We start from the raw sequence: 56,788 nt of genomic DNA on the forward strand, positions 1-56,788 counted from the left end.
GCCCCGCCCTTCTGCACCTGCGCCCGTTCCGGCCCCTGCCCCCATTGCAGCGCCCAACATCGCCACCTCGCGCCAGACCGACCGCATCATCATCGTGGCGCTGGACCCCGGCCACGGCGGCGAGGACCCCGGCGCCACCGGCCCCAGCGGCACGCGCGAAAAGGACGTGGTGCTCAAGATCGCCCACCTGCTGCGCGACCGCATTAACGACACCCGCATCGGCGGCAGCCCCATGCGCGCCTTCATGACGCGCGACGCCGACTTCTTCGTGCCCCTGGCCACGCGCGTGGAAAAGGCCCGGCGCGTGCAGGCCGACCTGTTCATCAGCATCCACGCCGATGCCTTCACCACGCCGGCCGCCCGTGGTGCCAGCGTCTTTGCGCTCAGCGACAAGGGCGCCTCCAGCACGGCCGCGCGCTGGCTGGCCAACAAGGAAAACCAGTCCGACATCGTCGGTGGCCTGAACATGGGCTCGCAGGACCAGCATGTGCAGCGCATGCTGCTGGACATGAGCACCACGGCCCAGATCAAGGACAGCCTCAAGCTCGGCGGCGCCCTGCTCGGCGAGATCGGCAACATGGCCAAGCTGCACAAGCCGCGCGTGGAGCAGGCCGGGTTTGCCGTGCTCAAGGCGCCCGACATTCCCAGCGTGCTGGTGGAAACCGCCTTCATCAGCAACCCCGAGGAAGAGGCCCGGCTGCGCAGCAGCGCCTACCAGGTGCAGCTGGCCGACGCGCTGATGCGCGGCATCCGCAACTACTTCGCGCACAACCCGCCGCTGGCACGCAGCCGCTCCGTCTGACAGAGCCAAAAGGCACGAGCGTAGGGCACGGGCGATGCCGCCCGCAGCCGCTGTCGGACGGCAAAGACGGGACACGTCCGAGCCGCCCGGCGCCAGCTCGGGCAGATCTCCTACCGCTGCCGCAAGCCCTGAATGAGAGCATGCAAACATGTTCCACACAGTGCTTGCGCCATACGCCACTCACGGCGACAAGGCAGGCCATCACAGGAGATGAACATGAAGACACGCCAGACACGCCTCTATTCCATTGCCGCCGCAGCAGCCATTGCCCTGTTCTCTGCCGGCTGTTCCACCAACCCCAGCAGTGCACAGATCGGTACCGGCGTGGGCGCCGTGGCCGGTGGTGTCGTCGGGGATGCCCTGTTCGGCAGCACGCTGGGCACCGTGGGCGGTGCAGCCGCCGGTGCACTGATCGGTAACGAGGTGGGCAAGCGCAACGATCGCCGCTGATCCACTTTGCCCCCACTCCCATGAAAAAACCCCTTGCGCCATGAAGGTGCAAGGGGGTTTTTCTGTGCGCTGGCAGCTCAGGCAGCCGTCTTGGGCGCGCGCCCCGCGCGCCAGGCACCAAAGATGGCGATCAGGCCAGGCACCAGGATCAGGCCCCAGATGATCTTCTCCAGGTTCTCGCGCACCCAGGGCAGGTTGCCGAAGAAATAGCCGGCTGCGCTGATGCCGAACACCCAGACAATCGCCCCGCCCACATTGAAGGCAGTGAACTTGCCTCGGTTCATCGCAGCCACCCCGGCCACGAAGGGCGCAAAGGTGCGGATGAACGGCATGAAGCGGGCCAGCACGATGGTGATGCCGCCATAGCGCTCGTAGAACGCATGGGCCTGGTCGAAGGCGCGGCGGTTGAACCAGCGCGAGTCCTCCCACTGGAACACCTTGGGCCCTATGTAGCGGCCGATGGTGTAGTTGCACTGGTCGCCCAGCACGGCCGCCACCAGCAGCACGGTGCAGGCGATCGAATAGTCCATGAGGCCCACGCCGCACAGCGCGCCGACGATGAACAGCAGCGAGTCGCCGGGCAGAAAGGGCATGACCACCACGCCCGTCTCCACGAAGACGATGAGAAACAGCAGCGCATACACCCAGGGTCCATAGGCCACGACAAAGGCCTCCAGATGCTTGTCGATGTGCAGGATGAAGTCGATCAGGAACTGAATGATTTCCAAAAGAGAGTCCTCCGCGGCGGGCGCCGCACCGGCCCGTACTGTACTTCGCCGACATGCCCCCACGGCCGAGCCGGAGCCGGTCGCGCCATCGCACACACCGGCGCTTGCAGGAATCTACAAATGCTTGAAATCAAGCTTGTTTTGTTACACAACTTGATAAAACTCTACGAAAAACTCATGAGTGCGTCAGCTTTTTGCAGGCAAAGTGCTTCCATGCCGTCGGCAATGCCGGCCCGGCCTCACCACCATCGCCAAGACACAAGGAAGCAAGCCATGAACAAGACCCTTCGCACTTTCGCGCACAAGTCCGAACGCCAGCCCGGCTCCACGATGGGCCGCACCCTGGCCATCGCCGTCCTGCTGACCGGCGCGCTCGCGATGGGCGGCTGCGCCCACCGCCCCAACAATGCGCAACTGGGCACGGGCGTGGGCGCCGTGGCCGGTGGCGTGCTGGGCAGCGCGCTGTTCGGCACCACGCTGGGCACCGTGGGCGGCGCCGCGGCCGGTGCGCTGGTCGGCAACCAGATGGGCAGCAACAGCGACCGCGCAGGCCGCCGCCGCTGACCCTGCAGCCACCCTCATTCAAGAAGTGCCCCCGGCTCCGGCCTTTGTTGCCGGGGACGCCTCTTGGAGCCGCTTTCGCGGCTCCTTTTTTTTGCGGGGGCCGGCATCGCACACCCCATTCCCACAGCCACGAAGCGGTGGATGCCAGCACCTAGAATTGCCGCGTGAACGCATCCATCCACTCTTCCGACACCCTCCCCCGCCGCCCCATCCGCGACCTGCCCGACGAGCTGATCAGCCAGATCGCGGCAGGCGAAGTCGTCGAGCGCCCTGCCTCGGTGGTGCGCGAACTCGTGGACAACGCCCTGGATGCGGGCGCCCGCCAGATCAACGTGCGGCTGCTGGCCGGCGGCGTGCGGCTGATCTCGGTGGAGGACGACGGCGGCGGCATCCCGCGCGACGAGCTGCCCGTGGCATTGCGCCGCCATGCCACCAGCAAGATCACCGACCTGCACGACCTGGAGACCGTGGCCACCATGGGCTTTCGCGGCGAGGCGCTGGCGGCCATCTGCTCGGTGTCGGAGGCATCCATCCTCTCGCGCCCTGCGGGCCAGGACTCGGCCTACCTGCTCGATGCGCGCAGCGGCGAGCTGCGCCCCGCCGCCCGCAACCAGGGCACGACGGTCGAGGTCAAGGAGCTGTTCTTCTCCACGCCGGCCCGTCGCAAATTCCTCAAGAGCGACGCCACGGAGCTGGCCCACTGCATCGAGTCCGTGCGTCGCCATGCACTGGCCAGGCCCGACGTGGGCTTTGCCATCTGGCACGAAGGCAAGCTGGTCGAGCAGTGGCGTGCCGCCGGCAGCATGTCGGACGAAGCCCTTGCGCGCCGCCTGGGCGATGTGCTGGGCGACGCCTTCGTTCAGAACTCCGTGACGGTGGAGCACTGGTCGGGCGCCGTCCACGTCACGGGCCGCGCGGGCATTCCCGATGCGGCGCGCTCCCGACCCGACCACCAGTTCTGCTACGTCAATGGCCGCTTCGTGCGCGACAAGGTGCTGACCCACGCATCGCGCAGCGCCTACGAGGATGTGCTGCACGGCCACAAGCAGCCCGTCTATGCGCTCTACGTGGAGATCGACCCCGCGCGCGTGGACGTGAACGTACACCCCACCAAGATCGAAGTGCGCTTTCGCGACAGCCGCGAGGTGCACCAGGCCGTGCGCCACGCCATAGAGAACGCGCTGGCCGCCCCGCGTGCCGCCGCAGCAGCCGCTGCGGCTGCCGAAGAGGCCGCGCGCACGCCCGAGCTTGCGCCCGCAGCTGCGGCAGCGCCGGCCACGGCGCCCAAGGCATCCATGCCCGCCTGGCCCCAGGCCCGCATGAGCTTTGGCGATGAGCAGGGCGGCCACAAGGTCAGCAATATGGCGGGCCTGTGGGCCCCCATGCGCGAGACCGCTGCCGCAACGGCTGCAGGTCCGGCCCCGGCCTTGGCCGTCGAGCAGCCAGCCGTGCCCACTGCGGCCCTGCCCCCCGTCAGCTACGCGCCGCCGGCTTACGCGCCGGCCGTCCAGTCCCCGCCTGTTTCCGTTGCCGAGCCCTCTCCAGCGGATTTCTCTGCGCCCCAAACATCGCCCGCAGCGGCCCAGGCAGCGTCCGACGAGCCCGTCTGGCCCCTGGGCCGCGCGGTCGCCCAGATCCATGGCGTGTACATCCTGGCCGAGAACGCCCAGGGCATGGTCGTGGTGGACATGCATGCGGCGCACGAGCGCATCGTCTACGAGCAACTCAAGAATGCCGTCAACGCGGCAGAGCAAATCCCCAGCCAGCCGCTGCTGATTCCCGCCACCTTCGCCGCCACGGCCGAGGAAGTGGCCACGGCCGAGGCCCATGGCGACACGCTGCAGGCCCTGGGCATGGAGGTTTCCCCCTTCTCGCCCAAGACGCTGGCCGTGCGTGCCGTGCCCGCCACCCTGGCCCAGGGCGATGCCGTGGAGCTGGCGCGCAGCGTGCTGGCCGAGCTGGCCCAGCACGACGCCAGCACCGTGGTGCAGCGCGCGCGCAATGAGATCCTGGCCACCATGGCCTGCCACGGCGCCGTGCGCGCCAACCGCCGCCTGACGCTGGACGAGATGAACGCCCTGCTGCGCCAGATGGAAGTCACCGAGCGCTCCGACCAATGCAACCACGGCCGCCCCACCTGGCGGCAGATGAGCATGAAGGAGCTGGACGCGCTGTTCCTGCGCGGCCGCTGAAAGCCCCCGCCCCGCGTCAGTCGCGCATCCGGCTGAACGCCGCCAGTGGCTCGTACTTGCGGTCTTCCTCGGTGATCAGGCGTGCCAAGTCCTCGCGGCCCGTGGCCGGCACCATGCCCGCATCTGCCAGGCGCTTGCGCACGGCGGACTCGGCCAGCGCCTGCTGCAATGCGGCGGAAATACGTCCTGCGGTGGGCGCAGCCAGTCCACGCGGCGCCATCAGCGCGAACCAGCCGACCAGTTGCGTTCGCGCAGCAGGGCACGCACCTCGGGCCGGTAGGCGCGCACGGACAGGCGCAGCTCCACCTCGCCGGGGATGACATTCGGTGCATCGCCGCCATGGATGGCACCCACGCTGACCACGGCCATGTCACGCGGATCGACATTGCGCGAGACCACGGTCTGCAGCGCCAGCACCAGGTGGGCCGCCGCCACCACCGGGTTGGCCGACAGATGGGGGGCCGAGCCATGGCCGCCCTTGCCGCGCACGGTGATGATCACCGTGTCCGACGAAGCCATGAACGAGCCCTCGCGAAAGCCGAACTGCCCCTCGGCAAAGCCCGGCATGTTGTGCAGCGCAAAGATGGCATCGCAGGGGAAAAGATCGAACAGGCCGTCCACCACCATCTTGCGGCCGCCACCCAGGCCCTCCTCGGCCGGCTGGAAGATCAGGTGCAGCGTGCCATCGAAGCCGCGCGCCTGGGCCAGTTCGCGCGCGGCGGCCAGCAGGATGGCGGTATGGCCGTCATGCCCGCAGGCATGCATGCGGCCCGCGTGGCGGCTGGCATAGGGCAGGCCGGTCTGCTCGTGCCGAGCCTGCTGCCCCATGTGCTGCGCGCCTTCCGCACCGGCCACCCGCTGGCAGGCGCCCGTTCGCTGGCCGAGCTGATGGACTGCGACTGGCTGCTCAACTACACCCCGCCCGAAGAGGACGACCTGGTGCGGCGCCTGTTCCTGCGCCACGGCCTGCCCGTGCCCGTGGGCCACATCCACCTGGTGCATTCGGCATCGCTGCTGCTGCACCTGATCGCGCACAGCGACATGCTCTCGTTGTGCCCCTGGCCGCAGATCGAGTCGGGCGTGCCCCGGGGCACCCTGGTGCCGCTGTCCCTGCGCGAGCAGTTCGAGCCCCACACGGTGGGCGTGGTCCAGCGCGGCCACGGCCCCCTGCCCTGGGTGGCCGAGCGCTTCGTGCACCACCTCATGGAGCAGGTCCACGCCTGCCGCCACAGCCCGGACCCGGTGCTGCAGCGCGTGTTCCGCTCCATCGACGTGCTGGCCTGAGAGTGCCTCAGCGCAACGTGGCCTGGGCCACCGGCACGTCAGCCGGTACATCCCAGCCCCCGCCCAGCGCGCGGATCAGGCCCACGGCTGCCTGGTACTGGGCGGATTTCACCTGCAGCGCCTGGCGGCGGTTGCGCAGTTCGCTGCGGCGCGCATCCAGCAGGTCCAGCTGGCTGACGTAGCCATTGCGGTAGCGCGTGTCCGACAGGCTGGTGGCACGCTTGGCGGCCACCACGGCCTGGCCCTGCACGGTGGACTGCTCCTGCAGGATGCGGATGGACGACAGCTGGTCCTCCACCTCCTGGAAGGCCACCAGCGCCTGCTGGCGGTAGGCGGCCAGCGCGGCATCGAGCTGTGCGCCTGCGGCCTGCACACCGGCCTCGCGCCGGCCGCCGTCGAACAGCGGCAGCGACAGCAGGGCGCCCACGCCCCAGGAGCGCATGGACCACTTGAACAGGTCACCGACCTCGGGCGAGGCATGGCCGGCCGCGCCGGTCAGCGAGATGCTGGGAAACCATGCCGTCTTGGCCACGCCCACGCGCGACTGGGCCGCGAACACGGCGCGCTGCGCGGCCGAGATGTCGGGCCTGCGCATGAGCACCGTGGCCGGCACGCCGGCTGGAATAGAAGGCAGCGCCGTGGTCCAGGCGCCTTCGCCCAGGCCGAAGCGCGAGGCCGAGTCGCCCACCAGCACGGCCAGCGCATGCTCGACCTGGGCGCGCTGGCGGTCCAGTGCCAGCGCGTCCGATTCGGTGGCCGACAGCTCGGCCTGGATGCGGGCCACGTCCAGCTCGGCAATGTCGCCGGCCTGCAGCCTTCGCTCCGACAGGCGCAGCGTGTCGCGGTAGGCCTCCACGGTCTCGCGCATCAGGGCGCGCTCGGCGTCCAGTGCGCGCAGCTGCAGATAGGTCTGTGCGACCTCGGCCTGCACGGCCAGCCGGGTGCTTTGCAGCAGGGCCTCCCGGCCCTCGGCATCCAGCCGCGATGCGTCGGCCGCCTGGGAAATGCGGCCGAACAGATCGACCTCATACGACAGGTTCAGCCCCGCATTGACCAGGGTGGCAGGCCGCGTGCCCGAGGCCTTGTCCAGCCCCGCGCCGCGCGTGGCCCCTGCGCCCAGGCCCAGTTGGGGCATGCGCTCGGCATTGGCGCTGCGCGCCAGGGCGCGGGCCTCGGCCAGGCGTGCGGCCGCGGCCTGGATGCCCTGGTTGTCCAGCGTGGCCTTGTCCACCAGCGCGTTCAGCGCCGGATCGGCAAAGGCCAGCCACCATTGGCCGCGTGCCTGGGCTTCGGCGGGCAGGGCCTGGGTCCAGCCCGCCTGCGGCGCGGCGCCCTGCTCCTTGAAGGCAGGGGCGGCCGGCAGCTCTGGCAGGCTCTGGGACACGCTGGCGCAGCCGGCCAGGGCCAGCGCCGCCACCAGGGGCAGCAGACGCCTGGACAGTTTCGAAAGCGATGGGATCTTCATGATCGGTTCCTGTTCTTGTGGTGTGGGCTCATTCATGCTCGCCACGCGCAGCAGAGGGCATGGGCAGCGCGCCGCCACCCGAGGCATGGCCGTGGGCGGGTGCATGTGCAGGGGCCTCTTCCTCCATCTCGGGCCCATGCTGCTTGAGCGGCCTGTTGCCTGCCAGGCGGCGCATCAGCACGTAGAACACGGGTGTCAGGAACAGGCCGAAGGCCGTCACCCCGATCATTCCCGAGAACACGGCCACGCCCATGGCACGGCGCATTTCCGAGCCCGCGCCCGTGGACAGCACCAGGGGCAGCACGCCCATGACGAAGGCCAGCGAGGTCATCAGGATGGGGCGCAGGCGCAGCCGGCTGGCCTCGATGGCGGCCTGTATGGGCGTGCGGCCCTCGAACTCCAGCTCCCGCGCGAACTCCACGATCAGGATGGCGTTCTTCGCACTCAACCCCACCAGCACGATGAGCCCGATCTGCGTGAAGACATTGCTGTCCCCGCCCGACAGCCACACGCCGGTCATGGCCGCCAGCAGGCCCATGGGAACGATCAGGATGATGGCAATGGGCAGGGTCAGGCTTTCGTACTGCGCGGCCAGCACCAGGAAGACCAGCAGCAGGGCCAGCGGGAACACGATCACCGCCGAATTGCCGGCCAGGATTTCCTGGTAGGTCAGGTCGGTCCATTCGAAATCGATGCCCTTGGGCAGGGTCTCGGCCGCGATGCGCTTGATGGCGTCCTGCGCCTGGCCCGAAGAGAAGCCCGGTGCGGCACCGCCGTTGATGTCGGCCGTGAGGTAGCCGTTGTAGCGCATGGCGCGCTCGGGGCCGAAGCTGGAGTCCACCTTCATCAGCGCCGACAGCGGAATCATCTCTCCCGAGCTGGAGCGCACCTTGAGCATGCCCACGTCCTCGGCACGCGCACGGTAGGGCGCATCGGCCTGCACGCGCACGCTGTAGGTGCGGCCGAACTTGTTGAAGTCGTTCGCATACAGGCTGCCCAGGTAGATCTGCATGGTGTCGAAGATATCCGTCACGGGCACGCCGAGCTGGCGCGCCTTGGTGCGGTCGATGTCGGCATACAGCTGGGGCACGTTGACCTGCCAGCTGGTGAACATGCCGGTCAGCTCGGGCGTCTGGTAGGCCTTGGCCATGAAGGCCTTCACGGCCGCATCCATCTGGTCATAGCCCAGGGATGCGCGGTCTTCCAGCTGCAGCTTGAAGCCGCCCGTCGTGCCCAGGCCCGCCACGGGTGGCGGCGGGAACATGACGATGAAGGCGTCCTGGATGCCTGCGAAGGCCTGGTTGAGCTGCCCGGCCACGGCGCCGCCGCTCTGGTCGGCGCGCTTGCGCTCGTCGAAGGGCTTGAGCGTGGCGAAGACGATGCCCGAGTTGGAGCTGTTGGTGAAGCCGTTGATGGACAGGCCCGGGAAGGCGATGGTGTCCTCCACGTTGGGGTTGTCCTTCATGATCTCGCCCATGCGGCGGATCACCTCGTCCGTGCGGTCCAGCGTGGCGCCGTCGGGCAACTGGGCAAAGCCGATCAGGTACTGCTTGTCCTGCGCGGGCACGAAGCCCGAAGGCACGGCCTTGAACAGGCCGAAGGTCACGGCGATCAGCGCCAGGTAGATGGCCAGCATCAGCGCCTTGCGCGAGATCACGCGGCCCACGCCGCCGCTGTAGGCCTCGGAGCCCCGGTGGAACATGCGGTTGAAGCCGCGGAACAGCCAGCCGAAGGCACGGTCCATGCCGCGCGTCAGCGCGTCCTTGGGTGCATCGTGGCCGCGCAGCAGCAGGGCTGCCAGCGCGGGCGACAGGGTCAGCGAGTTGATGGCCGAGATCACCGTGGAGATGGCGATGGTCACCGCGAACTGCTTGTAGAACTGGCCCGTGAGGCCGCTGATGAAGGCCAGCGGCACGAACACCGCCACCAGCACCAGGGCGATGGCGATGATGGGCCCGGACACTTCGCGCATGGCGCGGTAGGTGGCGTTGCGCGGCGTGAGACCGGCCTCGATGTTGCGCTCCACGTTCTCGACCACGACGATGGCGTCATCCACCACGATGCCGATGGCCAGCACCAGGCCGAACAGGCTCAGCGCGTTGATGGAAAAGCCCAGCAGATGCAGCACGGCAAAGGTGCCGATCACCGACACCGGCACGGCCAGCAGCGGGATGATGGAGGCGCGCCAGGTCTGCAGGAACAGGATCACCACCAGCACCACGAGCACGATGGCCTCCAGCAGCGTGTGCACCACCGATTCGATGGAGGCGCGCACGAACTGCGTGGGGTCGTAGGCGATGCGGTACTCCAGGCCCTCGGGCATGTTCTTGTTCAGGGCCTCCATGGTCTTGCGCACATTGGCCGAGATTTCCAGCGCATTGGAGCCCGGCGCCTGGAACACGCCCATGCCCACGGCCGGGTCGTTGTTCAGCAGCGAGCGCAGCGAATAGTCGGCCGCGCCCATCTCCAGGCGGCCGATGTCGCGCAGGCGGGTCACGGCGCCATCGCTTCCGCTCTTGACGATGATGTCGCCGAAGTCCTCCTCGCTCTGCAGGCGGCCCTGGGCGTTGATGGACAACTGCATGTCCACGCCCGGCAGCCCCGGCGAGGCGCCGACCACGCCGGCTGCGGCCTGCACGTTCTGGCCGCGGATGGCGGCCACCACATCGCTGGCCGACAGGCCGCGCTGCGCCACCTTCTGCGGGTCCAGCCACACGCGCATGGCGTAGTCGCCGCCGCCGAAGATCTGGATCTGGCCCACGCCCTCGATGCGCGCCAGCGGGTCCTTGACGTTCAGCACCGCGTAGTTGCGCAGGTAGTTGATGTCATAGCGCTGGTTGGGCGAGACCAGGTGGACCACCATGGTCAGGTCGGGTGCGCTCTTGACCGTGGTGATGCCCAGGCGGCGCACTTCCTCGGGCAGGCGCGGCTCGGCCTGCGAGACGCGGTTTTGCACCATCTGCTGCGCCTTGTCGGGGTCGGTGCCCAGGCGGAAGGTGACGGTCAGCGTCATCACGCCGTCGCTGGTGGCCTGGCTGCCCATGTAGAGCATGCCTTCGACGCCGTTGATCTGCTCTTCCAGCGGCGTGGCCACGGTCTCGGCGATCACCTTGGGATTGGCGCCCGGGTACTGGGCGCGCACCACCACGGACGGCGGCGCGACCTCGGGGTATTCCGAGATCGGCAGCCCGCCCATGGCGATCAGGCCGGCGATCAGCATCAGCAGCGAAAGCACGCCTGCGAAGATCGGCCGGTCAATGAAGAATTTGGATAGGTTCATGGTGTTTGGCTCCGCCACGGCAAAGCGCGGCCCATGCCGCCTGCGGTCAGGCGGCATTTCAGAGGCAGGAAAGGTGTGCGGCTAGATCAGGACTTGGTTGCGTCAGCCACTTGTTCGGCCACCTGCCGGGTGCCCGGCTGGCGGGCATCGGCTCGCGCATCCATGGACACCTCCTTGGGCGCGACCAGGGCGCCGGGGCGGATGTGCTGCAGTCCGTTGACGACCACGCGCTCGCCGGGCTGCAGGCCCTGGGTCACGTTGCGCAGGCCGTTGACCGAGGCGCCCAGGGCCACCTCGCGGTACACGGCCTTGTTGTCGCCGCCCACCACCATCACGTACTTCTTGCTCTGGTCCGTGCCGATGGCGCGCTCGCTGACCAGCAGCATGCTGCTGTCGCGCGCCTGGCCCATGCGGATGCGGGCGAACTGGCCGGGCATGAGGGCGCCGTCCTTGTTGTCGAAGGCGGCGCGCACGCGCACCGTGCCGCTTCGGGCATCGACCTGGTTGTCGATCAGCTGCAGCCGGCCCTCGAAGGGCGTGCTGCCGGCCGTGGCCGTGCCCATCTGCACGGGAATGCTGTCGATCCTGGCGCGGTTGCCCGCGCCGCCGCCCAGCTCCTTGAGCGCGCGCGTGATGACCTGCTCATCGGCATCGAAGCTGGCATAGATGGGGCTGACCGAGACCAGCGTGGTCAGCACCGGCGCGCCCGGGCCTGCGGCCACCAGGTTGCCCACGGTGATCTCGCGCTTGCCGATGCGGCCCGACACGGGGGCACGCACCTGGGTGTAGCCCAGGTTCAGCCGCGCCGATTGCAGGGACGCCTGGGCCGCGCGCAGATTGGCCTCGGCCTCGCTGCCCGCATTGATGCGCTCGTCCAGCTCGCGCTGGGCAATCGCCCGCTCGTCCCACAGGCGGCGTGCGCGCTCCTGCTCGCTGCGCGCATAGGACTGGCGCGCCTGGGCCGAGGCCACCTGGGCTTCGGCACGCTCGACCTCGGCCGCATACGGTGCGGGGTCGATGGTGATCAGCAGGTCGCCCTGTTTGACCAGCGCGCCTTCGCGAAAGTGCACGGCCTGCACGGCGCCAGCCACGCGCGAGCGTATGTCCACGCGCTCCACGGCTTCGAGGCGGCCCGAGAACTCGTCCCAGGCGGTGACCTCGCTTTCAGCGACCGTGGCCACCGACACGGGCGTGGCGGCGGGCTGGGCGCTGGCGGGCGCGTCATCGGCCTTGGCATCGAAGCCATGCAGGCCGAACAGGCCGGCGCTGACGGCAAGGATGGCCGCAGCGGCGGCAGGCAGCTTCCAGCCCTTGCGCTGGGCCGAGGCGGAAGAAGAGGGTGAGGTGGATGAGGTGGATTGGGTGGACATGGTGTTTTTTTGCGTAATTCAGGGAACACGATGCCCGCCCGGCGCCTGAACGCGCCGGGAAGGCGGAATCGGAATGGAAAACGGGGCAGCAAGGTTCGCCGGCTGCAGCGGCGCGGGGCCTAGCCCGGTGCTGCGGGCTTGGTCATGGTGGCCTCGAAGAAGTCATGCACATGCTGGGACACGGCGGCGCTGCAGGCCGTACAGGCCTGGGCATCGGACAGGGCCTGCGGCCAGTTCGACGCGCTGGGCAGCACATGGCTGCTGGCCGTCACCCCGGCCGCGCGCAGGCGGGCCGCATAGGCCTGGGCCTCGTCGCGCAGCGGGTCGTCGCCACCCACCAGCACCAGGGCCGGCGGCAGCTGGGCCAGGCGCAGCGAGCTGCCGGGCACGGCATAGGGATGCATGGCGTCCTTGGGGCAGCTCAGGTACTCGCGCCAGCCCGTGGCCCAGCGGCATTCGCCGGCCTCGGGCGTGGCCTCGCGCTGCGAGGCGGTGCCCGTGCAGGGATCGAGCATGGGCGACACCAGGATCTGGCCCGCCAGCGGCGGATGGCCCCGGTCGCGCGAGATCACGGCCACGGCAGCGGCCAGGTTGCCGCCCGCCTCCTCGCCGGCGAGGAACAGCGGCGCGCCCTTGCCCGCCATCTTCACGCGGTGCTTGTACAGCCACTGCAGCACGGCGTAGCCCACCTCGATGGGCTGGGGAAACGGATGCTCGGGCGCCAGCGGGTAGGCCAGCGACACCACGACGGCGCCCGCCTCGGCCAGCAGCCTGCCGATGTAGCGCCCGTTGTCCAGCGTGCCGCAGACAAAGGTGCCGCCATGGAAATGCAGCACCAGCGGCGAGACCGTGCCGGGCCTGCGCTGGCCATAGGCGCGCGCAGCCACGGCGCCGTGTTCGGGCAGCTCGATGGTGAATTCTGTTTCGGCAATCTGCGCCCCGGCGGCGGGGCCATTCGGAAGCGACGGGGAAGTGGACATGGCGCGAACCTGCGGCAATGGTCGATGGTTGGAATATAGGCGGCGCCGGCCATGTCTGAAATAGCAACGCAGCCATCGCTCTGTTTCCGTTTCACGAACAATCGCCCGATACCGCGCATGTGAGAATTCCGCCGAGCCGGCATTCCCTTGCCGGGCGCTGCAGGAGCAACTTTCCATGGACCAGATCCAGGCCATGCGTGTCTTCGTTCGCGTGGTGGAAGCCGGCAACTTCACCCGCGCCGCCGATTCGCTGGACCTGCCCAAGGGCACGGTCACCAAACAGATACAGGCGCTGGAGGCGCGCGTGCGCGTCAAGCTGCTCAACCGCACGACGCGGCGCGTCACCGTCACGCCCGATGGCGCGGCCTACTACGAACGCGCGGCGCGCCTGCTCAACGACTTCGACGATCTCGAAGCCAGCATGGTCAACACCCAGACCGCGCCCAGCGGGCGGCTGCGGCTGGACGTGGGCAGCTCCATGGCCCGGCTGATCATCATTCCGGCGCTGACCGAATTCTGCGAACGCTACCCCGACATACAGATCGACCTGGGCGTGGGCGACCGCCTGGTGGACCTGATCAGCGACAACGTGGACTGCGTGATCCGCGGGGGCGAGCTCAGCGACCAGTCCCTGGTGGCGCGGCGCATCGGCTCGATGAACTGGGTCACCGTGGCCTCGCCCGCCTACCTGGCGCGCCATGGCGTGCCCCAGCATCCCGGCGAACTCGAGACGAAGCACCAGATCGTCGCCTTCTTCTCGGGCCATACGCGGCGCATGTACCCACTGGAATTCCACCAGGGCGATGAGTCCATCGAGGTGGCGGGCAACTACCGCATCGCGGCCAACGACAGCAATGCCTACACGGCCGCCGTGCTGGCGGGCTTTGGCGTCGCGCAACTGGTCACCGCCTTTGCCCAGCCGCTGATCGACAGCGGCGAGCTGGTCGAGGTGCTGCCGGGGTGGACCCAGCCGCCGCTGCCCATTCACGTGGTCTATCCGCCCAACCGCCACCTCAGCGCCAAGGTGCGGGCCTTCGTGGACTGGGCGGCCGACCTGTTCGCGCGCCATCCCCAGCTGCAGCGCAGCTGAAGGAGCTGCCGGCTGAAGCTCCGGCGGGCCAAGCCCCGCCCGGCTGCAAGGCCTTCCTGGCCACTCTTCATGTCAGCTGGCATCGCGCCAGCCATTCCCATTCGCCATGGCCATGCACGCCACCGGATAAGGCTGATCCAGGCTGCCGCCTGCCCCGCTCACTCCGGCATGCAGGCCCAGGCCATGCACCAAATGCCGTCAACACCCCTCTGAAGATGCACCGAAAAACGGCATTCAAGCACCAAGCACGGGCACCTCTCACCAAAACGATGCATGACGGCATAACTTTTTGGCATAATTTTGGTTTGCACTCACCCCTTCCCGCAGCCGTTTTTTAGTCAGAGGTTTTTCCATGAAGTACGAGTCCGTCGGCCAATTCCTTGAAGAAGTGGCGCAACGCAACCCCGGCCAGCCCGAATTCCTGCAAGCCGTCACCGAAGTGATGGAAAGCCTCTGGCCCTTCATCGAGAAGAACCCCAAGTACGCCGAACTCGGCCTGCTGGAGCGCCTGGTCGAGCCCGAGCGCGTGGTCATGTTCCGCGTGAGCTGGACCGACGACAAGGGCCATGTGCAGGTCAACCGCGGTTTCCGCATCCAGCACAGCATGGCCATCGGCCCCTACAAGGGCGGCCTGCGTTTCCACCCCTCGGTCACGCTGTCCGTGCTCAAGTTCCTGGCCTTCGAGCAGACCTTCAAGAACGCGCTGACCACCCTGCCCATGGGCGGCGGCAAGGGCGGCTCGGACTTCGATCCCAAGGGCAAGAGCCCCGCTGAAGTCATGCGCTTTTGCCAGGCCTTCGTCACCGAGCTGTTCCGCCACGTGGGCCCGGATACCGACGTGCCGGCAGGCGACATCGGCGTGGGCGGCCGCGAAGTGGGCTTCATGGCCGGCATGTACAAGAAGCTGTCCAACAGCGCCGCCAGCGTGTTCACGGGCAAGGGCCTGTCCTTCGGCGGCTCGCTGATCCGCCCCGAAGCCACCGGCTACGGCACCGTCTACTTCGCCCAGGAAATGCTGGCCACGCGCGGCCAGTCCTTCGCAGGCAAGACCGTCTCCGTCTCGGGTTCGGGCAATGTGGCCCAGTACGCCGTGGAGAAGGCCTTGCAGCTGGGTGCCAAGGTGGTGTCGGTCTCCGACTCCTCGGGCACCGTGTATGACCAGGACGGCTTCACCACCGAGAAGCTGGCCATCCTGATGGACGTGAAGAACCACCGCTACGGCCGCGTGGACGAGTACGCCAAGCTGGTGGGCGCCGAGTTCCTGCGCGGCAAGACGCCGTGGCACCTGAAGGTGGACGTGGCCCTGCCCTGCGCCACGCAGAACGAACTGACCGAGGAAGACGCCAAGGTGCTGATCGCCAACGGCGTGGTCTGCGTGGCCGAAGGCGCCAACATGCCCTCGACCATCGAAGCCGCCAAGGCCTTCGAGAAGGCCGGCGTGCTGTACGCGCCGGGCAAGGCCAGCAACGCCGGTGGCGTGGCCACCTCGGGGCTGGAGATGAGCCAGAACGCGGCCCGCCTGTCCTGGCCCGCCGAGGAAGTCGATGCCCGCCTGCTGCAGATCATGCAAGGCATCCACGCCGCCTGCCTGAAGTACGGCAAGCGCGAGGACGGCACGGTCAGCTACATCGACGGCGCCAACATCGCCGGCTTCGTCAAGGTGGCCGACGCCATGCTGGCACAGGGCGTGATCTGAGCATCAAAGCTCCCAATCCCTGACGAAAGCCCATGCAGCCTGCTGCATGGGCTTTTTTCATGGAAAGAGATGGATTCGCACGCCTTACCTATCGCGCACCGCATCGGCCAGCGCCGCCCAGGCCTTGAGCGTCAGCGCCTGGGTGAAGCCCGCGCCCGCCACCGGGTGCGATGACAGCTTGACCACCACCATCTGCGCGGCCGGGTTCACGTGGATGAACTGGCCGTGTATGCCGGCCGCCTCGTAGGCGCCATCGGCGTTGTGCAGCACCCACCACTGGTTGCGGTAGCTGTAGCCGGGCCGCGCGGCCTGGATGCCGCGGAACTTGAACTGCTCGCGGTCGCCGCCGCGCGCAATGTCGTCCAGCACCGCCTTGTCGAAGATCTTGTGGCCGTTGAAGCTGCCGCCCAGGCGCAGCATCTCGCCCACGCGCGCCAGGTCGCGCGCCGTGGCGTTCAGGCCCGCGCCCTGCAGGGGCGTGCCGGTGCTGTCCACCATCACATAGGCGTCTTCCTGCATGCCCAGCTTCTGCCAGATGTTCTCGCTCATGAGATCGCTCCAGCGCCGCTGGGTGACGCGCGAGACGATCCAGCCCAGCACCTCGGAATGCACGGTGCGGTAGACAAAGCCCTCGCCGTGGGTGCCCTCCTTGGGCAGGGTCTTGAGAAAGTCGTAGACATTGGTCGGCCCCGCGTAGCCGGGCGGACGCGGCAGCATGCCCGAGGCCCAGGAGTAGCCGAAGATCTCGGTCCTGGGGTCGGTGTAGTCCTCGCGAAAGCGCACGGCCCCGGTCATGTCCATGACCTGGCGCACCGTCATGTCGCCCCAGGCCGAGCCTTCCAGCTCGGGCACGTACTTCGTCACCAGCGCCTGGGGGTCGATGCGCCCCTCGTGGGCCAGTTGCGCGGCCATCAGGCCGGTGAACGATTTGGTGACCGAGAACAGCAGGTGCGGCGAGCTGGCCTGCATCTGGTTCTGGTAGCGCTCGAAGACCACCCGCCCCTTGTGCAGCACCACGATGGCGTCGGTGTAGGTGCGGTCCAGCCACTGGTCCACGGTGACGGGCTGGCCCTTGTCGTCGTCAAAGCGCAGGCCGCCCAGGGCCATGGGCGCCTCGGGCAGGGCCGAGGGCGCCGCCGCGCCGCGCCGGATGTTCTGCGTGGGCTGAATTTCGCGCAGGTGCTGCACCACCCAGCGCAGTTGCGGATAGCGGTAGCCGTTGGACACATCCACACGCTTGTCTGCGGCCGGAGGAAAGCCCTGCATCAGCCCCAGTTGCTCCAGGCGCACGCTGTCGGGCGGCGGCAGCGCGGGCGCTGCGGGGGCCTGTGCCTGGGCCGCCACCCAGCCGGGCAGTAGCGCCAGCAGGGCCAGCATGGCCATGGCATGCCGGGAACGCCGAAAGAGCGGACTGACCATCGTTGTCTCCTTGGTTTTGGAAACGGCCAGTCTTGCAGAAAGCCCTCGGCCGGTCACGGGTGTTCGCCCGCCCGCAGGCCGCAAGGCTGTCGTCTGCGCGACGAAGGTCTCAGCGGCGCATCAAGGCCGCATCGCACCAGCGCTGCGCCACAGCCGGAGAAGTGGTGCAGACCGTGTCGTGCGTCACCGTGGTCACGGCGCGCTCCAGCAGCTGGATGTCGGCCTCGTGCTGGCGCGCCACATGCGGGTCCTCGAAGAAGATCACGCGCTGGCAGCGGCGGTCCAGCACCAGGTCGGCGATCTGCGCATCGCCGCCCAGCGGGCCGCTGTTGTAGCGGTCCACCCAGGGTCGGTCCTCGGGCCAGCCACGGCTCCAGGCCATTTCGTTGAGCCGCTGGCCCGTGGTGCCCGTGCCCACACGCCGGCCGAAGCGCGACAGCAGCTCGAAGTTGCGTGCCGCGAAATCCAGCATGGTGGGCTTGAGCGCATCGTGGGCGATCAGCGCCAGCGTCTGCTGCGCGTAGTCGTGGAAGCGCTGCGCGCCGGCATCCCTGGGAAGGCCGGCATGGATGCGCTCCATCTCGATCCAGTCGCGCGCCGAGGCCACGGTGGACAGGAAGGGCTTGCCGTGGATCACGCATTGGCGCTTGAGCGCCACGGCCTCGGGGAAGATGGAGGACGGATCGACCGGGTCGGTCAGATAAATGGCGCCGTCAATCGTGCGCTCGTCGCCTTCCACGCCCACCACCTCGGCCACCAGCTTCATCAGCCCGCCTTCGCGGCCATAGGGATAGCGGCGCAGGCCCCGGTAGGACGCCAGCATGCCGGCGGCCTGGATGGCGTCGAAGGTACGGCCCACGGCATGCAGGCCCAGCTGCAGCTCGCGGATGCCGGACTCGCAGGCGCGCAGCCAGCCGAACAGTGCGGCATCCTCGGTTTGGTGGTGGATTCGGTTGGCGGCCAGGCCCAGGCGTATCGGCATACAGGTTCACTCATCAACAGTGGGGAGAGGCCCGCATCGCCTTGTCGGCCCGCGAACCAGCGGCAAGAATAGCGCCAATCCATGACAGCGCCGGCCCGCAGGGCAGCGGCGCTGAACTTTTGGCCGGCCCGTGCATCCATTGTTGCGTCATGCCCTCAATGCTTCCCTTTCTGTGGCCCCGAAGGCGCCTGCACCGGATCACGGCGGCGCTGGGCGTGGCCGCGCTGCTGGCGGCCAGCGGCTGCTCCGTGCTGGACACCAAGCAGCGCGAATGGATCTTCCAGCCCAGCGACCGCAGCTGGCCCGGCGCCAACACGGCCGGCATGGAAGATGTCTGGATCGACATGCCGGCGCAGGACGGCGCCCGCCTGCATGCGCTGTGGCTGCCCCAGCCGGCCACGGCCAGCAACGCCCCCGTGCTGCTGTACCTGCATGGCGCGCGCTGGAACGTTGCCGGCTCCTCGCCGCGCATCCGGCGGCTGCACGAACTGGGCTTTTCGGTGCTGGCCATCGACTACCGGGGCTTTGGCAAGAGCAGCGCCGGCCTGCCGTCCGAGGAATCGGCCGCAGAGGATGCCCGCGCAGGCTGGGACTGGCTGGGCCGGCACGCGCCTGACCGGCCGCGCTTCATCTTCGGCCATTCGCTGGGGGGCGCCATCGCCATCGACCTGGCACGCAGCGTCCAGGATGAGGCCGGCGTCATGGTCGAGGCCACCTTCACCAGCATTCCCGACGTGGTCCGCAGCTTCCGCTGGGGCTGGCTGCCCGTGGGGCCGCTGATCACCCAGCGCTTTGCCTCCATCGACAAGGTGGCCGGCATAGGCTCGCCGCTGCTGGTCGTGCACGGCAGCGCCGATCCGCTGATCCCCGCCACGCTGGGCCGCCAGCTGTTCGAGGCGGCCAGCGAGCCCAAGCGCTTCGTGCTCATCGAAGGCGGCAACCACCACAACACCCAGTCGCGCGCCATGGAGCAATACCGGCAGGCGCTGGACGAGCTGTTCGGGCTGCGCCTGCTCGCACAGGCGCCCACAGCGCCGGCAAGCCCGCGCTGAGCGGCGCAGCCTGCGCCGCCTTCCGCGCTACGGGCAGCTTGCCGCGTTCTGCGAGATCACGGCGCGCAACTGCCGCGTGGTGGTGCTGTCATCCGGGCCCAGCGTGTTGCGCGTGTAGCGGCAGCCATAGGTGGGCGCGGCCACCGTGGCGGCCGTCTGCACATCGTCACCTCCCGGCTTGGCGCCGCCCTGCTCCCACTGCACCATGGCATCGAAGGCTTCCACCTGTTCGGCCACGGTGAAGTCGCAGTGCGATGCGCCGCGGATGGCGCGCTGCACCAGCCACTGGCTCCGGCCCTTGTCGGCCACGCGGCGCTGGTAGATCTGCTCCATGCTGAAGGGCACATACAGATCGCCCAGCGTATGCAGGGTCACCACGGGGATGTTGATATCGCCGGAAGTCACGGGAATCCAGCGCAGGCCGTCGCGGCGCGGCCGGTTGGCATCGGGAGCGGCCGTGCGCCTTTGCGCGGCGGCATTGAGCGCGGCCGAGGCCGCGGCATCCCCGTCGATGCGGTAGGTGAAGCGGTTGGTATCAGTCACATTGCGGTTCAGGATGCCGTTGACCGAGCCATCGCTGCCGAACACGCCCCAGACCGGCGCGAACGAGCCGCCCACGGCCACGCCCAGATCGAACAGCGGGCGCGGGCCACCCGTGAGGTTCTGGATGACCGACAGATAGGCGCGCCCCGTCGCGGTGGGAGCCGACGGAAAGGTGGTGAACAGGGCCGAGGTTACCTGGCCCTGGATGGCGGCCCACTCGGTGACAGGGCGCTGGGCCACGCCGGCCATGGCCTGCGCGGTGACCTGGGCCGCGGCGAAGTAGTCGAACAGTTCGGTATCTCCCGTCACGCCGCACATGGGCACGGCACCCTGGTAGCGCACCTTGTTCCTCGCGGTGGCCTGGGCCTCGGCCTCGATGGCCGCCGCCGTGACATGGCCGCCCATGGAATGGCCGGTGATGTACAGGCGCTGCGGCTGCGCCAGCGGCCGGCCGTGGGATGCGGCCAGGCGGTTGAAGGCCAGCGCCAGCGCATTCGTGTCCTCCACGCCGGCGCGCACGTCGTAGTAGTTCTTGCTGTAGCTGGACGCCGCCCAGGCATAGCCGTTCTGGATCAGGTACCGGCGTATGGACGGATTGGTGACGTTGAGCGCACTGCCCTCGCCCGCATAGCCGTGGGCATACATCACCAGGCGGCCATTCCAGTTGGCCGGCACCTCGATGCGGTAGGCCGCGCCTTCCAGCACACCGGCCCAGCGGCTGGTGCTGGCGTTGTCGACCACATCGCCCGAAGCGGCGGCCAGCGCATCGAAGCTGGTGGCCGAAGGATTGGCCGGCACAAAGCTGCGGCTGTCCTGTGCCCGCGTCTCCTCGGGCGCATCACCGTCCCCCCCGCCGCAGGCCGCAAGGCCCGTGGCCGCCAGCAGACCGAGATACTTCCAACGATTCCAACGCAGGGCTCGCATAAGACTGTCTCCTTGGGATGAAGGTGTTGAGGGGAACGCGCGCAAAAAAAAGGTTCAAGCGGGATTGCCGACGCAGCCTATGCCAGACAACTGGCCCGCCATGCGGGTAGGAACCCGCAAGCAGGGGCTGCCGGCTGTCACCCAGATGACTGTCGCCTTGCGCTAACATCCGCGCTTGCGGTGCAGGCCGCACCCGGACCTGCGGGAAGGGTTGAACCCACCTGTATGCGCCTCCCGGCGTTTTTCTCTTGCCACATGCCTTTGTGCGCCAAGCTGCAGGTCATTGGCCTTCGTGCACGGAGGTATTCCTGTGAAACGCATTCCCGCCCGGCCCGACATGGGCCACCTCAAGAAACAGGCCAAGCAACTGCTGGCCGCCTATCGCGCAGGCTCGGCCCAGGCCATGGAGTCCTTGCGCTCCCACCTGCCAGCGGCCAAAGGCCTTGCCGATGAGGCACTGGCCGCCAAGGACCTGCGGCTGCACGACGCCCAGTCCTGCGTGGCGCGCGAGCACGGTTTCGCTTCATGGAGCGAGCTGTCAGGCTACGTCGAGGCATGCCAGCGCCTGGCGGCGGACCCAGAGAAGTCCCGGCTGCACTGGCTGGCCCTGGTCTATGCCGGCGATGTGGCGGGCGGCACGCACCGCGCGCAGCCCGCGCTGGCCCGGCGCCTGCTGGACGAGCGGCCGGAACTTGCGGGCAGTGATGGCAGTGATCCCTGGGTGGCCTGCGCCACCGGCAATCTGGCCGTGCTGCGCGAGGCCGAGCGCAGCGACCCCGGCTGGCTGCGCCGAGCAGGCGGGCCGTTGGCGCTGCCGCCGCTGATGGCCGTCACCCATTCCTGCCTGCTGCGCCTGCCCGAATTCACCGAGCACCTGCACGCATGCGCGCGCTGGCTGCTGGACGCGGGCGCCGACCCGCTGCAGACCATAGGCAACCGCTGGCCACCCGCCTCGCTGCAGTCCCCCTCCGATACCGAGCGGCTGTCGGCCCTCTATGGCGCGGCCGACCAGAACCATGATGCGCAACTGACGCAGATGCTGCTGCAGGCCGGCGCCGACCCCAACGACGGCGAATCGCTCTACCACTCGCTGGAAGGCACGCCCGCCAGCCGCGAATGCACGCGGCTGCTGCTGCAAGCCGGCGCACGCGTGGACGGCAGCAATGCCCTGTTCCGCGTGCTGGACCTGGACGATGTGCAGGCCCTGCGCCTGCTGCTGGAGCATGGCGCCGATCCGAACGAGGACAACGGCCAGGGCGAATGGGGCCGCCCGCTGCTATGGGCCATCCGCCGGCGCCGCTCGCCCGCCCATGTGCAGGCGCTGCTGGATGCCGGCGCCGATCCGTCGGTCCGCACGCCGCAGGGCCTGAGTGCCGCTGCACTGGCGCGGCGCTTCGGCCTGCCCGACGTGGCCGCCCTGCTGGAACAGGCGGCGGGCAGAGAGCCCACCACGCCGCAGGAGCAACTCCTGGCCGCCTGCGCCGTGGGCGACGCAGCACAGGCCCGCCGTCTTGCCGCAGCCCACCCCGGGCTGCTCCAGGGCCTAGCGCCCGAACAACTGCGCATGCTGCCCGAACTGGCGGCCCTGGGCTGCATGGACGCCGTGCGCTGCATGGTGGAACTGGGCTGGCCCATCGCCGCGCGCGGCGGCGACTGGGATGCATCCGCACTGAACCAGGCCGTGTTCCGTGGCGATGCCGCCATGGCGCGCTTCCTGCTGGAGCACGGCGCACGGTGGACCGAACGCCACGCCTATGGCGACAACTGCGCAGGCACCCTGTGCTGGGCATCGCTGAACCGGCCTGAATCCACGGAACCCGGCGGCGGCGACTGGCTGGGCTGCGCCCAGGCCCTCATCGACCACGGCATGCCCCTGGCCAGGCCCGACCCCGAGGCGCCCGGCTGCGTGCTCATCGACGGAAGCCGGCAGCGGTATCCGGAGGAGATCGCGGATCTGCTGCTGGGCGTGGCTGCCGGCTGAAGGACCTCAGTCCCGGCTGGCCCGCCAGCGCCGCAGCACGAAACCCGCCCACAGCGCCGTGAACACGGCCGCGCCAAAGACCCAGCCCGACAGCGCGCCCGCCATGCTGCCCGACAGCAGCGTGCCGATGGTGCAGCCCAGCCCCGTCATGGCACCCCAGCCCAGCAAGGCGCCACCGGCCAGGCCGCGAGCCGCATCGCGCCAGGTGGGGCGGCGCGGCGTCCACTGGCGGCTGGCCACGGCAGCGCCCCAGGCACCGGCCACCAGGCCCAGCAGCAGCACGGCATGAGGGGTAAGCAGGCTGTTGAGCACGGCCGTGGCGCAACCGCCCAGGGTGTCGAGGCCGTGCAGGCGCTCGGGCACCCAGCCGCCCGCCTGGGCCCAGCCACGCACGGTGCTGCCCAGCGTGGTGGTCACGCCCAGCGGCCGCATGCGCACGATGGCGGCGGCCGCGATCAGGCCCACGGCCAGGCCGCCCAGCGCGGCGTTCCAGCGGCCTTGCCACAGTGACAGCCACAGCTGGCGCAGGCCCGGTGGCTGCGCCGGTTCTGCCGCAGGCTGCGGCTGTGCGCGGCCCGAGCGCCCATGAATGCGCCAGACCCAGGCCGCCAGCAGGCCCAGCACGGCCAGTTGCAGCGCCAGCGCGCCGCCATAGCCCAGATGGGCCGGCAGCCAGATGACGGGTGCATCGGCAATGGCCAGGCTGTACAGCGGGTTCCAGCTGCGAAACCCCAGCACGAAGCCCAGGCCCGTGCCGACCAGGGCAAACGGCGCCACGGGCGAGCCCTCGCCCAGCCGGTACCAGTGCGCGCTGATGCACGAGCCCGAGACCGACATGCCCGCGCCAAAGGCCAGGCCCGCCAGCACCAGCACCCAGCTCACGGGGCCTATGTGCATGTCGGGCGGCAACTGGCCCGGCTGGGGCACGGCCACCCAGCTGCCCAGCACCACGGTCATGCCCGCCGATCCCACGGCCAGCGCCAGCAGGATGGAGAGCACGCCGCGCGGATCGCCGAACTCGAACCAGTCGCGCGCATGGCAGTAAAAGCAAAAGCGCGAGCGCTGCAGCACCAGCCCCAGCAGCAGGCCCAGCGCCAGCGCAAAGACCAGGGTGCGCCCGCCGCCTTGCAGCTGCAGCTGCGCCGCCACAGGCCAGGCCGCAGCCAGCACGGCGGCCAAGGGCAGCCATCTGGTCCAGTCCCGTGCCCTGCGCCTGCCATTCACGTTCTGCGTGTGCTCACCGGTCACGCTTGTCATTCCTGCCCCCTTTGTTGCCATCCACGCATAAAAAAAAGGGGCCCGCAGACTGCGGGCCCCAAAGGAGCCGAGCTTTTGCCAAAGCCACTCGTCACCACCCCTGATCCGTCGAACCAAGAGCACCGACACCCCTCGCCCGGCCCCCGCCTTCAAGACAGGTTGATCGACTGCAGGATCATTTCGCGGCCCAGACCGTGCCGGCCGGGTTGTTGATGGGCACGCCCACGGAGTTGCCGTATTCGGTCCACGAGCCGTCGTAGTTGCGCACCTGGTAGCCCAGGATCTTGGACAGCGCGAACCAGGTGTGGCTGGAGCGCTCGCCGATGCGGCAGTAGGTGATGACGGGCTTGCTGCCGTCGATGCCCACGCCCGCATAGAGCTTCTTGAGTTCTTCGGCGGACTTGAAGCTGCCGTCCTCGCGCACGGCCTGCCCCCAGGGCACGTTGACGGCACCGGGGATGTGGCCGGCGCGGATGGCCAGCTCCGGCACGCCGGCCGGGGCGAAGACCTTGCCCTGGTATTCGTCGGCCGAGCGGATGTCGACGAGCCTGGCGTCGCTGCGTCCCTCGGCCGAGGCCAGCGCATCGGTCAGGCGCGCGCGCAGCGCGGTGTTGACCTTGCTCACGCGGTAGGTGGTGGCCGCATATTCCGGGGCGCGGTTGTTGAGGGGGCGGTTCTCGGCCTCCCATTTCTTGCGGCCGCCGTCCAGCAGCTTGACGTTCTGCACGCCATAGATGTCGAAGACCCAGGCCCCCCAGGCCGCGAACCAGTTGTTGGTATCGCCGTACAGCACGACCGTCGTGCCGTCCTTCACGCCGGCCTGGGACAGCAGCTTCTCGAACTGCTCCTTGCCCACGATGTCGCGGCGCACCTTGTCGTTGAGGTCGTTGTGCCACGAGAAATTGACCGCGCCCGGCACATGGGAGCGCTCGTACAGGCCGGGGTTGACGCTGACCTCGACGATGCGCACATCGGCGCGGTTGAGGTTGGCCGCCAGCCATTCGGTGCTGACCAGCGGGCCTTCGGGCACAGGCGCATTGGCATGGGCCGCACCACCGACCAGGGCCACGCCCCACAGCAGGGTGCACGCCCCCTGGCGCAGCGCGGCGGGAAGGGAGGAGAAAGCGGTCAGCGTTGCCATTGCGGTCCTTTGTTCACAGTTGCGTTGATCGGGTTGATTCCTCTGCAATGCAATGTAGGCAGGGCCCGGCCGGTTCCCAACTGCGCAATCCGCAGATGGATATGCACCGCCAGACATGGACAGCGGCACCCCTTGTTCTCTGCTACCCTCGGTCGCCTATGTCAGCGCCCCTGTCTCCCGCCGCCGCGCAAGCGCAGCCGGCCATGTCCCCCGTCCTGGTCGTCGTCCTGCTCGGCCTGCTGCTGGGGCTGCAGCCGCTGGCCACCGACCTGTACCTGCCGGCCCTGCCGTCGATACAGGCGGCCTTCTCCACCCAGGTGTCCCAGGTGCAGCTCACGCTGACGGCGTTCCTGCTGGCCTTCGGCTGCTCGCAGCTGGCCTGGGGGCCGCTGTCCGACCGCTTCGGGCGCCGGCCCATCCTGCTGGCGGGCATGTCCATCTACGTGCTGGCCGCGCTGGGCAGCGCCAGTGCAGAGACCATGGAGTCGCTGATCGCCTGGCGCGCGCTGCAGGGGGCATCGCTGGGCGCCGGCGTGATGTGTGCGCGTGCCATGGTGCGCGACCTGTTCGCGCCGCACCTGGGCGCCCAGGTCATGTCCAAGGCGCTGACCGGGCTGGGCGTGATCGCCTTCCTGAGCCCCGTCAGCGGCAGCCTGCTGGTGGATTCGCTGGGCTGGCGCTCGACCATGCTGGCCCAGGCGGTGATGGGCGCGCTGGCCCTGCTGCTGGTGGCCCTGCGCTTCACCGAGACACTGGCCCGCACCAATCCCACGGCGCTGCAGCCGCTGGCCCTGGCGCGCAACTGGATCACCATCGTGCGCCACCCGGGATTCCAGTCCTACCAGTTGCTGACCTGCTGCACCTATGCGGCCCTGTTCACCAACCTGGCCGCATCTTCCTTCACCTATATCCATGTGCTGGGCGTGAGCCGTACGGGCTACGGCCTGCTGATGGGCAGCAACGCGCTGTGCTACATCGCGGGCACCTTCCTGTGCCGCTGGCTGCTGCAGCGCATGGATGTGCGGCGCGCCGTGCAGATTGCCGGGCTGGCCAGCCTGCTGTCGGCCACGGCCATCGGCATTGCGGCGCTGGCCGATGCGCGCAGCCTCTGGGCCTATGCCCTGCCCTTCTATATCTTCCAGATCGCCCATGGCGTGCACATGCCCTGCGGCCAGAGCAATGCCATCGCGCCCTTCCCGCAGTCGGCGGGCACGGCCTCGGCGCTGAACGGCTTCACCATGATGCTCATCGCCTTTGCCATGGGACACTGGCTGGGCCTGCACCTGGACGGCCAGTCCACCCGGCCCATGGCCTTCGGCATCTGGTTCTGGGGCGTGTGCACGGCCCTGGTCGCCTGGGGGCTGGTGCGCCGCCATGGCCGCGTCGACGGCCACCGTTGATTCCACTTTCCTGCGTTCCCGTTTCTCGAATGTCCACCGCTTCCCCGCTCCCCTGCCTGGCCATCGCCGGCCCCACCGCTTCCGGCAAGACCGCTGCCGCCCTGGCCCTTGCCCGGCTGCTGGCCGACCGTGGCCAGGCGGCAGAAATCATCAGCGTGGACTCGGCCCTGGTCTATCGCGGCATGGACATCGGCACGGCCAAGCCCACGCCCGAAGAACTGGCAGCCTGCCCCCATCACCTGATCGATATCCGCGACCCGCTGCAGGCCTACAGCGCGGCCGAGTTCGTGCAGGACACGCAGCGCCTGGTGGCCGAGATTCGCGCGCGCGGCGCCCTGCCGCTGCTGGTGGGCGGCACCATGCTGTATTTCAAGGCCCTGCAGGATGGCATTGACGACATGCCGGCCGCCGACCCCGCCGTGCGCGAGCGGCTGGACGCCCAGGCCGCGCAGATCGGCTGGCCCGCCATGCATGCGCTGCTGGCCCAGGTCGATCCCGCCACGGCCGCACGCCTGGCGCCGGCCGACAGCCAGCGCATACAGCGCGCGCTGGAGGTCTGGCATGTGTCGGGCAAGCCGCTGTCCAGCTTTCATACGCGCAGTGGCAAGAATGCCGAACCGGGACTGATCAGCCCCGGCGGCTTCTTCTCGCTGGAGCCGCAGGACCGCGCCTGGCTGCATGCACGCATCGCCCAGCGCTTCGACGCCATGCTGGACGCCGGCTTCATCGACGAAGTGCAGCAGCTGCGCGCGCGCGGCGACCTGCACCTGGACCTGCCCTCCATCCGCTGCGTGGGCTACCGCCAGGCCTGGGAATCGCTGGACGGCCTGTACCCCATGGACTCGCTGCGCGAACGCGGCATTGCCGCCACGCGCCAGCTGGCCAAGCGCCAGATCACCTGGCTGCGCAGCATGCCCGCCCGCCATGCCATTGCCTGCGATGCGCCCGATGCCCAGCAGCAACTGCTGCAGGCAGCGATGGCCGTGGTGGCTGCAGCAAACCAGGCCCGCAACGGCTGAACAGGAAACCGCCTTCATGACTGCCGTGCCCCGGGAAAACATGCCGCTGCTTCAGGTCCAGGGCCTGGCGCGGCGCTACCGCAACGACGGCGGCACGGAAACCGCCGTCTTCGAGAACGTGGACTGCAGCGTGGCGCGCGGCGAGTTCGTGGCCATCGTGGGTGACTCGGGCGTGGGCAAGTCCACCTTTCTCAACTGCCTGGCCGGGCTCGATGAATGGCAGCAGGGCCGCGTGCTGCACCAAGGCCAGGACCTGTCGGCCCTGGATGAAACCGGCCGCGCGCTGTGGCGGCGCAGCCATGTGGGCTTCGTGTTCCAGGCCTTCCATGTGCTGCCGCACCTGGATGTCTGGCACAACGTGGCCCTGCCGCTGATGCTGCTGCAGCGGCTGGATGCCGCAGGCCGCCTGCGCGTGCAGCAGTTGCTGCAGGCCGTGGGACTGCAGGGGCTGGAGCAGCGCCTGCCCTGGCAGCTCAGCGGCGGCCAGCTGCAGCGCGTGGCGATTGCACGCGCCCTGGTCCATGGCCCGGCCCTGCTGCTCGCCGACGAGCCCACCGGCAACCTGGACCCCGGCACGGCCGCGCAGGTCATGGAGCTGCTGCTGCAGCAGACACGCGAGCACCAGGCCGCCCTGGTGCTGGTCACGCACTCCATCGAGGCCGCGCGCCGTGCAGACCGGGTGCTGCGCCTGACCGCACAGGGCATGCAGCCCGCCTAGCGCCAGAGATCTTCCGCCCATGTTCGCCCTGCTTCGCACCTTTTCCTGGCAGGAGCTGCGCCAGCACCCCTGGCGCACGGCCACCGCCTTGGTGGCCATCATGCTGGGCGTGGCCCTGGGCTTTGCCGTGCATGTGATCAACCAGTCCGCGCTGGATGAGTTCTCGCGCGCCGTGCGCACGGTCAGCGGCCAGCCGGACCTGGAGCTGCGGGCCATGCAGGGCGGCCTGCCCGAAGCGCTGTATGGGCGTGTTGCCCAGCAGCCCCAGGTCAGCTTGGCCGCACCCTGGATCGAAGCCACGGCACTGGCCGGTACCGCCACGCCGGTGCAGTTGCACGTGCTGGGCGGCGATGCGCTGCGGCTGGCGCCCGTGGCGCCTGCGCTCATGCCTCGGCTGTTCGATGGCGGCGGGCGGCTGGACCTGTTCGCGCCCGATGCGGTCTTCCTCAATGCAACGGCACTCGAAGCCCTGGGCCTGACGCCGGAGCAGGCGCGGCACACGCCCCTGCCATGGCAACTGGGCGGGCGCGCGCAGACCCTGCGCATCGCGGGCACGGTGGCCGCATCCGGCCCGCCGCTGGCCGTGATGGACATAGGCGCGCTGCAGGACAGCCTGCAGCGCTGGGGCCAGGTGGACCGCATCGATGTGCTGCTGGCCGAAGGCGCCACGCGCGAGTCCCTGCTGGCCGAGCTGCGCCGCCTGCCCGACTGGCCCGTCCAGGCCCTGGCCAGCCGCCCCGGCGACGACCAGCAGCGAATTGCCGAGATGTCGCGCGCCTACCGCGTCAACCTCACGGTGCTGGCCCTGGTGGCGCTGTTCACGGGGGCCTTCCTGGTGTTCTCGGTGCTGGCGCTCAGCGTGGCCCAGCGCGCGCCGCAGTTCGCCCTGCTGGCCGTGCTGGGACTGACGCCGCGCCAGCGCCTGGGCCTGGTGCTGCTGGAGTCGCTGCTGCTGGGCATTGTGGGCAGCGCGGCCGGCATCGCCCTGGGCGCGGGACTGGCCTGGCTGGCCCTGCACCTGCTGGGCGGCGACCTGGGTGGCGGCTACTTTGCCGGCGTGCAGCCCGCGCTGCAGTGGAGCGCCAGCGCCGCGCTGACCTTTGGCCTGCTGGGCGTGGCCGCCACGGTGGCTGGCGGCTGGTGGCCGGCGCGCCAAGCCATGGAGTTGCCCCCCGCCGCCACGCTCAAGGGCCAGGGCGCCGGCTCTGAGCGCGCAGCGCGCGGCCTGCCGGCCCTGCTGCTGATGGCAGCCAGCGTGGCGCTGGCCTTTGTTCCCCCCGTGGCCGGCATCCCCCTCGCCGCCTATGCCGCCGTGGCCCTGCTGCTGCTGGGCGGCATGGCCGCCCTGCCCTGGTTGCTGGGCCAGTTGCTGCGCCTGGTGCCGCAATCGCTGCTGCGCCAGCCGCTGGCCCTGCTGCCCGTGGAGCGCGCGCGGCGCATGCGCCGCAGCACCACCGTGGCCGTGGGCGGCGTGGTGGCCAGCCTGAGCCTGGCCGTGGCGCTGACCGTGATGGTGGCCAGCTTCAGGGACAGCATGATCGCCTGGCTGGACGCCGTGCTGCCCGCCCCGCTGTACCTGCGCACGGCCGGCAGCGCAGGCCGCGCCGATGCCGCCCGGTTGCCTGCCGACCTGGCCACACGCATTGCCGCCCTGCCTGGCGTGCAGCGCGCCCAGCCCATGCGCAGCACCAGCCTGTGGCTCAGTCCGGACCGCCCCGCCGTCAGCCTGCTGCTGCGACCGCTGCATGGCCCCCAGGGCCAGCAGCTGCCGTGGATACAAGGCCCCGTGCAAGCGCCCGCTGGCAGCACGCCCGTCTATGTCAGTGAAGCGGTGGCCCAACTCTATGGCGTGCGGCCGGGCCAGGAGTGGCCGCTGCTGGCCCAGGCCCTGCCGTCGGAAGATTCCCGCGTGTTTGTGGCCGGCATCTGGCGTGACTACGTGCGCCAGTTCGGCGCCATCGCCATGGACTGGGATGACTACCACCAGCTTGCACATGACAGAGCCACCACCGCGGGCCCCACCGAAATCGCCATCTGGCCGGTGGTTGATGACGCCGCCACGGCGCAGCAACTGCAGGCGCGCATCCAGTCCCTGATGGACGGGCCCGGTGGCGCCCAGGCACTGGAGTTCGCCAGCAGCGGCGCGCTGCGCGAGCGCTCCATGCGCATCTTCGACCGCAGCTTTGCCGTGACCTACTGGCTGCAGGCCGTGGCCATCGGCATCGGCCTGTTCGGCATTGCAGCCAGCTTCAGCGCCCAGGTTCTGGCGCGGCGCAAGGAATTCGGCCTGCTCGCCCACCTGGGCCTGACGCGGCGCGACATCCTGGCCGTGGTGGCCGGCGAAGGCATGGCCTGGACCACGGCGGGCGCCATCGCCGGCAGCCTGCTGGGCCTGGGCGTGGCCGTGATCCTGGTGCATGTGGTGAATCCGCAAAGCTTTCACTGGACCATGGAGCTGTCCCTGCCGTGGCCCCGCCTTTTTGCGCTGGCTGCCAGCGTGATCGCGGCAGGCACGCTGACGGCCTGGCTGGCCGGGCGTGCGGCTGCAGGCCGCGAAGCGGTACTGGCCGTCAAGGAGGATTGGTAAGAGGCAGCCTGCGACAATGGCCGCCATGCCGCACACCACCTCTTCCTGGCTGCATGAGGCCATCAACCGCATCGAGGCCGATTACCAGCGCAGTGCCGACACGCACCTGATCCCGTTGCCCCTGCCCGGCTTTGCCGGCCTGGGGATCGACCTCTACCTCAAGGACGAATCCACCCACCCCACGGGCAGCCTCAAGCACCGGCTGGCGCGCTCGCTGTTTCTCTATGCGCTGTGCAATGGCTGGGTGCACGAGGGCTCGACCATCGTCGAGGCATCGAGCGGCTCCACGGCCGTGAGCGAGGCGTATTTCGCGCGCCTGCTGGGCCTGCCTTTCGTGGCCGTGATGCCGCGCAGCACCTCGGCCGAGAAGATTGCGCTGATCGAGTTCTACGGCGGCCGCTGCCATCTGGTGGACAGCGCAGGCCAGGTCTACGACGAGGCACGCGCCGTGGCCGCGCAGACCGACGGCCACTACATGGACCAGTTCACCTATGCCGAGCGCGCCACCGACTGGCGCGGCAACAACAACATCGCGGAGAGCATGTTCACCCAGATGCGGCGCGAGCGCCATGCCGTGCCGCGCTGGATCGTGGTGGGCGCGGGCACGGGCGGCACCAGTGCCACCATTGGCCGCTACGTGCGTTTCCAGCGCCATGCCACGGGCATCTGCGTGGCCGATCCCGAGGGCTCGGTGTTCGCCGCCTACCACCGCACGGGCGATGCCGCCCTCACCGCGCCGGGCTCGCGCATCGAAGGCATAGGCCGCCCGCGCGTGGAGCCCAGCTTTGTGCGCACCTTGGTGGACCGCATGGAGGAGGTGGCGGACTGCGATTCCCTGGCCGCCATGCGCAGCCTGTCCGCGCTGCTGGGCCGACGCGTGGGGCCGTCCACGGGCACCAACTACGTGGCCATGCTCAGGCTGGCCAGCGAGATGCGCCAGCGCGGCGAGCAGGGCTCCATCCTCTCGCTGCTGTGCGATGCGGGCGAACGCTACCTGCCCACCTACCATGATGCGGACTGGGTGATGCAGCGCATCGGCGACTGCGGGCCGGCCCAGGCGCGCATCGCGCAGTTGCAAGGCTGATCCATGATGCCCCTGCCCCGCCGCCATCTGCTGGGACTGGCTGCCGGCCTGGGCCTGGGGGCCGCGGGCCTGCCCGCCCAGGCACTGCCGCAGCGCACGCTGGTCTTCCCGCGCGACCATGGCAGCCACCCCGGGCTGCGCACCGAGTGGTGGTACATCACCGGCCAGGCACGCGCGGCGGGCCGGCCCTGGGGTTTCCAGATCACCTTCTTCCGCTCGCGCGTGCCGGCCACGCAGGAGCTGCGCTCCGCCTTTGCGGCGCGCCAGTTGCTGTTTGCCCATGCGGCGCTGTGCGATGTGCAGGGCGCCCGCCTGCACCACGACCAGCGCATCGCGCGCGCAGGCTTCGGCATTGCCCAGGCCAGCGAGACCGATGCCGGCGTGCGACTGCAGGACTGGTCGCTGCAGCGCACCGATGAAGGCCCTGCCGAACGCTACACCACCCGCGTACGCAGCACCGCATTCGCACTGGACCTGCGCTTCGAGACCCGCGAGCACCCGCTGCTGCAGGGCCGCGCCGGCCTCTCGCGCAAGGGGCCGGAGCCCGAGCAGGCCAGCTACTACTACAGCCGCCCGCAACTGCAGGTGAGCGGCATGCTGGAGCTGGCAGGCCAGCGCATGGAGATCGAGGCCGCGCGCGAGCCCGGCGACAACCGCGCCTGGCTGGACCATGAATGGAGCCAGGCCCTGATGCACCCCGAGGCCGTGGGCTGGGACTGGATAGGCATGAACCTGTTCGACGGCGGCGCGCTCACGGCCTTTCGCGTGCGACGGGCGGATGGCAGCGCATTGTGGGCCGGTGGCTCGCTGCGCGGTGTGGATGGCACGCTGCAGGTCTTCACCCACGATGCAGTGCAGTTCACGCCGCTGCGCCACTGGAGCAGCCCTGCCAGCGGAGCGCGCTACCCCGTGCAATGGCAGGTGGACACACCGGCAGGCCGTTTTTCGGTGACCGCCCTGGTCGATGACCAGGAGCTGGACAGCAGCGCCTCCACCGGCGCCATCTACTGGGAAGGCCTGTGCAGCCTGCAAAGGCCGACCGGCCCGGGCCAGGAGGCACGAGCCGGTCAGGGATATCTGGAGATGACGGGCTACGCCCGGCCGCTGCAGCTATGAGAACCTGCTCGTGATCGCTTTGGCGGAATGGGAATCTTGCCAAATTTTGCCAAGGAACCCACACTTGCGACATGAGCACCATGAACATTTCCCTGCCTGACACCCTCAAGTCCTTTGTGGATGAGCAGGTTCGCCAGCGTGGCTACGGCACAAGCAGCGAGTATGTCCGCGAGCTGATCCGCAGGGATCAGGAGCGCCTGCAACTGCGCAACCTGATGCTGGCCGGAGCGGGCTCGGCGCCAGCTGCCGTGGTGGATGCGGGCTATTTCGATGGACTGCGTGAGCGGGCGAAGGCCAGCAGGTGAAGGCCAAGGCCATCGTCCCCCACGAGCAGGCCAACCGGGACGTCGAAGAGATACTTGCCTGGTACCTGGACGAGGAGGCAGCACACGCAGCCCTGGGCTTCATCGACGCGCTGGAGAAGGCCTACGCACACATAGGCCGCCACCCCGCCACAGGCTCGCTGCGCTATGCCCATGAACTCCATCTGCCGGGCCTGTGCGCCTGGCCGCTGACGCGCTACCCGTACATGGTGTTCTATGTGGAGCACGCCCATCACGTCGATGTATGGCGTGTGCTGCACGGCCAGCGGGACCTGCCGGCATGGATGCAGGAACCCGACAACGGATAAGGGCAGGCCAACAGGATCAGATGCGGTCCTGGTGGCCTGCCCTTCCCTGCGCTCGGTGCGGTCTTCAGGATCTCAAGGAGTACGCTTTTTCTGCAGCCAGGCGATCAGCTCGCCCATGATGCCCTTGCGGAACAGCAGCACGCAGACCACGAAGATCAGGCCGGTGACGATGGTCACCGACTCGCCCAGCGTGGAGAACCACTCCACGCCCGTGAGGCGCTGCAGGAAGCTGCCGAACTCGCCGATCTTGTTCTCCAGCATGACCACCACGGCCGAGCCCAGGATGGGGCCGGACAGCGTGCCCAGGCCGCCCATCAGCGTCATCAGGATCACATGGCCGGAGGTGGTCCAGTGCACATCCGACAGCGTGGCAAAGCCCAGCACCACGGTCTTGAGCGAGCCGGCCAGGCCCGTGAGCGCGGCCGAGATCACGAAGGCCAGCAGCTTGAAGCGCGCCACGTCGTAGCCCAGCGAGGTTGCACGCGGCTCGTTCTCCTTGATGGCCTTGAGCACCTGGCCGAAGGGCGAGTGGATGGTGCGCACGATCAGCAGGAAGGCCAGGACCACGATGACCAGCGTGACGTAGTACATGGTCAGGTCGCTGGTCAGGTCGATGAGGCCGAACAGCTTGCCGCGCGGCACGCCCTGCAGTCCGTCCTCGCCGCCCGTGAAGGGCGCCTGCAGGCACACGAAGAACAGCATCTGGGCCAGCGCCAGCGTGATCATCGAGAAATAAATGCCCTGGCGCCGGATGGCCAGCCAGCCGAAGATCAGCCCCAGCAGCGCGCCCCCGGCCGTGCCGGCCAGCATGGCCAGCTCGGGCGTGAAGCCCCAGCCCTTGATGGCGTAGCCCGTCACATAGGCCGCGCCGCCCAGGAAGGCCGCGTGGCCGAAGGACAGCAGGCCCGTGTAGCCCAGCAGCAGGTTGAAGGCCGAGGCGAACAGTGCGAAGCACATGAGCTTCATCACGAACACCGGGTAGGCGCCCAGCATGGGCGCCGCCAGCAGGCCCAGCAGCAGCAGGCCATAGCCCCAGGGGGCGATGCGTTGAACGAGAGTCTTGGATTTCATGTGGTCGGCCCCTTGTCCTCGTTCTTGTTATTTCTCTTTGCCGAACAGGCCGGCGGGGCGGATGAGCAAAACGATGACCATGATGAAGAACACCACGGTGGACGACGCCTCGGGCCAGAAGACCTTGGTCAGGCCCTCGATCACGCCCAGGCCCAGGCCGGTGAGGATGGAGCCCATGATGGAGCCCATGCCGCCGATCACCACCACGGCGAAGACCACGATGATGAGGTTCTGCCCCATCAGCGGCGTGACCTGGTAGACGGGCGCCGCCAGCACGCCGGCAAACGCCGCCAGGGCCGCGCCGAAGGCATAGGTCAGCGTGATCATCACGGGCACGTTGACGCCGAAGGCCTCGACCAGCCGCGGGTTCTCGGTGCCCGCCCGCAGGTAGGCGCCGATGCGCGTCTTCTCGATCATGAACCAGGTGGCCACGCAGACCACGATGGAGGCCAGCACCACCCAGGCGCGGTAGTTGGGCAGGATCATGAAGCCCAGGTTGGTCGCGCCCTCCAGCAGCTCGGGCGTGTCGTAGCCCAGGCCCGAGACGCCGTAGACCGAGCGGAACAGGCCCTCGATCAGCAGCGACAGGCCCAGGGTCAGCAGCAGGCCGTAGAGGTGGTCGAGCTTGTAGATCCAGCGCAACAGGAAGCGCTCTATCAGCACCCCCAGCAGGCCCACCAGCAACGGCGACAGCACCAGCATCACCCAGTAGTTGATGTTGAAGTAGCTCATGGCCATCCAGGTGACCATGGCGCCCAGCATGAACAACGCGCCGTGGGCGAAGTTGATCACGTTGAGCAGGCCGAAGATCACCGCCAGCCCCAGGCTGAGGATGGCGTAGAACGAGCCGTTGACCAGCCCCAGAAGGAGCTGGCTCATCAGGCCTGGCAGGGAAACACCAAAGATTTCCATGGGATACAGCTGTCGTGGTTGGCCGGGTGGCGGTTGGGGGTCAGTGGCGGCGCAGCGTTACTTCCACAGCGCGCACTTGGTCTCGGCCTTGGTCGTCCAGACCTGGTCGGCGGGCAGCGTGGCCACGACCTTCAGGTAGTCCCAGGGCCTCTTGGACTCGGCGGGCTTCTTGACCTCGACCAGGTACATGTCGTGGGCGAAGGTGCCATCGGGACGGATCACGCCCTTGCCGTAGAAGTCGTCGATGGGCGTGCTCTTGAGATAGGCCATGACCTTGTCGGCATCGGTGGACTTCACGGCCTGCACGGCCTTGAGGTAGCTGGTCACGGCCGAGTAGTCGGCAGCCTGGATCGAGGTGGGCATGCGCTTGGTCTTGGCGAAGAAGCGCTCGCCGAACTTGCGCGCCGCATCGTTCTGGTCCCAGTACCAGCTGGTGGTGAACTGCATGCCTTCGGTGTTCTTCAGGCCCAGGCTGTGGATGTCGGTCAGGAACACCAGCAGGCCCACGGTCTTCATGCTCTTGTTGATGCCGAATTCCTTGGCCGCCTTGATCGAATTGATGGTGTCACCGCCGGCATTGGCCAGGCCCAGGATCTGGGCCTTGGAGGCCTGCGCCTGCAGCAGGAAGGACGAGAAGTCCGAGGCATTGAGCGGATGCTTCACGCCGCCCACCACCTTGCCGCCCTTGGCCTTGATGACGGCCGTGGTGTCGTTCTCCAGCGCGTGGCCGAAGGCGTAGTCGGCCGTCAGGAAGAACCAGTCCTTGCCGCCGCGCTCGACCACGGCCGTACCCGTGCCCTTGGCCAGGGCCACGGTGTCATAGGCGTAGTGCACGGTGTAGGGATTGCACTGCTCGTTGGTCAGTGCCGAGGAACCCGCGCCGCTGTTGAAGTGCACGCGCTTTTTCTCATTGGCCACCTGCGAGACCGCCAGGGCCGTGCCGGAATTGGTGCCGCTGAACACCAGCGAGATGCCTTGCGTGTCCACCCACTCGCGCACCTTGGAGGCGGCGATGTCGGCCTTGTTCTGGTGGTCGGCGCTCAGCAGCTCGATGGGCTGGCCCAGCACCTTGCCGCCGAAGTCATCGATGGCCATCTGCATGGCGGTGACGGCGTTCTTGCCTTCCACGTCCGCATACAGGCTGGACATGTCGGTCACGAAGCCGATCTTCACCTTCTCCTGTGCCATGGCAAGCGGGCTGGCCAGGCCGGCAGCGGCCAGCATGCACGACAGTGCGGTCAGTTTTGCTTTCATTGGTGTCTCCTTCGCGTTGATGTCTTGGGTTTTTTGTCACAGGGCCATGGCAGGAATGCAGCCGGCGAGCCCCAGGCGCCAGCCACGATGGATATCCGGGTCAGACTCCGAGCAGTTCGTTGAGCACGGGCATCTTGGCCTGCAGCTCGGACGCGCCGAAACGCTCGACCACATGGCCGTGCTCGACCACGTAGAAGCGGTCGGCCAGCGGCGCCGCGAAGTGGAAGTTCTGCTCCACCATGACCACGGTATAGCCCTTGGTGCGCAGCATGGTGATCATGCGGGCCAGCGCCTGCACGATGACGGGGGCCAGGCCTTCCGAGATTTCGTCGAGCAGCAGCAGCCGCGCGCCCGTGCGCAGGATGCGCGCCACCGCCAGCATCTGCTGCTCGCCGCCCGACAGGCGCGTGCCCTGGCTGTGGCGGCGCTCGGCCAGGTTGGGGAACATGGCGTAGATCTCGTCCACGCTCATGCCCGGCTGGCCGGTCTTGAGCGGCGGCGGCAGCATCAGGTTCTCCTCGCACGAGAGGCTGGAGAAGATGCCGCGCTCTTCAGGGCAGTAGCCCACGCCCAGGTGGGCAATGCGGTGCGTGGGCAGGTGGATGGCTTCCACGCCGTTGATCCGGATGGAGCCCTTGCGCGCGCCCGTCAGACCCATGATGGCGCGCAGCGTGGACGTGCGGCCCGCGCCGTTGCGCCCCAGCAGCGTGACCACCTCGCCGGGCTGGACCACCAGGTCCATGCCGTGCAGCACATGGGATTCGCCGTACCAGGCCTGCAGGCCCTTGATTTCCAATGCCGGTGCAGTCATCTCAATGCGCTCCCTGCAGTTGGCCGTCGGTCGTGCCCATGTACGCTTCCATCACCTGCGGGTTGCGTGAAACCTCTTCATAGGGGCCTTCCGCCAGCACGGCGCCGCGCTGCAGCACCGTGATGCGGTCGGCAATGGTGGAGATCACCTTCATGTTGTGCTCCACCATGAGAATCGTCCGGCCGGCCGAGACCTTCTTGATCAGCTGGGTCACGCGGTCCACGTCCTCGTGGCCCATGCCCTGCGTGGGTTCGTCCAGCAGCATCAGCTCGGGCTCCATGGCCAGCGTGGTGGCGATCTCCAGCGCGCGCTTGCGGCCATAGGGCAGGTTGACCGTGACCTCGTCGGCCAGATCCTGCAGGCCCACTTCGGCCAGCAACTGCATGGCGCGGTCATCGAGCTGCGACAGGCTCTTCTCGCTGCGCCAGAAATGGAACTCCGTGCCCAGCTTGCGCTGCAGGCCGATGCGCACGTTCTCCAGCAGCGTGCAATGCGGGAACACGGCCGAGATCTGGAAGGACCGGATCACGCCACGGCGCGCAATCTGCGCAGGAGCCTCCCGCGTGATGTCCTCGCCATTGAAACGGATGGTGCCGGAGGTGGGCTCCAGGAACTTGGTCAGCAGGTTGAAGCAGGTGGTCTTGCCTGCGCCATTGGGGCCGATCAAGGCATGGATGGAGCCACGGCGCACCGAAAGGTCCACCTTGCTCACCGCCGTAAATCCCTTGAACTCTTTGGTCAGGTTCCGGGTTTCGAGAATAACGTCGCTCATGTGCGCTTCGCCTGCTCCGTTGATGCTGCCAGCCCCCAACGCGTCGCCAGAGGCTCTGGCGGGCGTTGTGCAGGGTCGGACGCATCGTAGGCTTGCCGACGTTGTGCACCGCAGCGGGAAAACGCCTACGTAAGTGCTCCTAAGCACAGGCCCTGCCCCGCACTGCAGCATGGCGCATCAAGACTGGCTGTCACAGAAAACGAAAGCAAACACTCACACTTAAAATAATCAAGCACACGCGGGGCTGTAAGGTGCCGCGGCGGCAGGCAGGGCCTAGGGTTCTCCACCATCTCGGCCCGGCGAGGCCCCCAGGGAAGGACAGAGCGCTTCCAAAGCGATAGCAAACTACCCTTTTTGCGACTTACAGGGCAGCGGCCAATGTCCGCAGTCTTACGGGAAACACCCAGGTCGGCAATCTCCCTGTGGCCTGCTCAGTCACTATGCGAAAAGCCGCGGATATGCTTGAGTTTGTCGCTTCATCAATTAACGGGCGACAAAGTTGGCCGGAATGCTACTTAATAAATAGCAACAAATAAAGGTGTGGCTTGGAAATTGCCGATGCATTGCAATCAGTGCAATTGTCGTCGCCAAGACAGCATGTGCCAGTCGCCGCTTACTGCAGTGTTTCCTTGCTGCCTTCCGGCAAGGCCAATGGAAGGACGGCAATGCCTTCATCCAGCAATTGCATGGCCTGCTCGGGGCTGGCCTTGCCGCGGATGGCGCGCTCGTCGGTCTCGCCGTAGTGCATGCGGCGCGCTTCATCGGCGAAGCGCTCGCCCACGTCCTCGGTCTGCTGCGCCACCTGGCGCGACCATTTCAGCCAGGCGGCCTGCATGGCCTGCAGCTGCTCGCGCGCCTCGGGCGGCATGGACGGTGAAGGCATGGCGGCTGCAGCAGGCTCGGCGGCCGGTGCGGCAGCCGGGGGCAAGGCCGCAGGCTTGGCACCAAGATTGATGCGGGGGGCGCTCAGGCGCTTGGTGATGTCGCTGTGCCCACAGACAGGGCACAGCACCAGCTTGCGCTGCAGCTGGCCCTGGAAATCATCCTCCGAGGCGAACCAGCCCTCGAACAGATGGCCGTGCGGGCAATGCAGGTCGAGCACTTTCATCACGCACCCCCACCCATGAGACAACCGGCACCGCAGCCTCAGCCGCGGCGGTGAATCAGGAAACGATAAACGAAACCGGGGAAGGCCAGCGTCAGGAACAATGCTCCCGTGACGGCATAGAACTCCCAGCCCTGGGGCGCGATCTGCCCCACGCGGCGCTCCAGCAGCAGCGCCACGCCGCCGACGATGAAGTACAGCAGCACCATCTCCAGCAGGCACAGGGCCAGCGGCTTGCGCTGGGCGCGCAGCGGCCCCAGCTGCAGCCAGCGGGCGTTGAAGAAAGGCAAATTGGCTGCCACAAGGGCAGCCAATATCACGAGCCAGATCGAAGCGGTTTGCGACAAGCCGATGTCCTCACCGCGGAGCCCTGCGTGCAGAGCCCCGCATCGGGAAAGTGGATCAGGAAGCCAGGGCGCGCACGACGGCGTCGGCGCACAGGGCCATCAGGCCACCCGGCAGAAGGCCCAGCCCCAGCACCAGGGCGCCGTTGAGGGTCAGCACAACGCGCACGTCCAGCGACGCGGAAACGCTGGTGGCGGTGATGGGTTCGTCAAAGTACATGACCTTGACGACGCGCAGGTAGTAGAAGGCGCCGATCAGCGACATGACCACGGCAAACACGGCCAGCGCGATGTACAGGCTGTGGCCCGATGCCACGAGCGCCTGCAGCACCGACAGCTTGGCGTAGAAGCCCACCAGGGGGGGGATACCGGCCATGGAGAACAGGCAGATCGCCATCACGCCGGCATACAGCGGGCTGCGCTGGTTGAGGCCGGCAAAGTCGGCGACCTCTTCGCTCTCGAAGCCTTCGCGGGCCAGCAGCTGGATCACGCCGAAGGCGGCCAGCGTGGTCAGCACGTAGGTCACCACGTAGAACATGGCCGAGCTGTAGGCGTTCTCGATGGTGGCCGGATCGACCTTGCCATCCACCACACCCGACATCAGGCCCAGCAGCACGAAGCCCATCTGCGAGATGGTCGAGTAGGCCAGCATGCGCTTGAGGTTGGTCTGCTGCAGGCCGGCCAGGTTGCCGATCAGCAGCGAGGCGATGGCAAGCACCGCCAGCATCTGCTGCCAGTCGATGGCCAGCGGCAGCAGGCCGTCCACCAGCAGGCGGATGACGATGGCGAAGGCGGCCAGCTTGGGCGCGCCGCCGATCATGGTGGTGATGGCCGTGGGAGCGCCCTGGTAGACGTCGGGAACCCACATGTGGAAGGGAACCACGCCCAGCTTGAAGGCCAGGCCGGAGACCACGAAGACCAGGCCGAACACCAGCACCTGGTGCTTGATCTCGCCCGAGTTGATGGCCTTGAAGACCTGGCCGATGTCCAGCGAGCCGGTCGCGCCGTAGAGCATGGACATGCCGTACAGCAGGAAGCCGCTGGCCATGGCGCCGAGCACGAAGTACTTCATCGCGGCCTCGACCGAAGCCGTGTGGTCGCGGCGCAGTGCCACCAGCGCGTAGCTGGACAGCGTCAGCAGCTCCAGGCCCAGGTAGATGACCAGGAAGTTGTTGCCCGAGATCATGATGAACATGCCCAGCAGCGCGAGCATGGCCAGCGTGAACAGCTCGCCGCCGCGCAGCATGTCGCGGTCGGCGGCGTAGGGACGGCCGTAGACCAGGGTGACCATCATGGCCACGGTGGCGAAGCACTTGAGCCAGTTGCCCATGGCGTCGGAGACCACCATGTTGCCCCAGCCATAGAAGGTGTTGCCGCTGGAGGCGTACATGCCTTGCAGCACGGCCACCACGCCCAGCGTCAGCAGCGTCAGAACATAGGTGCCCGTGCGGCGCGGGCTTTTGACGCCCAGGTCCACCAGGGCGATCACGCAGGCCATGACCAGGAGAAGGATCTCCGGATAGATGGCCAGCCAGCTGATGTTGTCAATCATCTCGATTCTCTCGTTTCAGTCTGGTCACTGCAGCTTGCTCATGGCCACATGCTTGAGCAGCTCGGCCACGGACACATCCATCACGTCAGTGAAGGGCTTGGGATACAGACCCATGTACAGCACGGCGATGGCCAGCAGACCCAGCACCAGGAACTCGCGGTTGCCGATGTCGGTCAGGCCGCGCACATTGTCGTTGGTGACCGGACCCAGGTAGACGCGCTTGTACATCCACAGGGTGTAGGCGGCGCCGAAGATCAGCGCCGTGGCAGCGCCCAGGCCGATCCAGAAGTTGTACTGGACTGCACCCAGGATCACCATCCACTCGCCCACGAAGCCGGCCGTTGCGGGCAGGCCGCAGTTGGCCATGGCGAACAGCAGTGCGAAGGCCGCGAACTTGGGCATGGTGTTGACCACGCCGCCGTAGGAGGCGATTTCACGCGAGTGCACGCGGTCGTAGAGCACGCCGATGCACAGGAACATGGCGCCCGACACGAAGCCGTGGGCAATCATCTGCACGATGCCGCCGGCAATGCCCAGCGGGTTGAAGATGAAGAAGCCCAGGGTCACGAAGCCCATGTGGGCCACGGAAGAGTAGGCCACCAGCTTCTTCATGTCCTTTTGCACCAGCGCGACCACGCCCACGTAGATCACGGCGATCAGCGACAGCGCGATGACCAGCCAGGCCCACTTGTGCGATGCATCAGGGGCGATGGGCATGGAAAAGCGCAGGAAACCGTAGGCACCGAGCTTCAGCATGATGGCGGCCAGCACGGCGGAGCCGCCGGTGGGCGCTTCCACGTGCACGTCGGGCAGCCAGGTGTGCACCGGCCACATCGGCACCTTCACGGCGAAGGCCGCGAAGAAGGCGAAGAAGATCAGCGTCTGGGCCGTCATGGACAGCGGCAGCTTGTGCCAGTCGAGGATCTCGAAGCTGCCACCGGACTGGGTGTACAGATAGATCAGCGCGACCAGGGTCAGCAGCGAACCCATCAGCGTGTACAGGAAGAACTTGAAGGCCGCGTAGATGCGGTTGGGGCCGCCCCAGATACCGATGATCAGGTACATCGGAATCAGCGTGGCTTCGAAGAACACGTAGAACAGCAGGCCGTCCAGCGCGCTGAACACGCCGACCATCAGGCCGGACAGGATCAGGAACGCGCCCATGTACTGGTTCACGCGCTCGGTGATGTTTTCCCACGACGCGATCACGACGATCACGGTGATGAAGGCCGTCAGCGGCACGAACCAGAACGAGATGCCATCCACGCCCAGGTGGTAGTAGATGTTGAAGCGCTCGATCCACAGCGCCTTCTCCACGAACTGCATCGCAGCCGTGCTGTTGTCGAACTGCTGGATCAGCGGCAGCGTGACCGCCAGGCCGGCCAGGGCGCCGACCAGGGCCAGCCAGCGCACTGCCTTGACCTGGTCCTCGCGGCCCAGGGCCAGCAGGAGGGCGCCGAATGCGATCGGCACCCAGATTGAAAGACTCAACCAATGCATTTTTGTTCTTCCTCTACTACTTGTTGAGCCACACGAAATACGTCATGAGAGCGAACACGCCCAGCAGCATGACCAACGCGTAGTGATAGAGATAGCCCGACTGCAGCTTGCGCACCCACTGGCCGATGCGGCCGATGAGCTTCCACGAACCGTTGACGATGGCGCCATCGATGATGGCCTGGTCGCCGACCTTCCAGAAGAAGCTGCCGAAGGCGCGAGCACCCCGGGCGAAGATGTTTTCGTAGACCCAGTCCACGCCGTACTTGCCTTCCAGTGCCTGGTAGACACCGATCTTCTGCATGGCCGACTTGATGGCCGCAGGGACTTCGGGCTTGACCATGTAGAACAGGTAGGAGACGACGACGCCTGCCAGTGCCAGCCAGAACGGCGCGGCCGTGAAGCCGTGCAGTGCCATGGGCACCCAGCCGTGGATCTTCTCGGCCAGTTCGGCCATGGCACCGTGCTTTGCGCCATCGACGTGGATCACGCCCTTGAAGAAGTCACCGAACAGCATGGGCATCAGCGCGATGGCACCGATCACCACCGAGGGGATGGCCAGCAGCATCAGCGGGCCGGTCACGACCAGGGGCGACTCGTGCGGCTTGGCATCGTGGCCATGGCCGTGGTGGTCGTCATGGGCATGATGGTCATCGTGGTGCGCGTCCGGGTTCTGGTCGTAGCGCTCCTTGCCGTGGAAGACGATGAAGTACAGGCGGAAGGAGTAGAAGGCCGTGATGAACACGCCGGCCAGCACCGCGAAGTTCGCGAAGCCTGCGCCCGGCAGGTTCGTGGCGTGCACGGCTTCGATGATGGCGTCCTTCGAGTAGAAGCCCGAGAAGAACGGCGTACCGATCAGAGCCAGGTTGCCCAGCAGGAAGGTGATCCAGGTGATGGGCATGTACTTGCGCACGCCGCCCATCCAGCGGATGTCCTGGTTGTGGTGCATGCCCATGATCACCGAGCCGGCGCCAAGGAACAGCAGGGCCTTGAAGAAGGCGTGGGTCATCAGGTGGAACACGGCCACCGAGTAGGCGGAGGCGCCCAGGGCCACGGTCATGTAGCCCAGCTGCGACAGCGTGGAGTACGCGATCACGCGCTTGATGTCGTTCTGGATGATGCCCAGCACGCCCATGAACAGCGCCGTGATGGAGCCGATCACCAGGATGAAGCTCAGTGCCGTGTCCGACAGCTCGTACAGCGGCGACATGCGCGAGACCATGAAGATGCCGGCCGTCACCATGGTGGCGGCGTGGATCAGTGCCGAGATGGGGGTCGGGCCTTCCATCGAATCGGGCAGCCAGGCGTGCAGCGGGAACTGTGCCGACTTGCCCATGGCGCCGATGAACAGGCAGATGGCCGTCACCGTCACCAGCAGCCAGCCGGTGCCCGGCAGCAGGGTGTTCTGGATCTCGGGCAGCTTGGCGAAGATTTCGCCGTAGTTCATGGTGCCGGTGTAGGCGGCGATCAGGCCGATGCCCAGGATGAAGCCGAAGTCACCCACACGGTTGACCAGGAAGGCCTTCATGTTGGCGAAGATGGCCGTGGGCTTGTTGTAGTAGAAGCCGATCAGCAGGTAGGACACCAGGCCCACGGCTTCCCAGCCGAAGAACAGCTGCAGCAGGTTGTTGCTCATGACGAGCATCAACATGGAGAAGGTGAACAGCGAGATGTAGGAGAAGAAACGGTTGTAGCCGTCATCTTCCTGCATGTAGCCGATGGTGTAGATGTGCACCATCAGCGACACGAAGGTCACCACGCACATCATCATGGCCGTGATGCTGTCGATCAGGAAACCGACCTCCATCTTCAGGCCGCCGATTTCCATCCAGGTGTAGATGGACTGGTCGAAGCGCGCGCCGTCGAAGATCACGCTGTTGAACGTGATGGCCGACAGGATGAAGGCGATCAGCACGCCCGCGATGGTGAGGGTATGGCTGCCGCCGCGACCGATCTTGTTGCCGCCGAAGGCCGTGCCCCAGATGCCCGCGAGCACGGAGCCCGCCAACGGTGCCAGCGGCACCGCCAGGAGCATGGATGCAGAGAGTGTTTGACTCATTCTTAAGAACCTTGCAAGTTACGGCGGACTCAACCCTTGAGGGAGTTGAGATCTTCCGCATTGATGCTGGTCTTGTTGCGGAACAGAAGCACCAGGATCGCCAGACCGATGGCCGACTCGGCGGCTGCCACTGTCAGGATGAAGAACACGAACACCTGGCCGTGCATGTCACCCAGATAGCTGGAGAACGCCACGAAGTTGGTGTTGACGGCCAGGAGCATCAGCTCGATGGCCATCAGCAGCACGATCAGGTTCTTGCGGTTCAGAAAAATGCCAACGACGGAGAGCGCGAACAGCATGGCGCCCAGCGTCAGATAATGGCCCAAAGTCAACGTCATGCTTTTGTCTCCACGGCGGGGGTTGCCTCGGCGGCCGGTGCCTGCGGCGCCTGGGTGACCGGCACCTTGACCAGCTCGAGGCGATCCTTTGCGCGCACGCGGATCTGCTGGGCCGGGTTCACTGCCTTGCTGTCCTTGCGCTTGCGCAGGGTCAGGGCGATGGCGGCAATCATGGCCACCAGCAGGATCACGGCAGCGATCTCGACGGGGTACAGGTATTCGGTGTACAGCAGCTTGCCCAGGGCCTGGGTGTTGGAGTACTGCACGGTCTGGCCGGCAGCGTTGACCGTGGCCGCAATGGCCTTGGGCTCCTCGACGCCGCTGAAGCCGCCCATCAGCACCATGCCCATTTCAAAGGCGATCAGGGCGCCGATCAGGGCAGCGAAGGGGAAATGCTTCCAGAACCCCTGGCGCACGGCGTCGATGCGGATGTCCAGCATCATCACCACGAACAGGAACAGCACCATCACGGCGCCCAGGTAGACCAGCACCAGGGTCACGCCCAGGAACTCGGCCTTGAGCAGGAGCCAGATGCCGGCAGCCTGCGAGAAGGCCAGGATCAGGTTGAGCACGGCATGCACGGGGTTGCGCGCCGTGACGACCCGGAAGGCTGCAAACAACAGCACGACCGAGAACAGATAGAAGAAACCAGTTTTGGCGTCCATGGATCGAATCTTTTCAAGTGATCAAGGAGCCGCTTCAGCGGTACTTGGCGTCCGCAGCCTTGGCCGCGGCAATCTCGGGTTCGTAGCGATCGCCAACGGCCAGCAGCATGTCCTTGGTGAAGTACAGGTCGCCGCGCTTTTCTCCGTGGTATTCGAAGATATGCGTCTCGACGATCGAGTCCACCGGGCAGCTTTCCTCGCAGAAGCCGCAGAAGATGCACTTGGTCAGGTCGATGTCGTAGCGCGTGGTGCGGCGCGAGCCGTCGTCACGCACATCGGACTCGATGGTGATGGCCATGGCCGGGCACACCGCCTCGCACAGCTTGCAGGCAATGCAGCGCTCTTCGCCGTTGTCATAACGGCGCAGGGCGTGCAGTCCGCGAAAACGCGGCGACAGGGGTGTCTTTTCCTCGGGGAACTGCACCGTGACCTTGCGGCGGAAGGTGTAGCGGCCAGTCAGGGCCATGCCCTTGGCCAGTTCCCAGAGCATGAAGCTCTTGAGGAAATCTTTGATCGAAAATGGGGTAGCAGCAACCGCAGACATTCTTGCTCCGCTCAGTTCCAGATGTTCCAAGGCGAGTGCATCCAGCCACCCACGACGACCAGCCACACCAGGGTGACGGGAATGAAGATCTTCCAGCCCAGACGCATGATCTGGTCATAGCGAAAGCGCGGGAAGGTGGCACGGATCCAGATGAACATGGACACGACCAGGAAAGTCTTCGCCGCCAGCCAGATCCATCCGGGGATGAACGACAGGAAGTCGAACGGAGGCAGCCAGCCGCCCAGGAACATCACCACGGCCAGGATGGACACCAGCCACATGCTGGCGTATTCGGCCAGGAAGAAGATGGCAAAGCCCATGCCCGAGTACTCGACCATGTGGCCGGCCACGATTTCGGCTTCGCCCTCGACCACGTCGAAGGGGTGGCGGTTGGTCTCGGCCACGGCCGAGATCAGGTAGACCACGAAGATCGGCAGCAGCGGCAGCCAGTTCCACGACAGGACGCTGACACCCATGCTGGCGAATTGGCCCTGGCCCTGGCTCAGCACGATCTGCGTCAGATTCATGCTGCCCGTGACCATGATCACCACCAGGAAGCAGAAGCCCAGCGCGATTTCATAGCTGACCATCTGCGCCGAGGCGCGCAGCGCGCCCAGGAAGGCGTACTTGGAGTTGGAGGCCCAGCCCGCAATGATCACGCCATAGACTTCGATGGACGTGATGGCCATGATCAGCAGCAGGCCGGCGTTGACGTTGGCCAGGGCCACGTCGGGACCGAAGGGGATCGCCACCCATGCCGCCAGGGCAGGCATGATGGCCATCACCGGGCCCACGTAGAACAGGCCCTTGGCAGCAGCCGTGGGCTGGATCAGTTCCTTGGTCAGCAGCTTCAGGCCGTCGGCCAGGGGCTGCAGCAGGCCGAAGGGACCCACGCGGTTGGGACCCATGCGAACCTGCATGAAGCCCAGCAGCTTGCGCTCCCACAGCGTCAGGTAGGCCACGGCGCCCATCAGCGGGGCGACGATGGCGACGATGCCCAGCAGGATCCAGAGCACGGGCCAGGCCACGTCGGTCCACCAGGGGGCGGCGATCAGGCCGGCACCGGCCGTCTTGAGTGCGTCAATCATGCGGCGCCTCCCTCACGAGCCTGACGTGCATCTGCCGTCAGTTGCAGCGATGTCGCGCGGCGCACGATGCTGTCGAGCTGATAAATGCTGGCCACCACGGGCGCGGCATGGCCGGCACCGTTGGCGATGGAATTCACGGCAGGCGCACCGTTGCCCAGCAGGTTGGCCGGCACGCCGGTGGCACCGGCGGTGGCGGCTGCGAGCACGTCCTGCGACGTCTCGTAGTCCACGCCCTGCACGCCCAGCAGGTTGGCCAGCACGCGCAGCACCTTCCAGCCCGGACGGGCTTCGGCCAGCGGCTTGACCACGGCGTGGAAGCTTTGCAGGCGGCCTTCGGCGTTGACGAAGCTGCCCGAGGTTTCCGTGAACGGGGCGATGGGCAGCAGCACGTCGCTGAATTCCATGTTGGCCTTGAAGGGGCTCAGGGTCACGACCATCTCGGCCTTGCCCAGTGCCTCTGCGGCGCGGGCGCCGGCAGCGGAGTCGAACACGGGCTCGTTGTTCAGCAGCAGCACGGCCTTGAGGCCGCCTGCCAGCATCTGGCCTGCATTCAGGCCCGAGGCGGCAGGCTGTGCGCCCACCCATTGCGCGCCCACCGTGTTGGCGGCTTCGGTCAGGTAGCCGACCGAGGCGCCGGTCTGCTCGGCAATCCAGTTGGCCAGCGACAGCAGGGTCGATGCCTGTGCGTGGTGCGCAGCGGCATTGCCCAGCAAGATGGCCTTGCGCTCGCCGCGCAGCAGCGCGGCAGCGATGGCCTGGGCCTCGGCATGCACGTCGGCGGCGGCCACGGGAGCGGCAACGCCCTTTTCCTGCGCCACGGCGGCGGCCACATCGGCCAGCGCCTGGGCCCAGTCCGGGGCAGCCACGATGGACGCCGTCACCGGCATGGCCCAGTCGTAGACACGCTCATTGATGGCGAGCACGGCGCAGCCCTGCTTGGCAGCCTGGCGGATGCGCTGCGCGAACAGCGGATGGTCCTTGCGCAGGTTCGAGCCCAGCACCAGGACGCCTTGCAGCTTGGACAGCGACGCGATGGGCGTGCCCAGCCACTGCACGCCCTGGGCGGCGGTGAACTCGGCATTGCGCAGGCGATGGTCGATGTTCTCGCTGCCCAGGCCGCGCACCAGCTTGCCGGCCAGGTACAGCTCTTCCAGCGTGCTGTGCGGGCTCACCAGCGAACCGATGGCGGAGGCGCCATGGTCGTTCTTGATCTGGCGCAGGCCGTTGGCCACGTATTCGAGGGCGGTCTGCCAATCGACCTCCTTCCACTCGCCGCCTTGCTTGAGCATGGGACGGGTCAGGCGTTCGTCGCTGTTCAGGGCTTCGTAGGAGAAGCGATCGCGGTCGGCGATCCAGCACTCGTTGACCTCTTCGTTCTCGAAGGGCACGACGCGCAGAACCTTGTGGTTCTTGACCTGGACGATGAGGTTGGCACCCGTGGAATCATGGGGCGAGACCGACTTGCGGCGCGACAGCTCCCAGGTGCGGGCGCTGTAGCGGAAGGGCTTGCTGGTCAACGCGCCCACGGGGCAGATGTCGATCATGTTGCCCGACAGCTCGGAGTCCACCGTATCGCCCACCACCGTGGTGATCTCGGAGTGCTCGCCGCGGTTGATCATGCCCAGCTCCATCACGCCGGACACTTCCTGTCCGAAGCGCACGCAGCGGGTGCAGTGGATGCAACGGCTCATCTCCTGCATGGAGATCAGCGGGCCCACGTCCTTGTGGAAGACCACGCGCTTTTCTTCCTCGTAGCGCGAGGCGGAGCTTCCGTAGCCCACGGCCAGATCCTGCAGCTGGCATTCGCCGCCCTGGTCGCAGATCGGGCAGTCCAGCGGGTGATTGATGAGCAGGAACTCCATCACCGATTGCTGTGCCTTGATCGCCTTCTCGCTCTTGGTGCGCACGATCATGCCCTGCGTCACGGGCGTGGCGCAGGCGGGCATGGGCTTGGGGGCTTTTTCCACATCCACCAGGCACATGCGGCAGTTGGCGGCGATAGAAAGTTTCTTGTGATAGCAGAAATGCGGGATGTAGGTGCCTGCCTTCTCGGCTGCATGCATGACCATGCAGCCTTCGGCGACCTCCACCTTTTTTCCGTCCAGTTCAATTTCAACCATATGCTTTTCTCGCGATCAGGCGGCGTGGACCGTCTGCTTGGAAGCGTTCTGGATCTTCGCTTCAAACTCGTGGCGGAAGTGCTTGATCATGGCGCGTACCGGCATGGCTGCCGCGTCGCCCAGCGCACAGATCGTGCGCCCCATGATGTTCACGGACACCGAGTCCAACAGCTCGATGTCTTCAGGACGGCCCTCGCCGTGCTCGATTCGGTTGACCACGCGCCACAGCCAGCCCGTGCCTTCGCGGCAAGGGGTGCACTGGCCGCAGGACTCGTGCTGGTAGAAGTAGGACAGGCGCAGCAGGCTCTCGACCATGTCGCGCGAGTCGTCCATCACGATCACGGCGCCCGAGCCCAGCATGGAGCCGGCCTTGGCGATGGAATCGTAGTCCATCGTGCATTCCATGATGATGTCGGCCGGCAGCACGGGCGAGGACGATCCGCCGGGGATCACCGCCTTGAGCTTGCGGCCCGTGCGCACGCCACCGGCCAGCTCCAGCAGCTTGCTGAAGGGCGTGCCCAGCGGCACTTCGTAGTTGCCGGGCAGGTTCACGTCGCCGCTGACCGAGAAGATCTTGGTGCCACCGTTGTTGGGCTTGCCGCACTCCAGGTACGCAGCGCCGCCGTTGCGGATGATCCAGGGAACGGCCGCAAAGGTTTCGGTGTTGTTGATGGTGGTCGGCTTGCCGTACAGGCCGAAGCTGGCCGGGAATGGCGGCTTGAAGCGCGGCTGGCCCTTCTTGCCTTCCAGCGACTCCAGCAGCGCCGTCTCTTCGCCGCAGATGTAGGCGCCGAAGCCATGGTGCGCGTGCAGCTGGAAGCTGAAGCTGCTGCCCATGATGCTGTCACCCAGGTAGCCGGCGGCGCGGGCTTCCTCCAGCGCGGCCTCGAAGCGCTCATAGGCCTCGAAGATTTCGCCGTGGATGTAGTTGTAGCCCAGGGAGATGCCCATCGCGTAGGCGGCGATGATCATGCCCTCGATCACGATGTGCGGGTTGTGCACCAGGATGTCGCGGTCCTTGCAGGTGCCCGGCTCGCCTTCATCCGAGTTGCAGACCAGGTGCTTCTGGCCCGGGAACTGGCGGGGCATGAAGCTCCACTTCAGGCCCGTGGGGAAACCTGCGCCGCCGCGGCCGCGCAGTCCCGATTCCTTGACGGTGGCGATCACCTGGTCCTGGGTCAGGCCCTCGCTGCCATCCTTGCCCAGGATCTTGCGCAGCGCCTGGTAGCCGCCGCGTGCCTCGTAGTCCTTGATGGACCAGTTGGCGCCGGTCAGGTCGGCATAGATCTGCGGATTGATGTGGCGGTCGTGGAAGCAGGTCTCGCTGCCCGAAGAGGCAAACTTGGCCAGGACCGATTGTGCGGCGGCGTTCATGCCTTGCCCTCCGCGGCGCGCAGGCCGTCGATCAATTCGTCGAGCTTCTCGTTGCTCATGAAGCTGCACATGCAGCGGTCGTTCACCAGCATCACCGGCGAATCCGCGCAGGCGCCCAGGCACTCGGACTGCTGCAGCGTGAACATGCCGTCAGGCGTGGTCTCGCCCATCTTGATGCCCAGGCGGGATTCCAGATGGTGCAGCGCCTTGTAGCCGTCGCGCAGCTGGCAAGGCAGGTTGGTGCAGACGTTCAGCTTGTACGTGCCCGTGGGGCGCTGGTTGTACATGTTGTAGAACGTGGTGACTTCATGCACCGCGATCTCGGCCATGCCCAGGAACTCGGCAATCACGGCCTCGCTCTCGGCGCTGACCCAGCCCTGCTCCTGCTGCACGATGGACAGGCAGGCCATCACGGCAGACTGCTTCTGGTCGGCCGGGTACTTGGCCACCTCGCGCGCAAAGCGCTCCTTGGTCGCTTCGGTAATCATCGGTCAACGTCTCCAAACACGATGTCCAGGGTACTCAGCACCATCACGGCGTCGGCCAGCATGTGGCCTCGGCACAGTTCGTCCATGGCGGACAGATTGGCGAATCCCGGCGGACGGATCTTCAGGCGGTAGGGCTTGTTGGCCCCGTCGCTCACGATGTAGATGCCGAACTCCCCCTTGGGGTGTTCGATGGCCGCGTAAGCCTCGCCTTCGGGCACGCGGAAACCTTCGGTGAAGAGCTTGAAGTGGTGGATCAGCTCTTCCATGTTGGACTTCATGCCTTCGCGCGGCGGCGGGGCGATCTTGTGGTTGTCCACGATCACCGGGCCCGGATTGGCACGCAGCCAGTCCACGCACTGCTTGATGATGCGGTTGGACTGGCGCATTTCGGCCACGCGCACCAGATAGCGGTCGTAGCAGTCGCCGGTCTTGCCCACGGGCACGTCGAAGTCCATGCGGTCATAGACCTCGTAGGGCTGCGACTTGCGCATGTCCCAGGCCACGCCGGAGGCTCGCAGCATGGGGCCGGTCAGGCCCAGGTTCATGGCGCGCTCGGCCGTCACCACGCCGATGTCCACGTTGCGCTGCTTCCAGATGCGGTTGTCGGTCAGCAGGGTCTCGTACTCGTCCGCGCACTTGGGGAAGCGCTGCGTGAAGTCATCGATGAAGTCCAGCAACGAGCCGTGGCGGTTGCGGTTCATGATCTCGACCGAGCGCGCATTGCGCACCTTGCTGGCCTTGTACTGCGGCATGGTGTCGGGCAGGTCGCGGTAGACGCCGCCCGGACGGAAGTAGGCCGCGTGCATGCGGGCGCCAGAAACCGCCTCGTACATGTCCATGAGGTCTTCGCGCTCACGGAAGGTGTAGATCAGCGTCGTGGAGCTGCCCGCATCGTTGCCGCTGGAGCCCAGCCACATCAGGTGATTCATGATGCGGGTGATCTCCGAATACATCACGCGGATGTACTGGGCGCGGATGGGCACCTCGATGCCCAGCAGCTTCTCGATGGCCAGGCAGTAGGCGTGCTCGTTGCACATCATGGACACGTAGTCCAGCCGGTCCATATAGGGCAGCGACTGGATGTAGGTCTTGCTCTCTGCCAGTTTTTCTGTCGCGCGGTGCAGCAGACCGATGTGCGGGTCTGCGCGCTGCACCACTTCACCGTCGAGCTCCAGCACCAGGCGCAGCACGCCGTGCGCTGCCGGGTGCTGCGGACCAAAGTTCAGGGAATAGTTCTTGATTTCAGCCATGGTCGTCCATCAAAAAGGCGCCTGGAGCGCCTTCAGTGCAGGTCCCCGTAGTTGTCTTCGCGGATGATCCGCGGCGTGATCTCGCGGGGCTCGATGGTGACCGGCTGGTACACCACGCGCTGCTGCTCGGGGTCATAGCGCATTTCCACATGGCCCGACAGCGGGAAGTCCTTGCGGAAGGGATGGCCGATGAAGCCGTAGTCGGTCAGGATGCGGCGCAGGTCGTCATGGCCGTCGAAGACGATGCCGAACAGGTCGAACGCCTCGCGCTCGAACCAGTTCGCACCCGCCCAGACGGGAGTGACGGAAGCCACCACCGGGAAATCGTCGTCGCTGCAAAAGACACGGACGCGCAGGCGCTGGTTCAGGCTGATCGACAACAGGTGGGACACCACGGCAAAGCGCGGGCCTTCGCGGCCGACTTCTGCATAGGTGGAGTAGTCCACGCCGCACAGGTCCACCAGGACCTCGAACCGGCAATCCGGGGCGCTGTGCAGAACCTGCATGGCCTCCAGGTAGCGGGCGGCGGACACTTCGACCGTCACCTCGCCCAGGGCCACGGTCACGCTGCGCGCCTTGTCGCCCAAGGCAGCAGCCACCACATCCCGAAGCACTTCGGGGTGAATCGCAATAGCAGTCATCATCTAGCCCTTAGACGCGAGCGATGGTATGGGTGCGGCGGATCTTCTGCTGCAGCTGGATGATGCCGTAGATCAGGGCTTCCGCCGTAGGGGGGCAGCCAGGCACATAGACATCGACCGGCACGATGCGGTCACAGCCGCGCACCACGGAATAGCTGTAGTGGTAGTAGCCGCCGCCGTTGGCGCACGAGCCCATGGAGATGACCCAGCGGGGCTCGGACATCTGGTCATAGACCTTGCGCATGGCGGGCGCCATCTTGTTGCACAGGGTGCCGGCCACAATCATCAGGTCCGACTGCCGCGGGCTGGCACGGAAGACTTCCGAGCCAAAGCGACCGATGTCGTAACGCGCCGCCGCAGCGTGCATCATCTCCACCGCGCAGCAGGCCAGACCAAATGTCATGGGCCACAGCGAGCCCGTCTTGGCCCAATTCACCACAGAGTCGTAACTCGTGGTGATGAAGCCTTCTTTCATCACGCCTTCGATCATCGTGTTTCCTTAGTGAACCCGCTTCAGTCCCAGTCCAACGCACCCTTCTTCCATTCGTAGACAAAGCCCACGACGAGAACGGTCAGGAAAATAAGGACAGCGGCGAAACCGGCCCCACCCACGTCCCGAAGCGCAACGGCCCAGGGCAGCAGAAAGGCGATTTCCAAATCAAACAGGATGAACAGGATGGCGACGAGGTAGTAGCGCACATCGAACTTCATGCGCGCGTCTTCGAAGGCCTCGAAGCCACATTCATAGGGGGAGTTCTTGGCGGCATCGGGTCGGTTCGGACCCAGCACATACCCCAGTACCAGGGGGACCACGCCGACACCCATGCCGACGAGAATGAACAAAAGAACGGGAAGATACTGGTCGATGTTCATCGTGTGCGGCTACCTTGAAAGGCATGCCCGCACCGATCAGCCTGATCAGCAGGGCAGGCTCTTAGTTATATCTTGGTGCCGTCGGCGAGACTCGAACTCGCACAGCTTTCGCCACTACCCCCTCAAGATAGCGTGTCTACCAATTTCACCACGACGGCAAGTCTTGATTTCAGCTGGCTCTTTATCTTCGTTGCAAAGATTCTGCCTACCGAACAATCTCTAGATTCTACTCTGAAAAACCCTCGGGCCCGAAGGACCGAGGACTTTGTTCGAAATTATTTCGTGGGGATCTGCGCGGCGCCTTCAGCACCGGCAGCAGGCGCCTGGCCTGCAGCAGGAGCGGGCACTTCGCCAGCAGCGCCTGCGGCCGCAGGCGCCGGCGCCGTGATGGGCGCGGCACCTTCCAGCACGCTGCCCGAGCTGACGGGACGCGCATTGCTCAGATAGGCCAGCGCCAGCGTGGCCACGAAGAACACCGTGGCCAGGCCTGCCGTGGAGCGCGACAGGAAGTTGGCGCTGCCGGAGGCACCGAACAGGCTGCCGGAGCTGCCGCTGCCGAACGAGGCACCCATGTCGGCACCCTTGCCATGTTGAATCAGGATCAGGCCGATCATGCCGAGAGCCGACAGCATCTGAACGGCGAGGATCACGCTTGCGAATGCATTCATTGGTTGTACCTGCTAGTAACGCGAGAGCTAAAAAAGCGAATGGAAAAACCGCCCCGGCCTACTGGGCCGCAGCGATGATGGTCAGGAAATCGGCTGCCTTGAGCGACGCTCCGCCCACCAGGCCACCATCAATGTCGGCCTGGGCCAGAAGCTGGGCTGCATTGGAGGCATTCATGCTGCCGCCGTACAGCAAGGCGATGCGATCGGCCTGCCGGCTGGCAGCCGCCAGCTGGGCGCGCAGCACGGCATGCACCTGCTGGGCCTGCTCCGGCGTGGCGGTCCTGCCGGTGCCAATCGCCCAGACGGGCTCATAGGCCACGACCAGCTCATTGATGCACTGGCCCACCTGATGGATCACGGCCGCCAGCTGGCGCTTGACCACTTCTTCGGTCTGCCCCGCCTCGCGCTCCGCCAGCGTTTCGCCCACACAGACGATGGGCGTGACGCCCTTGGCCAGCGCGGCCTGCGCCTTCAGCGCCACCACGGCATCGGTTTCGCCATGGTACTGGCGACGCTCCGAGTGCCCGACCAGCGTATAGCGCACGCCAAAATCCCGAAGCATTGCCGCCGACAGCTCGCCCGTATAGGCACCCGATTCATGCTGCGACACGTCCTGCGCGGCCACGTCGATGGCCGAGCCCTCAAGCTCGGCCTGGGCCTGGGCCAGATAGACGGCAGGCACGGCCACAGCCACGCCCGCATTGCCCCCCTCGGGCAGCCCCTCCTTGAGGGCCTTGAGCAAAACGGCATTGGCAGCCAGGCTGCCATTCATCTTCCAGTTGCCGACGATGAGTTTCTTCTTCATGGTTACCACGTCAAAACGATTTTGCCGGTGTGCTGACTCGACTCCATCAGCGCGTGTGCCTTGTCGGCATCAGCGGCAGCAAAGGTGCTATGGATCACAGGACGAATGCCGCCTGCCTCGATGAGCGGCCAGACCTCGCGGCGCAGGGCCTGGGCAATGGCAGCCTTGAAAGCGACAGGCCGCGGACGCAGCGTGGAGCCCGTCACCAGCAGACGGCGACGCAGGACCAGGCCCGCGTCGAACTCCGCCTTGATGCCGCCCTGCACCGCAATGATGACCAAGCGGCCATCCTCTGCCAGGCTTTGCACCTCGCGCGCCACATAGCCACCCGCCACCATGTCAAGGATCACGTCCACACCCCTGCCTTCGGTGATGCGCTGCACCTCCGCAGCAAAGTCCTGGGTACGGTAGTTGATGGCATGGTCGGCACCCAGCTTCAGGCAGTCGGCGCACTTGGCATCGGAGCCAGCAGTCACGATGACCGTGGCGCCGCGCGCCTTGGCCAGCTGGATGGCCGTCACGCCGATGCCGCTGCTGCCGCCCTGCACCAGCAGGGTTTCGCCCGCCTGCAAGGCACCGCGATCGAATACATTGCTCCAGACGGTGAAGAAGGTCTCGGGCAATGCCGAAGCCTCCACCTCGCTGAGCCCTGCCGGGATGGGCAGGCACTGGGCCACGGGCGCAACGCAGTACTCCGCATAGCCACCACCGGCCAGCAGCGCGCACACGCGGTCTCCCACGCGCAGGCCTGCCAGCCGCATGGCTTCGTCGTCGCCCGACACGATCACCCCGGCCACTTCCA

Annotated in this window: 52 protein-coding genes, 1 tRNA gene and 1 pseudogene (1 of these 54 cut by a window edge); 17 read left to right on the forward strand and 37 right to left on the reverse strand. The window is 67.1% G+C overall.

Annotation, left to right across the window (positions count from 1 at the left end; all coding sequences use genetic code 11):
- Positions 1-802: N-acetylmuramoyl-L-alanine amidase (locus tag A9976_RS15550; RefSeq protein ID WP_183019765.1), on the forward strand; the 802-nt coding region annotated here is incomplete at its 5' end.
- A gap of 216 nt (positions 803-1,018) precedes the next feature.
- Entirely contained in the window at positions 1,019-1,252 is a 234-nt protein-coding gene (locus A9976_RS15555) for a glycine zipper domain-containing protein (RefSeq protein WP_197955471.1), read from the forward strand.
- Between the two features lie 77 nt (positions 1,253-1,329).
- Here the strand turns inward: A9976_RS15555 and A9976_RS15560 are convergent, their stop codons facing one another.
- Complete coding sequence (locus tag A9976_RS15560) at positions 1,330-1,980, reverse strand: DedA family protein (RefSeq protein WP_043782650.1); 651 nt, start codon at positions 1,978-1,980, stop codon at positions 1,330-1,332.
- 273 nt (positions 1,981-2,253) lie between these two features.
- Between A9976_RS15560 and A9976_RS15565 the strand changes: the two genes are divergently transcribed.
- Together A9976_RS15565 and mutL are read left to right on the forward strand one after the other, a co-directional pair.
- Positions 2,254-2,544, forward strand: coding sequence for a glycine zipper 2TM domain-containing protein (locus A9976_RS15565; RefSeq protein ID WP_259649221.1), 291 nt, complete (start codon positions 2,254-2,256; stop codon positions 2,542-2,544).
- Between the two features lie 164 nt (positions 2,545-2,708).
- Positions 2,709-4,736, forward strand: a complete 2,028-nt coding sequence (mutL, locus tag A9976_RS15570; protein WP_183019767.1) for a DNA mismatch repair endonuclease MutL — start codon at positions 2,709-2,711, stop codon at positions 4,734-4,736.
- 16 nt (positions 4,737-4,752) lie between these two features.
- On the opposite strand, the gene A9976_RS15575 is transcribed toward mutL, so the two are convergent.
- Together A9976_RS15575 and A9976_RS15580 are read right to left on the reverse strand one after the other, a co-directional pair.
- The gene (locus A9976_RS15575) at positions 4,753-4,956 is read right to left on the reverse strand and encodes a hypothetical protein (RefSeq protein WP_232245738.1); all 204 of its coding nucleotides are present in this window, start codon (positions 4,954-4,956) and stop codon (positions 4,753-4,755) included.
- Positions 4,957-4,979: 23 nt separating this feature from the next.
- Positions 4,980-5,546, reverse strand: a pseudogene (locus A9976_RS15580) (amidohydrolase); the annotation flags it as partial.
- Between the two features lie 6 nt (positions 5,547-5,552).
- Here A9976_RS15580 and A9976_RS15585 point away from each other — a divergent pair.
- Positions 5,553-6,020, forward strand: a complete 468-nt coding sequence (locus tag A9976_RS15585; RefSeq protein WP_259649237.1) for a LysR substrate-binding domain-containing protein — start codon at positions 5,553-5,555, stop codon at positions 6,018-6,020.
- A gap of 7 nt (positions 6,021-6,027) precedes the next feature.
- Here the strand turns inward: A9976_RS15585 and A9976_RS15590 are convergent, their stop codons facing one another.
- The 4 genes from A9976_RS15590 to A9976_RS15605 form a co-directional block, all read right to left on the reverse strand.
- The gene (locus A9976_RS15590) at positions 6,028-7,485 is read right to left on the reverse strand and encodes an efflux transporter outer membrane subunit (protein WP_183019768.1); all 1,458 of its coding nucleotides are present in this window, start codon (positions 7,483-7,485) and stop codon (positions 6,028-6,030) included.
- A 28-nt stretch (positions 7,486-7,513) separates the two neighbouring features.
- On the reverse strand, positions 7,514-10,765 hold the full coding sequence (locus tag A9976_RS15595; protein ID WP_013801083.1) for an efflux RND transporter permease subunit: 3,252 nt from the start codon (positions 10,763-10,765) through the stop codon (positions 7,514-7,516).
- 86 nt (positions 10,766-10,851) lie between these two features.
- Positions 10,852-12,135, reverse strand: coding sequence for an efflux RND transporter periplasmic adaptor subunit (locus tag A9976_RS15600; RefSeq protein ID WP_183019769.1), 1,284 nt, complete (start codon positions 12,133-12,135; stop codon positions 10,852-10,854).
- Positions 12,136-12,254: 119 nt separating this feature from the next.
- Positions 12,255-13,115 carry an alpha/beta hydrolase gene (locus tag A9976_RS15605; RefSeq protein ID WP_183019770.1) on the reverse strand — a complete coding sequence of 287 codons (861 nt, stop codon included), beginning with the start codon at positions 13,113-13,115 and terminating at the stop codon, positions 12,255-12,257.
- A 175-nt stretch (positions 13,116-13,290) separates the two neighbouring features.
- On the opposite strand from A9976_RS15605, the gene A9976_RS15610 reads away from it, so the two are divergent.
- Together A9976_RS15610 and gdhA are read left to right on the forward strand one after the other, a co-directional pair.
- On the forward strand, positions 13,291-14,205 hold the full coding sequence (locus A9976_RS15610) for a LysR family transcriptional regulator (RefSeq protein WP_183019771.1): 915 nt from the start codon (positions 13,291-13,293) through the stop codon (positions 14,203-14,205).
- A gap of 352 nt (positions 14,206-14,557) precedes the next feature.
- Positions 14,558-15,901, forward strand: coding sequence for an NADP-specific glutamate dehydrogenase (gene gdhA, locus A9976_RS15615; protein WP_013801081.1), 1,344 nt, complete (start codon positions 14,558-14,560; stop codon positions 15,899-15,901).
- A gap of 84 nt (positions 15,902-15,985) precedes the next feature.
- On the opposite strand, the gene A9976_RS15620 is transcribed toward gdhA, so the two are convergent.
- Together A9976_RS15620 and A9976_RS15625 are read right to left on the reverse strand one after the other, a co-directional pair.
- Complete coding sequence (locus A9976_RS15620) at positions 15,986-17,320, reverse strand: serine hydrolase (RefSeq protein WP_183019772.1); 1,335 nt, start codon at positions 17,318-17,320, stop codon at positions 15,986-15,988.
- 109 nt (positions 17,321-17,429) lie between these two features.
- Positions 17,430-18,302, reverse strand: coding sequence for a methylglyoxal synthase (locus tag A9976_RS15625; protein ID WP_012206945.1), 873 nt, complete (start codon positions 18,300-18,302; stop codon positions 17,430-17,432).
- Between the two features lie 149 nt (positions 18,303-18,451).
- On the opposite strand from A9976_RS15625, the gene A9976_RS15630 reads away from it, so the two are divergent.
- Entirely contained in the window at positions 18,452-19,354 is a 903-nt protein-coding gene (locus A9976_RS15630; RefSeq protein ID WP_183019773.1) for an alpha/beta hydrolase, read from the forward strand.
- A gap of 27 nt (positions 19,355-19,381) precedes the next feature.
- On the opposite strand, the gene A9976_RS15635 is transcribed toward A9976_RS15630, so the two are convergent.
- Positions 19,382-20,821: an alpha/beta hydrolase gene (locus A9976_RS15635; RefSeq protein WP_183019774.1), complete on the reverse strand. Its 1,440-nt coding sequence runs from the start codon at positions 20,819-20,821 to the stop codon at positions 19,382-19,384.
- A gap of 310 nt (positions 20,822-21,131) precedes the next feature.
- Here A9976_RS15635 and A9976_RS15640 point away from each other — a divergent pair, with 310 nt between their 5' ends.
- Positions 21,132-22,802, forward strand: a complete 1,671-nt coding sequence (locus tag A9976_RS15640) for an ankyrin repeat domain-containing protein (RefSeq protein ID WP_183019775.1) — start codon at positions 21,132-21,134, stop codon at positions 22,800-22,802.
- Between the two features lie 6 nt (positions 22,803-22,808).
- Here the strand turns inward: A9976_RS15640 and A9976_RS15645 are convergent, their stop codons facing one another.
- Together A9976_RS15645 and A9976_RS15650 are read right to left on the reverse strand one after the other, a co-directional pair.
- Complete coding sequence (locus tag A9976_RS15645; protein ID WP_183019776.1) at positions 22,809-24,059, reverse strand: YeeE/YedE family protein; 1,251 nt, start codon at positions 24,057-24,059, stop codon at positions 22,809-22,811.
- A 175-nt stretch (positions 24,060-24,234) separates the two neighbouring features.
- Positions 24,235-25,200 (reverse strand): sulfurtransferase, encoded by a 966-nt coding sequence (locus A9976_RS15650; RefSeq protein WP_183019777.1) that lies wholly within the window; start codon positions 25,198-25,200, stop codon positions 24,235-24,237.
- 203 nt (positions 25,201-25,403) lie between these two features.
- On the opposite strand from A9976_RS15650, the gene A9976_RS15655 reads away from it, so the two are divergent.
- The 8 genes from A9976_RS15655 (at position 25,404) to A9976_RS15690 (ending at position 33,755) form a co-directional block, all read left to right on the forward strand.
- Positions 25,404-26,600 carry a multidrug effflux MFS transporter gene (locus A9976_RS15655; protein WP_043795801.1) on the forward strand — a complete coding sequence of 399 codons (1,197 nt, stop codon included), beginning with the start codon at positions 25,404-25,406 and terminating at the stop codon, positions 26,598-26,600.
- A gap of 29 nt (positions 26,601-26,629) precedes the next feature.
- Complete coding sequence (gene miaA / locus A9976_RS15660; protein WP_183019778.1) at positions 26,630-27,619, forward strand: tRNA (adenosine(37)-N6)-dimethylallyltransferase MiaA; 990 nt, start codon at positions 26,630-26,632, stop codon at positions 27,617-27,619.
- Between the two features lie 16 nt (positions 27,620-27,635).
- Complete coding sequence (locus tag A9976_RS15665) at positions 27,636-28,337, forward strand: ABC transporter ATP-binding protein (RefSeq protein WP_183019779.1); 702 nt, start codon at positions 27,636-27,638, stop codon at positions 28,335-28,337.
- Positions 28,338-28,356: 19 nt separating this feature from the next.
- On the forward strand, positions 28,357-30,924 hold the full coding sequence (locus A9976_RS15670; protein ID WP_183019780.1) for an FtsX-like permease family protein: 2,568 nt from the start codon (positions 28,357-28,359) through the stop codon (positions 30,922-30,924).
- A 16-nt stretch (positions 30,925-30,940) separates the two neighbouring features.
- Positions 30,941-32,008 carry a PLP-dependent cysteine synthase family protein gene (locus tag A9976_RS15675; RefSeq protein WP_183019781.1) on the forward strand — a complete coding sequence of 356 codons (1,068 nt, stop codon included), beginning with the start codon at positions 30,941-30,943 and terminating at the stop codon, positions 32,006-32,008.
- 3 nt (positions 32,009-32,011) lie between these two features.
- Positions 32,012-33,124: a lipocalin-like domain-containing protein gene (locus tag A9976_RS15680; RefSeq protein ID WP_183019782.1), complete on the forward strand. Its 1,113-nt coding sequence runs from the start codon at positions 32,012-32,014 to the stop codon at positions 33,122-33,124.
- Between the two features lie 71 nt (positions 33,125-33,195).
- The gene (locus A9976_RS15685; protein WP_183019783.1) at positions 33,196-33,429 is read left to right on the forward strand and encodes a type II toxin-antitoxin system ParD family antitoxin; all 234 of its coding nucleotides are present in this window, start codon (positions 33,196-33,198) and stop codon (positions 33,427-33,429) included.
- Positions 33,426-33,755, forward strand: a complete 330-nt coding sequence (locus A9976_RS15690) for a type II toxin-antitoxin system RelE/ParE family toxin (RefSeq protein ID WP_183019784.1) — start codon at positions 33,426-33,428, stop codon at positions 33,753-33,755. The genes A9976_RS15685 and A9976_RS15690 overlap by 4 nt, the downstream gene beginning before the upstream one ends.
- A gap of 72 nt (positions 33,756-33,827) precedes the next feature.
- Here A9976_RS15690 and A9976_RS15695 read toward each other — a convergent pair whose 3' ends face one another.
- The 25 genes from A9976_RS15695 to A9976_RS15815 all read right to left on the reverse strand — a co-directional run.
- Positions 33,828-34,826, reverse strand: coding sequence for a branched-chain amino acid ABC transporter permease (locus A9976_RS15695; protein WP_012206959.1), 999 nt, complete (start codon positions 34,824-34,826; stop codon positions 33,828-33,830).
- A gap of 27 nt (positions 34,827-34,853) precedes the next feature.
- Complete coding sequence (locus A9976_RS15700) at positions 34,854-35,738, reverse strand: branched-chain amino acid ABC transporter permease (RefSeq protein WP_012206960.1); 885 nt, start codon at positions 35,736-35,738, stop codon at positions 34,854-34,856.
- Positions 35,739-35,795: 57 nt separating this feature from the next.
- Positions 35,796-36,992 (reverse strand): ABC transporter substrate-binding protein, encoded by a 1,197-nt coding sequence (locus A9976_RS15705; protein WP_183019785.1) that lies wholly within the window; start codon positions 36,990-36,992, stop codon positions 35,796-35,798.
- A 100-nt stretch (positions 36,993-37,092) separates the two neighbouring features.
- On the reverse strand, positions 37,093-37,803 hold the full coding sequence (locus tag A9976_RS15710) for an ABC transporter ATP-binding protein (protein WP_012206962.1): 711 nt from the start codon (positions 37,801-37,803) through the stop codon (positions 37,093-37,095).
- Between the two features lies 1 nt (position 37,804).
- Positions 37,805-38,575, reverse strand: coding sequence for an ABC transporter ATP-binding protein (locus tag A9976_RS15715; protein ID WP_012206963.1), 771 nt, complete (start codon positions 38,573-38,575; stop codon positions 37,805-37,807).
- 613 nt (positions 38,576-39,188) lie between these two features.
- Complete coding sequence (locus A9976_RS15720; RefSeq protein ID WP_183019786.1) at positions 39,189-39,683, reverse strand: DUF1178 family protein; 495 nt, start codon at positions 39,681-39,683, stop codon at positions 39,189-39,191.
- Positions 39,684-39,721: 38 nt separating this feature from the next.
- Positions 39,722-40,027 (reverse strand): DUF2818 family protein, encoded by a 306-nt coding sequence (locus tag A9976_RS15725; RefSeq protein ID WP_183019787.1) that lies wholly within the window; start codon positions 40,025-40,027, stop codon positions 39,722-39,724.
- A 55-nt stretch (positions 40,028-40,082) separates the two neighbouring features.
- Complete coding sequence (nuoN, locus tag A9976_RS15730) at positions 40,083-41,576, reverse strand: NADH-quinone oxidoreductase subunit NuoN (protein WP_183019788.1); 1,494 nt, start codon at positions 41,574-41,576, stop codon at positions 40,083-40,085.
- Between the two features lie 24 nt (positions 41,577-41,600).
- The gene (locus A9976_RS15735) at positions 41,601-43,076 is read right to left on the reverse strand and encodes an NADH-quinone oxidoreductase subunit M (RefSeq protein WP_183019789.1); all 1,476 of its coding nucleotides are present in this window, start codon (positions 43,074-43,076) and stop codon (positions 41,601-41,603) included.
- Positions 43,077-43,092: 16 nt separating this feature from the next.
- Positions 43,093-45,108, reverse strand: coding sequence for an NADH-quinone oxidoreductase subunit L (gene nuoL / locus A9976_RS15740; protein ID WP_043795795.1), 2,016 nt, complete (start codon positions 45,106-45,108; stop codon positions 43,093-43,095).
- 53 nt (positions 45,109-45,161) lie between these two features.
- Positions 45,162-45,470, reverse strand: a complete 309-nt coding sequence (nuoK, locus tag A9976_RS15745) for an NADH-quinone oxidoreductase subunit NuoK (protein WP_012206969.1) — start codon at positions 45,468-45,470, stop codon at positions 45,162-45,164.
- Positions 45,467-46,135: an NADH-quinone oxidoreductase subunit J gene (locus tag A9976_RS15750; protein WP_012206970.1), complete on the reverse strand. Its 669-nt coding sequence runs from the start codon at positions 46,133-46,135 to the stop codon at positions 45,467-45,469. The genes nuoK and A9976_RS15750 overlap by 4 nt, the downstream gene beginning before the upstream one ends.
- A 34-nt stretch (positions 46,136-46,169) precedes the next feature.
- A complete protein-coding gene (gene nuoI / locus A9976_RS15755) occupies positions 46,170-46,679 on the reverse strand; it encodes an NADH-quinone oxidoreductase subunit NuoI (RefSeq protein WP_012206971.1) in 510 nt (169 codons plus the stop codon).
- An 11-nt stretch (positions 46,680-46,690) separates the two neighbouring features.
- Positions 46,691-47,767, reverse strand: coding sequence for an NADH-quinone oxidoreductase subunit NuoH (gene nuoH / locus A9976_RS15760; RefSeq protein ID WP_013801064.1), 1,077 nt, complete (start codon positions 47,765-47,767; stop codon positions 46,691-46,693).
- Positions 47,764-49,887 (reverse strand): NADH-quinone oxidoreductase subunit NuoG, encoded by a 2,124-nt coding sequence (gene nuoG, locus A9976_RS15765; protein WP_183019790.1) that lies wholly within the window; start codon positions 49,885-49,887, stop codon positions 47,764-47,766. The genes nuoH and nuoG overlap by 4 nt, the downstream gene beginning before the upstream one ends.
- Before the next feature lie 15 nt (positions 49,888-49,902).
- The gene (gene nuoF, locus A9976_RS15770; protein ID WP_183019791.1) at positions 49,903-51,261 is read right to left on the reverse strand and encodes an NADH-quinone oxidoreductase subunit NuoF; all 1,359 of its coding nucleotides are present in this window, start codon (positions 51,259-51,261) and stop codon (positions 49,903-49,905) included.
- Positions 51,258-51,749 carry an NADH-quinone oxidoreductase subunit NuoE gene (gene nuoE / locus A9976_RS15775; RefSeq protein ID WP_012206975.1) on the reverse strand — a complete coding sequence of 164 codons (492 nt, stop codon included), beginning with the start codon at positions 51,747-51,749 and terminating at the stop codon, positions 51,258-51,260. Before nuoE ends, nuoF begins: the two co-directional genes overlap by 4 nt.
- Positions 51,746-52,999 (reverse strand): NADH-quinone oxidoreductase subunit D, encoded by a 1,254-nt coding sequence (locus A9976_RS15780; protein ID WP_012206976.1) that lies wholly within the window; start codon positions 52,997-52,999, stop codon positions 51,746-51,748. Before A9976_RS15780 ends, nuoE begins: the two co-directional genes overlap by 4 nt.
- A 32-nt stretch (positions 53,000-53,031) precedes the next feature.
- Complete coding sequence (locus A9976_RS15785; protein WP_183019792.1) at positions 53,032-53,640, reverse strand: NADH-quinone oxidoreductase subunit C; 609 nt, start codon at positions 53,638-53,640, stop codon at positions 53,032-53,034.
- A gap of 10 nt (positions 53,641-53,650) precedes the next feature.
- Positions 53,651-54,130, reverse strand: coding sequence for an NADH-quinone oxidoreductase subunit B family protein (locus A9976_RS15790; protein WP_012206978.1), 480 nt, complete (start codon positions 54,128-54,130; stop codon positions 53,651-53,653).
- A gap of 23 nt (positions 54,131-54,153) precedes the next feature.
- Entirely contained in the window at positions 54,154-54,513 is a 360-nt protein-coding gene (locus A9976_RS15795) for an NADH-quinone oxidoreductase subunit A (RefSeq protein ID WP_012206979.1), read from the reverse strand.
- A 73-nt stretch (positions 54,514-54,586) separates the two neighbouring features.
- Positions 54,587-54,671 (reverse strand) — tRNA-Leu (locus tag A9976_RS15800).
- A gap of 117 nt (positions 54,672-54,788) precedes the next feature.
- Positions 54,789-55,181 (reverse strand): preprotein translocase subunit SecG, encoded by a 393-nt coding sequence (secG, locus tag A9976_RS15805; RefSeq protein ID WP_183019793.1) that lies wholly within the window; start codon positions 55,179-55,181, stop codon positions 54,789-54,791.
- Positions 55,182-55,239: 58 nt separating this feature from the next.
- Complete coding sequence (gene tpiA / locus A9976_RS15810) at positions 55,240-55,986, reverse strand: triose-phosphate isomerase (protein WP_183019794.1); 747 nt, start codon at positions 55,984-55,986, stop codon at positions 55,240-55,242.
- A 2-nt stretch (positions 55,987-55,988) separates the two neighbouring features.
- Positions 55,989-56,788 carry the 3' portion of an NAD(P)H-quinone oxidoreductase gene (locus A9976_RS15815; RefSeq protein WP_012206982.1) on the reverse strand. Its footprint extends 202 nt past the window's final position, so only the last 800 of its 1,002 coding nucleotides appear in the window; its start codon lies beyond the right edge, outside the window; the stop codon is at positions 55,989-55,991.

It is taken from the genome of Delftia sp. UME58 (genome assembly GCF_014170385.1).
Lineage (GTDB): Bacteria > Pseudomonadota > Gammaproteobacteria > Burkholderiales > Burkholderiaceae_C > Comamonas > Comamonas acidovorans.

Excerpts from the sequence above, each read along its gene's own strand:
- A9976_RS15620 (WP_183019772.1), bottom strand. The coding sequence starts at position 17,320 with ATGGTCAGTCCGCTCTTTCGGCGTTCCCGGCATGCCATGGCCATGCTG.
- nuoG (WP_183019790.1), bottom strand. The coding sequence starts at position 49,887 with ATGGTTGAAATTGAACTGGACGGAAAAAAGGTGGAGGTCGCCGAAGGC.
- miaA (WP_183019778.1), top strand. The coding sequence starts at position 26,630 with ATGTCCACCGCTTCCCCGCTCCCCTGCCTGGCCATCGCCGGCCCCACC.
- A9976_RS15600 (WP_183019769.1), bottom strand. The coding sequence starts at position 12,135 with ATGTCCACCCAATCCACCTCATCCACCTCACCCTCTTCTTCCGCCTCG.
- tpiA (WP_183019794.1), bottom strand. The coding sequence starts at position 55,986 with ATGAAGAAGAAACTCATCGTCGGCAACTGGAAGATGAATGGCAGCCTG.
- A9976_RS15750 (WP_012206970.1), bottom strand. The coding sequence starts at position 46,135 with ATGGACGCCAAAACTGGTTTCTTCTATCTGTTCTCGGTCGTGCTGTTG.
- A9976_RS15610 (WP_183019771.1), top strand. The coding sequence starts at position 13,291 with ATGGACCAGATCCAGGCCATGCGTGTCTTCGTTCGCGTGGTGGAAGCC.
- A9976_RS15720 (WP_183019786.1), bottom strand. The coding sequence starts at position 39,683 with ATGAAAGTGCTCGACCTGCATTGCCCGCACGGCCATCTGTTCGAGGGC.
- A9976_RS15595 (WP_013801083.1), bottom strand. The coding sequence starts at position 10,765 with ATGAACCTATCCAAATTCTTCATTGACCGGCCGATCTTCGCAGGCGTG.
- nuoK (WP_012206969.1), bottom strand. The coding sequence starts at position 45,470 with ATGACGTTGACTTTGGGCCATTATCTGACGCTGGGCGCCATGCTGTTC.
- A9976_RS15705 (WP_183019785.1), bottom strand. The coding sequence starts at position 36,992 with ATGAAAGCAAAACTGACCGCACTGTCGTGCATGCTGGCCGCTGCCGGC.
- A9976_RS15650 (WP_183019777.1), bottom strand. The coding sequence starts at position 25,200 with ATGGCAACGCTGACCGCTTTCTCCTCCCTTCCCGCCGCGCTGCGCCAG.
- A9976_RS15785 (WP_183019792.1), bottom strand. The coding sequence starts at position 53,640 with ATGACTGCTATTGCGATTCACCCCGAAGTGCTTCGGGATGTGGTGGCT.
- nuoE (WP_012206975.1), bottom strand. The coding sequence starts at position 51,749 with ATGATTACCGAAGCGACCAAGGAGCGCTTTGCGCGCGAGGTGGCCAAG.
- A9976_RS15630 (WP_183019773.1), top strand. The coding sequence starts at position 18,452 with ATGCCCTCAATGCTTCCCTTTCTGTGGCCCCGAAGGCGCCTGCACCGG.
- A9976_RS15735 (WP_183019789.1), bottom strand. The coding sequence starts at position 43,076 with ATGCATTGGTTGAGTCTTTCAATCTGGGTGCCGATCGCATTCGGCGCC.
- A9976_RS15675 (WP_183019781.1), top strand. The coding sequence starts at position 30,941 with ATGGCCGCCATGCCGCACACCACCTCTTCCTGGCTGCATGAGGCCATC.
- A9976_RS15625 (WP_012206945.1), bottom strand. The coding sequence starts at position 18,302 with ATGCCGATACGCCTGGGCCTGGCCGCCAACCGAATCCACCACCAAACC.
- A9976_RS15795 (WP_012206979.1), bottom strand. The coding sequence starts at position 54,513 with ATGAACATCGACCAGTATCTTCCCGTTCTTTTGTTCATTCTCGTCGGC.
- A9976_RS15555 (WP_197955471.1), top strand. The coding sequence starts at position 1,019 with ATGAAGACACGCCAGACACGCCTCTATTCCATTGCCGCCGCAGCAGCC.
- A9976_RS15715 (WP_012206963.1), bottom strand. The coding sequence starts at position 38,575 with ATGAGCGACGTTATTCTCGAAACCCGGAACCTGACCAAAGAGTTCAAG.
- nuoL (WP_043795795.1), bottom strand. The coding sequence starts at position 45,108 with ATGCTCCTGGCGGTGCCGCTGGCACCGTTGGCGGGCTCCGTGCTCGCG.
- A9976_RS15575 (WP_232245738.1), bottom strand. The coding sequence starts at position 4,956 with ATGGCGCCGCGTGGACTGGCTGCGCCCACCGCAGGACGTATTTCCGCC.
- A9976_RS15780 (WP_012206976.1), bottom strand. The coding sequence starts at position 52,999 with ATGGCTGAAATCAAGAACTATTCCCTGAACTTTGGTCCGCAGCACCCG.
- nuoN (WP_183019788.1), bottom strand. The coding sequence starts at position 41,576 with ATGATTGACAACATCAGCTGGCTGGCCATCTATCCGGAGATCCTTCTC.
- nuoH (WP_013801064.1), bottom strand. The coding sequence starts at position 47,767 with ATGATTGACGCACTCAAGACGGCCGGTGCCGGCCTGATCGCCGCCCCC.
- A9976_RS15565 (WP_259649221.1), top strand. The coding sequence starts at position 2,254 with ATGAACAAGACCCTTCGCACTTTCGCGCACAAGTCCGAACGCCAGCCC.
- A9976_RS15655 (WP_043795801.1), top strand. The coding sequence starts at position 25,404 with ATGTCCCCCGTCCTGGTCGTCGTCCTGCTCGGCCTGCTGCTGGGGCTG.
- A9976_RS15665 (WP_183019779.1), top strand. The coding sequence starts at position 27,636 with ATGACTGCCGTGCCCCGGGAAAACATGCCGCTGCTTCAGGTCCAGGGC.
- A9976_RS15670 (WP_183019780.1), top strand. The coding sequence starts at position 28,357 with ATGTTCGCCCTGCTTCGCACCTTTTCCTGGCAGGAGCTGCGCCAGCAC.
- A9976_RS15680 (WP_183019782.1), top strand. The coding sequence starts at position 32,012 with ATGATGCCCCTGCCCCGCCGCCATCTGCTGGGACTGGCTGCCGGCCTG.
- A9976_RS15695 (WP_012206959.1), bottom strand. The coding sequence starts at position 34,826 with ATGAAATCCAAGACTCTCGTTCAACGCATCGCCCCCTGGGGCTATGGC.
- A9976_RS15790 (WP_012206978.1), bottom strand. The coding sequence starts at position 54,130 with ATGATCGAAGGCGTGATGAAAGAAGGCTTCATCACCACGAGTTACGAC.
- nuoI (WP_012206971.1), bottom strand. The coding sequence starts at position 46,679 with ATGTCTGCGGTTGCTGCTACCCCATTTTCGATCAAAGATTTCCTCAAG.
- A9976_RS15590 (WP_183019768.1), bottom strand. The coding sequence starts at position 7,485 with ATGAAGATCCCATCGCTTTCGAAACTGTCCAGGCGTCTGCTGCCCCTG.
- nuoF (WP_183019791.1), bottom strand. The coding sequence starts at position 51,261 with ATGAACGCCGCCGCACAATCGGTCCTGGCCAAGTTTGCCTCTTCGGGC.
- A9976_RS15700 (WP_012206960.1), bottom strand. The coding sequence starts at position 35,738 with ATGGAAATCTTTGGTGTTTCCCTGCCAGGCCTGATGAGCCAGCTCCTT.
- A9976_RS15645 (WP_183019776.1), bottom strand. The coding sequence starts at position 24,059 with ATGACAAGCGTGACCGGTGAGCACACGCAGAACGTGAATGGCAGGCGC.
- gdhA (WP_013801081.1), top strand. The coding sequence starts at position 14,558 with ATGAAGTACGAGTCCGTCGGCCAATTCCTTGAAGAAGTGGCGCAACGC.
- A9976_RS15685 (WP_183019783.1), top strand. The coding sequence starts at position 33,196 with ATGAGCACCATGAACATTTCCCTGCCTGACACCCTCAAGTCCTTTGTG.
- secG (WP_183019793.1), bottom strand. The coding sequence starts at position 55,181 with ATGAATGCATTCGCAAGCGTGATCCTCGCCGTTCAGATGCTGTCGGCT.
- A9976_RS15710 (WP_012206962.1), bottom strand. The coding sequence starts at position 37,803 with ATGACTGCACCGGCATTGGAAATCAAGGGCCTGCAGGCCTGGTACGGC.
- A9976_RS15605 (WP_183019770.1), bottom strand. The coding sequence starts at position 13,115 with ATGTCCACTTCCCCGTCGCTTCCGAATGGCCCCGCCGCCGGGGCGCAG.
- A9976_RS15635 (WP_183019774.1), bottom strand. The coding sequence starts at position 20,821 with ATGCGAGCCCTGCGTTGGAATCGTTGGAAGTATCTCGGTCTGCTGGCG.